Below are 46053 nucleotides of genomic sequence, written 5' to 3' on the forward strand. Positions count from 1 at the left end.
ACACTTTAAGCAAACGGTTTTGAAACATGATCAACTTATCATTTTGCAAGTGCATGATTATACTGCTGCATAAATAAAACAATGAATAAAGCTACGCCAACAGTAGTTACAAGCCAGCTAAGAAAATATTTATTGGTATAGGTGGAGGGAACGCCGTTGTCTATCATTCTTTTCCTGGTAAACAAATAAACAATAACGCGCTGTGCAATGAGTGCCACAAAAAACGATGCTGCAATGGCCGTTAATTTATCAGGGTATTTGCTAACGAGCAGGTAAAATGCCACAACCAGCAAAATGGTAATAACCATGCTTACCTGCGAAAGCTGCATGATGTTTTTTGAAAGCACTTTGCCTTTGTCTTCATCCTTCAATGTTCTGAAAGCATTCAGTTGTATAAAGCGTGAAGCGAAGATGGAGATGATGAGGATGAAGAAAGAATAATCCATTCGTGAAATTAGTTTTTAAACACTTTACTTTAAAGCAAGTTAATAAGATAGCAAAAATTTATTTGCTGATTTTTAAAAAGGTTAACTTGCTTTCGTTCTAAATCTTAAACCTTTTACGTATGAAAAAAGTAAAACCTTATCTCTTAATAATTACAGGATTACTGATTCTGACAGGTGGAATTTTAAGGCAGTATCCAAATTATACGCTCGTTGCAGAAATATTAGTCATAACCGCATTATGCACTGCAATCATTTCTGCTTTATTGGGAAATAGTAAAGTCAAAAGATTATACCTGATAATCATAATTCTTTTGGCTTCATTATTTTTATTATACCCGGTACTTTTCAAATAAAAGTAAATGCAGCACAACAATAAAATATTGTGCTGCATTTTTTACTATTTCAATTTAGCCAGTGCATCTTTAATTCTTGCCCAGCCTTTTTCAATGTTCTGCATGCTGTTGGCGAAAGAGAAACGAACGCAGTTGGGTTCGCCAAATGCATCACCCATTACGCTGGAAACATGTGCTGTGTTTAATAAATACATGCAAAGATCATTGGCATTGGTAATGGTAGTTTCACCATTGCTTTTGCCATAATAGGAACTAACATCGGGGAAAATGTAAAATGCACCCTCCGGTTCAAAACATTTAATGCCCGGAATGGCCTTTACTAATTCAAGTACCTTTTTCCGGCGTTCTGTAAACTGCTCCACCATTTCCATGCTTGGCTTAAGATCGGCGGTAAGCGCCGTAATGGCCGCCCGCTGCGTAATAGCATTGGTGCCGCTGGTAAATTGTCCCTGTATTTTTTCTGTAGCTTTTGCTATGTCGGGATGTGCGGCAATAAAACCAAGGCGCCAGCCGGTCATAGCAAAACCCTTACTTAAACCATTTACAATTATCACCCGGTCTTTAATATCATCAAATTGTGCAATGCTTTCATTTTTGCCAACGAAATTGATGTATTCATAAATTTCATCGGAGATGATGGCAATGTCTGGATGTTTTGCAAACACATCGGCCAAACCTCTCAACTCTTCTTTTGAATAAACGGCACCGGAAGGATTGCAGGGAGAGGAGAACAAAAACATTTTTGTTTTTGGCGTGATGGCAGCTTCCAGTTCAGCCGGGGAAATTTTAAAACCATTTTCCGGTTTGCTGCGTATCTCCACCACTTTACCGCCGGCAATTTTTACCAGTTCGGAATACGTAACCCAGTAAGGCGTTGGAATAATTACTTCTTCATCTTTATCAACCACTGCTAAAATAGTATTGGCAAGGCTTTGTTTGGCGCCGGTTGAAACAACAATATTTTCAGGTTTATAATCAAGGTTGTTATCGCGTTTAAATTTGGTGCATACAGCTTCGCGTAAATCAAGATAACCGGCAACCGGTGTGTAGTGGCTGTAATTATCTTCAATTGCTTTTATAGCAGCCTGCTTTATGTGTTCGGGGGTATCAAAATCGGGTTCACCCAAACTAAGATCGATTACATCAATTCCTTTAGCCCTTAATTCGCGGCCGAGCTTGGCCATTTTCAACGTTTCCGGTTCATTGAAACGTTGCAGTAAAGAAGATAGTTGCATGCTTTTTTATTTTGGGATGCAAATATAGTGTTTAGGAGGGTAGTGCATAAGTTGAATTGTTGGCAGGTTGATAAGTTGACAGGTTATAAATAGCAGGGGATTTACCAATCAACCAATCAACTACTCAACTATTTTTCCATCTTTCATGTGCAGAATACGGTCGCTCATTTGCGCCATTTCTTCGTTGTGGGTTACGATAAGAAATGTTTGTTTGAATTGATTGCGTAGCTGCACAAATAATTCATGCAGTTCTTTGGCATGCACGGAATCAAGATTGCCGGTGGGTTCATCAGCGAAGACAATATCGGGTTTATTGATGAGTGCCCTGGCCACGGCCACACGCTGTTGTTCACCGCCGCTGAGCTGGTTGGGCTTGTTTTCTATCCGGTCTTTTAAGCCTAATGTTTCCAGCAGTTGAATGGCCTGCTGTTCAGTTTGTTTTTTGCCGTTGCCGGCAATCCACGACGGGATGCAAACATTTTCGAGGGCTGTAAATTCAGGCAGCAAATGATGAAACTGAAATACAAACCCTATATGATGATTGCGGAAATCTGCCAGCTTTTTACCTTTTAAATGGTGTACGGCAACATTATTCAGGAATATTTCACCGGCATCTGGCGCATCCAGTGTGCCCAGTATATGCAGCAGCGTACTTTTGCCGGCCCCGGAAGAACCAACAATGCTTACTATTTCACCATGGTTTATGCTGATGTCAACGCCTTTTAAAACTTCTACCTGGCCGTATTTTTTTTTAATATTTTTTGCTGCAAGCATAAGCCTGTCTTCGCCGAAGCGGAGTTTTTTTATAGTTGTTTAAAAAGTGAAAAGCGTGATTTTTAGTGCAATAGCCATTAACAATGTAAGCCTGCAATTTGAAACCGGCGATGCCATATTGTTGCAGTACAAGTGATGCGACGCAACCGTGCTTAACCGGCGTTAATTAGCTTGCAACCTGAAAACATTCAAAAAAGCCCGCTTTTTAAATGATTCAAAGATGAGGCAAATACAACCAATTACACAAATTATTAAGGTTTGGGAAACTATAACAGTTTGGAATAAAAAACTGCGTTTGGTAATTTCATTACAACACTTACTTTTGCGCAAAATTTGAAAGGCAATGTTTTGGACTTTAGAATTAGCCAGCTACCTGGAAGATGCGCCCTGGCCCGCAACAAAAGATGAACTGATAGATTATGCTATACGTTCCGGCGCGCCGATTGAAGTGGTTGAGAATTTGCAGGAACTGGAAGATGAGGGCGAAGTGTATGAAAGCATAGAAGATATTTGGCCTGACTACCCAAGCCAGGAAGATTTCTTGTTTAATGAAGATGAATATTGATTTTATTTAATTATAATTTTTATAACAAACCCCCTGAAATTTTTCGGGGGGTTTGTTATTTTTTGAACTTATACAGTACAAAAATTATTACGCCACTTCTTCCTTTTCCGTTTTGTTATATTCATCCATCAGTTTGCGCTGGAGATCGTAAGGCACCGCCGCATATTCTGAAAAGCTGCTCCTGAATTTGGCCCGCCCCTGCGTTAATGAGCGAAGGGAGGATGAGTAACCATCCATTTCTGCCAGCGGCACTTTGGCCGTTATCTTTTGAAAATTTCTTTCCGCATCAATACCTTCCACAATAGCACGGCGTGTTTGCAGATCGCCCATAACAGCGCCGGTAAGATCGTCAGGGCAAAGCACTTCCACTTTATAAACAGGTTCGAGTATCTGCGGGTCGGCATCTTTAAACGCCTGCCTGAAAGCCTGCAAGCCTGCTATTTTAAAAGAGATATCATTACTGTCAACCGGGTGCATTTTGCCATCATATACACATACGCGGATGTCTCTCGCATACGAACCCGTAAGGGGGCCATTATGCATTTTTTCCATTACGCCTTTTAAGATAGACGGGAGGAAACGTGCATCGATAGCGCCGCCAACAATGCAGTTGTAAAAAACAAGTTTACCGCCCCAATCCAGATCATAGGTGTCGCGGCCGCGTACATTTAAACCATGCGGTTCGGGAATGCCATCGTACCAGGGTTCAATACGCATAAACACTTCACCAAACTGCCCGGCGCCACCGCTTTGCTTTTTATGACGATAGGTGGCATCTGCTTCCCGGCGAATGGTTTCGCGGTAAGGGATACGCGGTTTTTCAAACTTTATTTCTATTTTAAAGTTGTGCTCGATCTTCCATTTGGCAACAGCTAAATGCATATCGCCCTGTGCATGAATTAACATCTGTTTTAATTCGGGTGAAAACTCAACTATCAATGTTGGATCTTCTTCTTTTAACTGGTGTAAAGCCTGCGATAATTTTTCTTCTTCCCCTTTTTTAGTTGATTCTACGGCAACCGTAATATTAGGCGGGGGAAATTCAATCGGCTTTAATTCATAACTTTTGCCTTTTGCATGGAGTGTGTTGTTTACATGTGTATTTTTTAATTTAAGGGTGGCACCAATATCTCCGGCGCAAAGTTCATTTACGTTTGTTCGCTTATTACCTTCTACCAAAAACAACTGGTTTATTTTTTCACTAACGCCCGTGCTTTCATTCTCCAGTTCCATGCCGCTTTTTATGCAACCGGAATATACTTTAAAGAAAGATAGTTCACCTACATGCGGTTCGCTTACCGTTTTATAAATAAACATGCAGGCGGGGCCTTTTTCATCGCAGGGCAATACTTCGTTTTTGATGGTTTGCTGCGGCGGCATTTCATTGGCGCTGGGGCAAACATTATCAATAAAACCCATGAGCCTGCCACTGCCCATATTCCGTTCTGCACTTAAACAAAACAACGGAAATATATCATGGTTGATCATGGCTTTCTTCAGGCCTACTTTCATTTCATCTTCATCAAGTTCGCCTTTATCAAAATATTTTTCCATCAGGGTTTCATCGTTGCTCGCAATGGCTTCCACTAATTCGCGGTGCAGTTCATCAGCCTTTGCTTTTTCATCATCGGGAATAGGCAGTTTTTCAGGTTTGCCGCCGGTATCTTTAAACTTATACATCGTCATACGCAGCACATCAATTATTTCATGAAAACCTGCACCCTGCTGCCGCGGATATTGCACCACCTGCACCTTGCTGCCAAAATGATTTTTGGCTTCGGCAACCGTGCGGTCAAAATCTGCATCATCATCATCTAATTTATTTACGGCAAAAATCATCGGGGTTTTAAACTGTTCAGTATAATCCCAAATAATGTCTGTGGTAACTTCAACACCGTTCACTGCATTTAATAACATAACACCCGTATCGGCCACACGTAAAGCCGATATTACTTCGCCTACAAAATCATCGTAGCCCGGCGTATCAATAATATTTATTTTATAACCGCGCCATTTAGTGTGCAGTAATTTGCTAAAAATAGAATTGCCGCGTTCCTGCTCCAGTTCGTGGTAATCGCTTACCGTATTTTTTTCTGCAACAGTGCCGCGGCGATTGATCAATCCGGCTTCGTATAGCATACACTCCGTTAATGTAGTCTTGCCGGAGCCGGCATGGCCGAGCAAGACAATAGATTTAACGTGTGCGGTATCAAATTCTGGCATAGCATATATTTTATCATTAAGAGAAAGCCATTTGAATGCAGCAATTGCCAATGGCAAAAATTGCCACATTCAAATGGTTTATTACAGGGGAATTTTTAGCGGATATTATTGAACCTGGTGTATAAAATTATCCACCTGCTCACGCAATTCGTTTATTGTATTTTCAAGTGAATGATAATCATCATTCAGGTTTTCGTGATAAATTGAAACGTTATCAGGAAAGAGCGGTGTTTCCGAGACTTCGGCATGCAGCTTACGGTCGTGCAATTTAACTGCATGTTTAAGATCGTGAATATTGATTAGCTGAATGTGCAACTGGTTTTGAAGGTGTTCCAGTTCTGTTTGTTCTTCTTTGGATAGGGGATGATTAACTGCCTGTTGTAATGTTGTTTGCATCTGGTGCAATTCATCACGATGGGAACGCAATGTTTCTCTCCAATCGTTGCATTCCCTGGCAAACTGGGAGATTTCTGTTTCGACCATGGGATTTAAATTTAAGTGAAGAAATACCCGCTGTATGAACAGTTGGGGCGAATTGTTAGAATAAATGTAGAACTAATTTTTATAAAATTCAAGCTAAAAAATTCATGGCGAAAAGCGTTTGAAATCAGTGTTTTATTTAAGGAAAATGCGGTATCTTACCAGATTCTGCGTATGGTTATTTTTTATATTTTGGTTAAAATACAGCCACTCGCCCGTCATGCCCAACTTGATTTGGCACCTGCACTTAAATATTCAGATTGCTGGAAATAAATCTTTCCATTCTGGGTTAAAATCTGTAATCAGTTTATTTTTCCATCTACCGTTCCATTTCTTCAGTTGTTTCTCTCTTGTTATAGCATCTTCAATTCGGCCAAAAGTTTAGTAATAAACAAGTTTATAGCAATTGTATTTTGATGTAAAAGACTTTGGATAAACTTTATTAATGTGTTCAGGGATTCTTGTAAACATATCTGAAGTAACACCAATGTATAATACTTCGTTATGTACATTGGTTAAAATATAAACTGTTCCTCCCAACTGCATAGTGAAATGAAGTACGAATTAAAGGTTTCATTTTTTTGGGCATTGCTATGTAGAGTAAAGAAGAAAAAAGCGTAATAACAGCCTGTATGCCCGGCATGGCCGGGTACCTGAACCTAAATTGTAAATATGTCGATAATATTATTAGTTACCTTAAATGCTGCGAGCAGTTCCTGCCTTCGCAGGAAAGACATGCAAAAGCGTTTATTCGTTTTATCAGCAATAAAATTTATGGTTCTATTACATGCAAGCGATAAAACAATGTAAAACATAAAACACAGCCGGAAATCCTGTCTATACCACGCCCGCAAACTGTTTTAAAAATCTTACATCATCCTGTGAATACAGGCGTAAATCGTTTACGCGGTATTTAAGCTGGCAGATTCTTTCAATGCCCATACCAAAAGCAAAGCCGGTATAAATTTCAGGATCAATATCAAAATTTTTCAGTGTGTTTGGATGCACCATGCCGCTGCCAAGAATTTCTACCCAGCCGGTATGTTTGCACACATTGCAGCCTTTACCGTGGCAGATTAAACAATCTATATCCATTTCGGCGCTGGGCTCTGTAAACGGAAAATAGGAGGGGCGAAAACGTATCTTCGCATCCTTACCAAACATTTCCCGCACAAAAAAGTATAATGTTTGTTTGAGATCGGCAAAGCTTACATTTTCTGCCACATATAAACCTTCCACCTGGTGAAAGAAACAGTGCGCCCTTGCGCTGATAGTTTCATTCCTGTAAACACGCCCGGGGCAGATAATCCTGATCGGCGGCTTTTGTTTTTCCATTACCCTTGCCTGTACACTACTGGTATGTGTGCGTAAAAGCCAGTCAGGGTTTTTCTGCACATAAAACGTATCCTGCATGTCGCGGGCAGGATGGTTTTCAGGCATATTCATTGACGTGAAATTATGCCAGTCATCTTCAATTTCCGGTCCTTCCGCCAATATAAAACCAAGTCTGCTGAAAATGGAAATAATCTGGCTGCGCACAATGCTTAAAGGATGGCGTGTGCCAATAGTTATGTCATCGCCGGGTAAAGTATAATCAATGTTTTTAGCTGATGGCTGATGGCTGATAGCTGATAGCTGTTTCAGCGTTTCATATTTTGCTTCGGCAAATTGCTTAAAGCTGTTTAATAATTGCCCGGCCTCTTTTTTCTTATCAGCCGGTACGTTCTTCATTTCCTGCATTATATTTTTTACAATGCCTTTTGTGCCAAGATATTTTATGCGGAAGGTTTCTGCGGCTTCACCGTTTTCACCTGCAAATGCTTCTATTTCTTTTTTATATTGATCAATTTGCGCTGATAATTCCATGACGCAAAGATAAGTATAGCCTGCATTTCAGAAATTGTTTGTGTGCTCAAAGCAGTTTTAAATCTTGTTTTATAGAGAATAGAACGTTAATAATGCGTATAAGAGCTACAGCTTCACCATTCGTTTTTTTGATAACTTTTTTTAAATATTGAAGGACTGAATATTTTATTAAACGCTAACGCACTACATTTATCCACATAAAACTTACTTATGCTTAAAACAATTCAAACCTTTACTGCCAAATTTTTAAGTTTAGCTGCTGCGCTGTTTTTTTTCAGCACCCTTAATGCACAATTCAACCTTAACGATAAAATTGCTGTTGACAGTAATGTTGTGGTTGGCAAACTTTCCAATGGCTTAACCTATTACATACGTCAAAATAAAAAGCCTGAAAACAAAGTGGAATTAAGGCTCGTGGTGAATGCAGGCTCTGTGCTGGAAGACTCGTCACAACAAGGCCTGGCGCATTTTATGGAGCACATGAATTTTAACGGCTTAAAACATTTTCCAAAAAATGAAATTGTAAATTACCTGCAATCAATTGGCGTGAAGTTTGGCGCCGACCTGAATGCTTACACGGGATTTGATGAAACCGTTTATATCCTTCCCATTCCTTCTGATGATGCTGCCAAACTTGACAGCGGGTTTACTATCCTGGAAGACTGGGCAGGCAATGCTTTGCTTGATACATCTGAAATAAACAAAGAAAGAGGTGTGGTGCTGGAAGAAAGCCGTTTGGGTAAAGGCGCGGGTGAACGTATGCGCACCAAATATTTTCCCGAATTATTCAATGGTTCTTTATATGCAAAACGTTTACCTATTGGTATTGATGATACCTTAAGAAGTTTTAAGCCTGCAACACTGGAACGTTTTTATAAAACATGGTACCGTCCTGATTTGCAGGCCGTGGTTGTTGTGGGTGATATAGATCCGGCCGTTGCCAAACAAAAAATAGAAGCACATTTTGGCCATTTTACCAATCCTGCCAATGCAGCGCCAAGGCCTTCCATTATTCCAATACCTGTGCGCACAAAAAATAAAGCGATGGTGCTAACGGATAAAGAACAAACAAACACTATACTGCAGGTGTTTAATTATGTTGAAAGAGACACGCCTGTGGTTACCTGGAACGATTACAGGCAATCGGTTGTGGAAGGATTATTTAATGCTATCATAAGCCAGCGCCTGCGGGAATTAACGCAACAGGCCAATCCACCATTTTTGTTTGCGGGCACCAGTTTCCAGGAATTTATACGGGGTTACCGGGCCTTTACAACTTTTATATTTTTAGGTGATAAGCCTATGCAGGCTGCTATCGATTCTGTTATTAAAACAACAGAAAGTGTAAAAAAATATGGCTTCCTGCAAGCTGAGCTGGACAGGGCTAAACTGAGTTTACTTAATCAAACGGAAGCAGCCTATAAAGATGCTGATAAAACAGAATCATTCCGCTTTGTAGATGGATATGTAAATAATTTCCTGGAAGGCACGCCCATACCAGGTATTGCCAACCGGTATAAATTTTTACAGCAGGCGCTGCCGGATATAACCCTGGCTGAAGTGAACGCCATTGCTAAAAAGATGGAGAGCACGCAGGGCAAATTTGCTTTATTAATGGCGCCTGATAATGCCAAAGATTTACCAACGGATGAAAGTTTATTAACCATGCTGAATGATGCGTATAAATTGCCTGTAATGGCTTATACGGAAAATGCTGTTGGCAATTCGTTGCTCGATAAGCAACCCGTTGCCGGTAAAATTACCAGTGAAAAAAAGAATGCCGAATTGGGTATAACCGATATTACTTTCAGCAATGGTATTTCCGTAACCTTAAAGCCAACTACATTTAAGAATAACGAAATTCAGTTTGATGGCTGGCGTTGGGGCGGTTATCAAAACTTTCCTTTATCTGATAAGTTCAGTGCTATAAATGCAGCAAGCATTGTACAATCTATGGGCGTAAGCAATATGTCGCCAACAGACCTTAATAAATTTATGGCTGGTAAAACTGCCGGCGTTCAGCCATATATCAACACATCAGAAGAAGGCATACAAGGCAGTTGTAATGTAAAAGATGCAGAAACCATGTTGCAGTTACTTTATTTATATGTAACAGCGCCAAGAAGAGATGATAATTTGTTTAAAGCATTTATATCCTCTCAAAAAGGATTTATTAAAAACCTTGCTGCCAATCCCAATTCTTATTTCAGTGATACGCTCACAAAGGTGATGTATAATAACAATCCCTGGGCTTCGGGCCTTCCAAAAACTACAGATTATGATGCCATCAACCTTGATACCGTAATGGCTGTTTATAAAAGGATTTACAGCAATATGTATGGCATGCACTTTACGTTTGTGGGCAATATGAATGTTGATTCCATTAAACCCTTGCTGGCATTATATCTTGGCAGTTTACCCGGCAAACAGAAGGAAAATAAATTCACTGATGTTGGTTTAAGACCGGTAAAAGGTGTAAAAGATTTTACAGTGCAAAAAGGCAATGAACCACGCAGTCTTGTCAATATTATTTTCACGGGCGATGCAAAGTTTAATTATGAAGACGCATTAAAGCTGGACATGCTTACCGAAATAATGAACATTAAAATAATAGAACAACTGCGTGAAGCCATGAGTGGCATTTATGGTGGCGGCATGGGCGGTTCAATAACGCCAAGGCCTTACGACCATTACAGCGTTACAGTGCGGTTTCCCTGTGCGCCTGAAAATGTTGATACTCTAACAAAGGCGTTATTTGCCATTATAAAAGATGTGCAGCAACATGGTGTTACAGAAACTTATCTTGAAAAGGTAAAAGCCAATATCAGGGAGCAATATGCAACAGATATAAAGAACAATGATTACTGGCTTTCCAACCTTAGCAGCGCATTTATTGATAAGCAAAATCCTGGCTGGATATTGAAATATAATGAAGCGGCGCAGGCTGTAACTGCAAAAGATATACAGGCTGCTGCAGTTAAATATTTAAATATGAACAATTATGTGAAAGCGGTATTGATGCCGGAGAAACAATAATATCTTTAGTACATTATTTTATGCCCCATTGTAATTTTACAATGGGGCATTATTTTATGGTTTTACTGCTATCATTGATATTTCGATATTAACGTGCGCCGGTAAATCTGCAACCTGTATAGTTTCCCTTGCAGGATAAGGTTTTTTAAAGTAATCACTATATACTTTATTCACAACAGCATAATCATTCATATTTTTTAGAAAGATGCTGCTTTTAACAACATGATTGAAATCAGAGCCGCTTGCTTTTAAAATGGCTTCAAGGTTTTTCATTACCTGGTTCGTTTCGGCCTCTATATTTTGCATTACCAATTCGCCGGTTATAACGTCCCTTGCCAATTGGGCTGACAAAAAAATAAAATTACCTGTTACTGTTGCCTGGCTGAAAGGCCCCATGGGTTCTGGCGCTTTTGTAGTATGAATTGATGTTTTCATAAAATTTGTTTATTGAATTTTCCTGAGTGTTGCCGTAAGATGGTTTTGAAAACCGGCTTCCTGTGTAGCCATATTCAATTGATAATGCAATACATTTTCTTCAATTGAAAATATGCGCTGCGCCTGGATTGTTTTTATATCATTTAAAATACCTGTGTTATCAAAAATGAATTTGCCGGCTGCAGATGCTGTTAGTGTAAGCGTTTCCATGCGGCCGCCGATTTGTGCACTATGCAATGACACCATATTGTTTTTTAAAATAATGAAACCTGTATCCCAAAAAACTGTATGGCTGTTATCAGCGGTTTCATTTTTATACCAGGTTTTCTGATTGAAGAAGATGGCTTCTTTATCATCATCAGGAATAAACTCCAGTTGTTCTGCGTATGCCGTATTTGTAATGGTTGGGAATTTTGCATAACCTTCTCCCTGCCATTTACCACGGAGCGATTGTTTGAGCATTAAAAATTTTTCTTTCATGCAGTAAAATAAAGTAGTTTTAAACAGGAACATTTCAGTATGCAATGAAATGTGATTGTTATGAAAGATGATTTTAAACTCGTTGCTTCATTAATTGGCGATCCCGTGCGGGCAACCGTTTTATGGGAGTTGCTTGACGGAAAGGCGTTTACTGCAACAGAACTGGCTATTGCAGCAGATACGTCTGCCTCCAATATCAGTATGCATTTATCTAAACTCATGAATGCAGGTTTGCTTGTTGCAGAAAGCCAGGGACGCCATCGTTATTATAAATATGCAACACAGGAAATTGCGTATGCAGTAGAAGCATTGTCAACTTTAATTCCTGCTTCTTCAAAAAAAACAAAAACCGTTACCGGCATTACACCAATACAGCAATGCAGGACCTGCTACGATCATCTTGCCGGCAAAACAGGCGTTGCTATAACAGATGCCATGCTGAAACAAAGATTGATTATGCTGAAAGAAAATAGATTCGCACTTACAAAAAAAGGTGATCAATGGTTTAATGATTTGCACATTGATACGGCATCGCTGCAAGTGCAGCGAAGAAGCTTTTTAAGGCCTTGCCTTGACTGGAGTGAACGGCGTTATCATATAGCAGGCTCGCTCGCTGCAGCTTTTTTAAATAAAATGCTGCAGCAGGATTGGCTGCGCACCACAAAAAATTCAAGGGTGATTATTGTAACGGCAAAAGGGCAGAAAAATCTGTATGATAAATTGAAGGTTATTGTGTAACAAGCAGCAAGCTCAAAATTTATTTTGTTCTGTGCTGCTGAATGTAATCGGCCATTGTGTTTACATCAATCAGCACTTTGCGGCCTTCTTTCGGGTCTTTAATCGTAATGCCATATTCGCGGTTAAGCAACACAATCAGCTCAAGGGAATCTATTGAATCAAGGCCAAGCCCTTCACCAAATAATTCGGCATCGTCTTTAATATCTTCGGGTGTAAGATCGGTTAAGTTTAAAAACTCTATGATTTGTTTTTTTAGCTGAAGTTTCAGTTCTGAGGTTTCCATTTAAATAAATCTTTTTCTTTTTAGTTGCAGCAAGGCCATTAGTTGTAAAGCAACTGCAATAATAATGATAAATAAAATATACATGGCAATGTTGCCAAGTTTGCCATTCTGCAAAAATAAACCGTAATAAGCCTGGAGGCACCAATGCAAAGGTGAAATGCTGCTTAAACTTTTAAAGCCTTGCGGCATAATAAAATCGGGCACCATTAAACCGCCGATTAGGGAAAGTATAACAACAGACACCGATCCGAATGCGCTTGCCTGTTCCTGGGTTTTTGCAAATACACCAACACATAACGCATAACTTACCGCACACCAGCCACACACGAGTGTAACAATTATTAAGCCTGCAACATCGTTGGGTAACTGCAATGCAGGCAAGCCTATAATCGGAAACACTAAAATGCCGATGGCAAAAATTAATGCTGCTTGTATAAATGTTACGGCGAGGTAAGTAATTTGTTTTGATAAGAGTGAAATATAATAACTCGTTGGCAAGGTTCTTAAACGTATAAATGCACCGCTTTGTTTTTCACGTACTATGCCTGCGCCAAGTGACATTACTACAAAGAACATAGCGAAGATGGTCCACGAAGGAACGTTGTGCTGTGTAGCATTTAAATTAGTTGCCTCCCCGTTTGATGTAAGGGGAATTTCTTCAAGGCTGATATTGTTTTTAAGCAACTGATTTTTTAATGAATCGGGCAGGGGTGTTTCGTTGATGGCGAGATATAATTGTTTTAATACTTCCTGGCTTTGTATTATTTGTAAAGCGCTTAATACGGCGCCTTCAACAGATGCTTTAAGTGATTGCTGCAAGGCCGGGTTGTAATAAAATTTTAAATGATTCTTATTATGGTTGGAAATGATTGTTGTGGTATCGCCTTCCAAACCAAAAGATTGCAAAGCCTTGCCTGCCGTTTGTTTTGAAGTTGCCAGTATTTGTTGTGAAAAACCATCATGGATGATGATACTTCCCGCCATGTTTTTCTTTAAAATATCATTACGCAACTGCACTTCATTTATATTCCTGTAAAAAGAAAGATTGAATAAACCGGTTGAGTCAAGTGCATCAATAAATCCCTGGCTTATAACACCGGTGTCTTTATTACAAATGCTGATGGATAGCGTGCTTTTATGCGTTACATCAAAATTGCTGTCTTGAATACCTGTTACAACCAGCACCAGTAAAACAGGCATGGCAAACATGAGCAGCAAACCTGTTTTATCGCGAAACAAAATGCGCACATCTTTTTGTATGGTTGCCAGCAACTTCATTTGTATATATCTTTTTTTTCAATGGTCTTATGTAACCCTGCTATACACATTCTGTTTGCGGATAAAAAAATCATCATGCCCGGTTTCATTCGTAAGCCTTACCCGTTAGGTGAACAAATAAATCTTCGAGGTTTTGCTTTCCGTGTTCCTGCAACAAGTTATAAAGTGTATCAAAAGCAATGATTTTTCCGTTGCTGATGAGCGCTATTTTATTGCATAATTTTTCTGCCTCGCTTAACTGATGCGAAGTATAAATAAGCGTAGTGCCGCTTTCATTCAACTTTTTTAAATAACTGATTATTTCCTGCCGCGTTTCTATATCCACGCCAACAGTTGGTTCATCGAGAAATAATAAACGTGGATTATGTATTACACCGATAGCAAGATTTACTTTACGTTTCATGCCGCCCGAAAAATTTTTAACGGCTTTATTTTTTACATTTTCAAGCTGCAGTATGCTGAAAAGTTCATTGCAGCGCTGCTTAATTTCATGTTTGCCGAGACCACTCCATGCACCAAAAAAATCAAGGTTTTCTTTGGGCGTAAGCTCTTCATAAAAAGAGAAATCCTGCGGCACAAATCCAAACAATTTTTTTACATTTTTATTATTCTTTTCAATGGAATTACCAAGCAAATGAATACTGCCTTCGTGAAAGGGCAGGAGGCCTGTCATCAAACTCATTAAACTGGTTTTGCCTGCGCCATTCGGACCGAATAAACCAAAACGGTCACCTGCTTCAACCGTTAAATTCAAGTCAGTAAACAGGTTTTGCTGATCGCTGCTGTATTTAAAACAGAGATTGGTTATTTGTATAGCCGGCGGCATCATTTTAATTGCTTGTTTACAGCAGCCAGTTTTGTAAAAGCCCGCTTTTCAATTAAGGATATTTCAGCAAGATAATCGCCCATAATATTATAATCTTCTTGTGTGCCAAGCCTGCCTTTGTAAATACCCGAAGCCTGCACGGCCGCTGTGCGCCAAAGATCGCCTGCTTTGGTAAATTCTTCGGATAATTTCATCAACTCATCATGCTGAAAATAGTTGTAGGCTTCCTGCAAAAAAGCGCCGTACATATAACGAAAGCCACCACCTCCAGTGCCTATTTCTTCCTGCATCCGCACCACCTGCGCCAGGTATAAACCTGCTTTTTCCGAACCGAGTTTATCCCGCCAGTTCTTTATTCTTTTACCAAGAAAAGCAATACCATTTACGCCGGCAAAAGCGCCGGGTATTTTCAGCATGTGAAATACATTCAGCTTTATGCCTTTAATGATGGCGCGTTTTATCCTTTCTTCCGTTATGGGTGCCGTGGCGAGCGTATGATAGATTTGTCCGCGTGGCGCCAAAGCGCCTTTGGCAAAACGTACACGCTCCAACTCATATTCCGTCATGTAAGTTGGGTATTCCATAATAGGGTCACTTACCAGGTATTTACCATCTTCTTTTCCAAACACCACGATGTTATGTGCATTAAAATGAAAACGGTATTCTTTTGGAAAATAAGGCAAATAATATACGCCTACCTGGCAACCAATAGCCATGCCTTCGCTTAACTTTTTATCTAATTCTTCCTTTGCTTTTTCTTTTGAAGAAAATTTTTTCCTGATGATTTTAATGCCTAATGAGTGACAGGTTCTTTTAAAAATAATACCAGGCACTGAACGGAATGCCAGTGCGGGGCCGCCGCTTATTTTTAATAAAGGGATATAAATGAAAAACAAGCCTGCGCCCATGCCAAACACCAGCGGTTCTGTGATTTGTGTAACGCCTATGTTTTGAAGAAGGTTCCTGGTAACACCGCTTTCGCAATGCGCAGATTGTGCGTGATGAAAATTACTGGTCATGCGCCTCCATTGATTTTAATTCATCCACAGTTACATTAAACACCTCGGCGTATTTATTTATTTTTTTGGGTGATAACTTATTAAAAATTGCAGGCTTTAAATGCCGTTTAATCTGCCATTTAAAAAAGCCGGTATAACTTGAAAGGATATTAATATCCATTATATTTTTTTCCATGAAAAACAGTATAGGGCTGGCTTCGTTTTTTAATACTTTTGTTTTTGCTGCTTCCACTTTATGCTGAATGTTTTCCCAGGTCACATCAAGCGCATTCGTTTTTACTTCCCATCCATTGCTCAATGCTGTGGTGTATTTACCCTGCTCATCGGTAGCATAGCAAACTTCTTTTGTCAATTTGCCAAGTGCACCCAAATCCTGCGGCACTTCATTCTTTTTCATTCGTGCATATTTGTTTTTTCAATAGTCTCATGGAACGCCCGCTGATGTACATTTTCTGGATCTGAAAAATTTTACATGGGCGTTTCATAAGCGGGAATTTTATGTTAAGATAATTATACTACCGTAAGCAAAGCATACATATAGGAAAACCTGGAACTTTCAGGCACAAGCACAAGCAATTTTTCGCCTTTTTTCAGCTTACCGCTTTTGAATAATTCATGCACCATAAAATAGGCTGATGCCGCACCTACATTACCTAAAGTGGTTAAATTCACAAACCATCTTTCATAAGGGATATAATCTTCAAAAACCGACATGATCTCATAAATTTTCGGCCTGAAAAATTCACTTGACATGTGCGGCAGGAAATAATCTATATCATTAATGGTTAAACCCTCGCGTTCAAATATCTTTTTCAATTTTCGTCCGCCAAGCGGAACAATATTATCGCTGAGCAAACCAATATCCTGTTTAATGCTCAGGATAGATTTTGTCATAATTTCTTCCGGCGTAAATTCAAGGTAGCTTTTTATGGTGCCGTCTGCTTCTTTTTCACAAGCCATGTACATGCAGGTTTCCATCTCGTTGGCATAAGAAACGCCCTCTATCCAGTCTATGCGCAAACTTAAACCTTCTTCATTGGGTTTATTAGTTAATAAAAAAGCAGATGCGCCATCAGACAACATCCATCTTAAAAATTCTTTATCAAAACTGATGTATGGATTTTTATTAAGTTCTTCCAGCTTATGGGCTTCCTCATCAAAATTATTTGCCCGCAAGGAAGCGGAAAATCTTTCAGAACCGGCAGCAACAGCATTTGTTACGTCGCCAGCTTTCACGGCGAGATAAGCATATTTAAAAGCATGCATACCGGCGCAGCAAACACCGGATGGAGAAACCACTTCAATGGCTTCTGCTTCCGGCAGCCATCCGTGCACCATTACGCCATGCGAAGGCATCATTTGATCGGGTGAAGAAGTACCGCAGGAAAGCAAATCGACCTCTTTTAATTTTTCAGGATCATCTTTAAATAACCCCCGCACAGCTTCTGCCGTCATTTGGGCATTGGTATGCGTGGTTTTACCGCCTTTTTTCAAGGCATAATATCTTGTTTTTATACCATTATTGCGAAGAACAATTTTTTTGGATTTGGAAGGCTTACCGTTAATATACCCGAGGTAAAGTTCCATATCGTCGTTGGGTACAGGTTCATTGGGCAGAAATAAAGAGGTATTTGTAATATAAACTTCGTTCAGCGGCATAATGATTAATTCAGTTTTAAAAGCATTTCCTTTTTCCTGCGGATATGTTTCGATAAAAATGGCTTAAAAATGAGCATATTAATTACCCAAACAATTGGCGCAGCTATAAACAACGCAATTAAAAGATAATATTTGAATGCAGCAAGCCAGAAACTTTTATTCTGTTTTTTACGGATGACGTTTGCCCATATTTTAAACATAATACCGGCCTTACCTTCAATGAACATTAAATGATATTTAGGATCAACGGCCTTTACATCGATAAACTCCTGCTTAAGCCCGTTCCATTCATTTTTTTCAAGATACGGCAAAGCGAGTTTTCCAAAGTTTTCGGTGCTGGCAATGTCTTTATCTGAAACGCCGGGCAACGGAAAGAAACCCAGGTAGCGGGTCTTTTTGCCGCCAATCATCCAGTGAAAAATGGTAAAGATGCTAACAAGGTTTAGGTTTCTGTCGTACAATGCAATCGTGCCGGCATGATTTGCCTTTGCATTAATGAGCATGGGTTTTATTTTTTCAAAAGCATTCGTCCACATATTTCTTACGCCGGTAATGGTTATAACGGGCGTGTGGGCAAGCACTTTCAAAAAGCTTTCATCATGCATTAAGGAATTAAAAGGAATACTGGGCGATAAAAACCAGGGTTGGTAACCTAAAACAATCAAATCGTATTTATCATGTTTTAAGCTGAAAGGTTTTAGTGCTGCAGGATTGCCCAGCACACAATCGGGCATTACACTAAAAAAACCCTTTGTTGTCCAGGGAAAAGGAAATTCGTTTTGTACATGAATCTGCACATCATCAACTTCGTGGCCGGCCTGAATTAATGGCTTGCAAAAATTTGCGATCATCTCTTTCAACTGGCCGCTTTGCGAATAATAAATCGCCAGGATTTTTTTACTCATTTATTGCAGGTGGGTGGTTTTAAGCGTTTTCGATTCTTTGCTGTAGTTAATAATAATATTCTGTAAATCGGGCGATAAATTTCTAAAATTTTTTTCAATAAAAGCGGCATCTGCTGCCAGCTCATCCCTGTATTTCACAATCCTGGGCGCGTGTTCCTGTATTATCAGCCGCATAAAACGGTATTCCGTATTTGAGTTATTGTTTTTTATAGCGCTTTCAAGTTTAATGCGGCCATCTTTGAAAAGATCAAGCTTGTTTTTAGTGCCTTTTACGAGTCCTGCTTTTTTCATTAAAAGCGTTCCTTCAAAAGCATCTTTATCTTTAAGCCCTGAAGATTGAACAGCCGCAATTTGTGTATCTATAGCTTTTACTGATTCTGATTTTACAGCATCGTAAAAAGCCTGCCTGTCGAAATCTTTGGCATCAGTTGACTCTTTTAAAAAAAATCCTGAAATAAATATTAACGAAAATAGAATTGCTTTCATAATCGACCGTTTTAAAATGTTTGAATTGCTATTAGTAGCAATCCAATAGCCAAAAACCGCGCAAATTTAGCTTAGAGCGTTGGTTTATGCGGCCGTTTATTCAACGATTGTTAAACTAAAAGATTGAGGCTTGGATGATTAAACGATAAATTAAAATTTTTTCGGTTATTTGCGCCCCTGTTAAATATTCAGGTATTGCAGAATAATAAACAATTTAGCGGTTTCTGGGCCGTAATTTTAGGCGGTTCCAGTGGTTTCGGCCTGGCTTCTGTTGAAAAGCTGGCTGCACATGGAATGAATATAGCCGTGCTCTACCGTGAAACGGCTATTGCAGAGAAAGCTGTCAAACAAAAATTTTCAAATCTTGCTTTGGCTAACGCAATTACCATTCTTCCATTTAATATCAATGTCCTGGAAGAAAACGGGCGGAAAAAATTTATCGGGGCATTTACTGAACAGTTATCGAAGGGGCAATGTGTGAAGTTATTGCTACATTCTGTGGCAAGAGGCAATTTAAAACCGGTTGTTGCAGATGATAAAAAGGAAGTAATTACTACCCATGATATTGCTTATACAAGCTATGCAATGGGCAACAGCCTGCTTGATTGGGCGCGCCTGCTTTTTGATGCCAACCTCTTTTGTAAAGATGCCCGTATTATTGGTTTAACCAGTGCCGGCGCTCATAAATACTGGGAAAGCTATGCAGCTGTTTCCATAGCCAAAGCATCACTGCAAAGCCTTGCAACCTATATGGCGGTTGCGTTTGGGAAATCAGGCATTAAGACCAACCTTATTGAAGCCGGTATAACCGATACGCCTTCGTTAAAGAAAATCACAGGCCATGATAAACTGGTGCAATATGCACAACAATCAAACCCGCTGGGGCGAATGACTACTACTAAAGACGTGGCTGGTGTGGTTTATCTTCTATGTACAGCGGAAGCTTCGTGGATAAATGGCGCCGTAATTCATGTGGACGGAGGGGAGCACTGCCTGTAAAAACAGAAAATATGTACGAAGAAGTTTTAAACCGGCTTCCTTATAAATCGTCTTTCCGCTTTGTTGATACCATCATTTCATTGGATGAAAACGGCGTTGTTGGTGAATATACACTGCGTCCGGACGCCTTTTTTTATGAAGATCATTTTCCCGGGAATCCTGTTACGCCCGGCGTAATTCTCATAGAAGTTATGGCGCAGATAGGCCTGGTAACGTTAAGCATTTATTTATTAATGCAGGCGGGTTTATCTTCCGAAAAAAAAATAACTCCTTTATTTACTTCAAGCCAGGTTGACTTTCAGAAGCTTGTGTTGCCAGGCGAAAAACTAAGGGTTATTTCCAAAAAACAATATTTTCGTTTCAATAAGTTAAAATGCACGGTAGAAATGATAAATGAAAAAAGCGAAACAGTTGCGAGAGGCATATTTTCAGGTATGATGATTCAAAGCAATAATATCCCGCTATGAGTAAAAGGGTTGTTGTTACAGGCTTGGGGGTTGTGGCACCAAACGGCGTTGGTGTGCCTGCTTTCCTCCATGCTATTCAAAATGGCGTTTCGGGATTAAAATTTATGCCGCATTTCAGGGAGCTGAATTTTAATTGCCAGGTTTGCGGTATTCCTGATTTTCAGTTTGATGACCTCAAAAATTATTTGTCAGAAGTTGCTTTTCATGGTTTAAAGGGCAGCACTATAGGCTACGCTATTAAAGCCGCCGCCGATGCCTGGATGGATGCCGGCAATGCCATTAATACCGGCGAAATACATTGGGAAACCGGCTGCGTTTTCGGCAACAGCCTTGCCGATATGGAGATAATGAAGCGGGTAATTACGCATGTGGACATGAAGCAATCCCGCAAACTTGGCTCAAAAGTGGTAGAACAGCTCATGAACAGCGGCGCCACAGCTAACATAACCGGTTTACTCGGCATTGGCAACCGCGTGATTACGAATTCAGCGGCTTGCGCCACCGGTTCGCAGGCTATTTTGATGGGTTATGAATACATAAAAAATGGCACAGCCAGGCGCATGCTGGTAGGCAGCAATGAATATATTGACAGCTACGTGTTCAGCGCCTTTGACGCCATGCGCATTCTCGGAAGAAAATTCAATGATGAACCGGAAAGGGCATCGAGACCTATGAGTGCAACAGCGTGTGGTTTTGTGCCGGGTTCCGGCGCCGCTGCGCTGGTGCTGGAAGACCTTGATTTTGCATTGGCGCGTAATGCCACCATTTATGCAGAAATATTGGGCGGCGCCACTAATTCCGGCGGACAGAAAAGGGGTGGCTCAATGACGGCGCCCAACAGCGAAGGCGTTGTTCGTTGCATAGATGCTGCTTTAACAGATGCTGCAATTGATCCTGCCGAAATTGATTTGATCAGCGGGCATTTAACGGCAACGATGGCTGATAAAATGGAAATTGAAAACTGGAGTAAAGCGTTGAACAGGAGAGGGGAAGATTTTCCGCTCATCAATTCCCTTAAATCGATGATAGGACATTGTTTAAGCGCGGCGGGTTCCATAGAAAGTGTGGCGGTAATTTTGCAGCTCATGCATGAATTTGTGCATCCCAATATCAATCTTGAGGATCCAAATCCTGAAATAACAAATATTGTAAGTGTGAACGCATTACCAACAAAAAAAATAAATAAAGAAATTAATATTGCAGCTAAAGCTAACTTTGGGTTTGGCGATGTAAATGCCTGTTTAATTTTTTCAAAATTTAAAAAATAATGACGCGAGAAGACATTTTAGAGGAATTAAAAAAAGTTTTGTCACATTATACACCAGATAAGGAAACGCTTAATTCTATTGTCTCGGAAACCGATTTTGTAAACGACCTGAAAATAAATTCAGCCAATATGGTTGATATAATTATTGAAGCTGAAGAAAAGTATGATATTGAAATAGACATGGATGCCGCTGAGAAAATACACAATGTGGGCAGTTGTGTAGATGTAATCCTGGAAAAAATTAATGAGAAAAAATAGTATTGGCAATGATATCGTCGCTTTAACCAATACGGGCATTGAACGTGCCTGCCATCCAAAATTTTATTCGAAGTTTCTTACCCGAAATGAATCGGCACTTTTTAATACGAATGAATTATCAATTTCATTTGCACAATTTGTATGGCTGTGCTGGAGCATAAAAGAATCCGTATATAAATTTCAGAAAAGATTGCAGCCGCAGCTTTTAAAAGGCGGCTGGAAAATACAGGTGCATTCAATAAATCCACCGGCAATGTCGTTTCTCGCCTCACAACATAAATTGCTGGAAAGTGAATTGATACCGGTTGAACTTTGTTATGCAAGCGTAGCTGTTATCAATACAGAAAAATATTATTCCTGGTCAATCATTACACCAGAATTTATTTATACCATTACTGCTGCTGAAAATGAGCATGAAAATATTTGCTGGGGCATAAAGAGAATTGGTGATGCCAATCGCCTAAACCAATCATCTGAAGTAAGAAAATTTTTATTGGCAAGGTTCCGGAGTAATAATGCTGAAATTTTAAAAACGCCCGCAGGTGTTCCGCATATAAAAGGGCATCCACATGCGCTGCTTTCTTTTACACACGATGGCTTTTTCATAGCGTATGCATTATTGCTGAATAATGAAGTGCTGCAGAAAAATAATGCAGCGTATTATTGCAAAGAAAATAATGAAGCAGGTTTTAATAATTATAGTTGTTTTAATTGCGTCATTTAATGCCAGAGCGCAAAAAATAGCTCCCCGGTTTAAAGTGCTGGTATTTTATGAAAACGGCGGGCACCATATAGACTATTCAAAAAGGGCTGTGGTATGGTTAAACCAACTGGCTGCCGACAGTAATTTTAGCATTGATTATAAGCAAAATACCAACGATTTTTCCTATAGTTTTTTATCTCAATATCAACTGCTCATACAGCTTGACTTTGTTCCTTACGGATGGAATGATGAAGCAAAGAATGCTTTTAAAAAATATATAGAAGAAGGTAAAGGCGGCTGGATAGGCTTTCATCATGCTTCACTGTTGGGCGATTTTGACGGATACAAGATGTGGCCCTGGTTCTGCGGTTTTATGGGCGGCATTCAATTCAAAAATTATATTGCTGATTTTGCTTCGGGCACTGTGCATATAGAAGATACAACGTTTCCCGTGTTTAAAAATATGCCTCGCCGGTTTGTCATTAATAAAGAAGAATGGTACACCTATGATAAAAACCCGCGGCCAAATGTGCATGTGCTGGCCAGCGTGGATGAATCTTCTTATCAGCCTGATACTATAAATATAAAAATGGGCGATCATCCTGTTATCTGGACCAACGATGAAGTAAAGGCCAAAAACATTTATATTTTCATGGGGCACGGGCCGGATCTGTGGGATAATCCTGCCTATACAACACTCATTAGGAATGCAATTTTCTGGGCAGCAAAAAAATAATCATTACTTATTATTATGTGCGAACAATACGGCCCGGCTTATGGAAATGCCCGTATCATGATTCAAAGGCTTATATGGAGATAATAAGAAAAATGTAAGAATACATCCCGCATCATTTCAACCTCGTTAATGCCGATCCTTTATGCGCTGCAATATGATCTGATTTATCACTCTTTATTTCATATTGCGGATCATCTTTCGAGGCGTGGTGCGTATAGCCTTTATAATCAAAATCTTTTGTGTGTATTTTGATTATGGTGCCTGAAACTCTTCCCGCTTCTGAATTCCAGCTCACTTTATCTCCCGCTTTAAATTTTGCTGCCATAAAATTTCAAAAATTTCCTGAACAGTTTATTTGCCTGAAGGCGTGAGCGCTACAGCCGCTTCTGTTGTAAGCACCCGGAAAGTGAAACTTTCCTGCAGGTAAAGTTTTACTGTTGTTTCAGAGTGACTGAGATAACCGATAGAAATATCCTGCCCAAGGTTCAGCTCAAAATCACCGCCGCGGGTTGAAAGCACAAAGCCGCCTTTTATTGCCGGCGCCCAGATAATTTCTCCCTCCACCAGCCGGTAAATATGTTGCAGTACCGGGTAGCCTTCATCACTGCCGCCCGTAGCTATTGCGTAAGCATCCGCTCCCAGCACAAGCTTGTAAGGGCCATTAACGCCCGCAAGCCGCAATTCGCTTATTGCCTGTGCCACTATATCAGGATAATTACGCACGCTGGAAGATAATGTTAATGGTGCATTGCTGCTTTCCTGCCGGATGCCCTGTATATTAGCGGCAGCATAACCTTCAAAGATGGCGCGGTCTTCTGCAAAGGCTATCTTTTTCGCAGCGGCTTTCAATGGGTCCCAGTCGGAATCATCGGAACCACGTTCCACATCATCAATCGCCTGCCGCGAAAGTTCAAACGGCACACGCAATTCTACCAAAGCTTTTACCTCACGCTGTACCGCCTGTATGCCATCGCCCGGCGATTCAATCTGTTTTGTGTGACCGGTGCCTGCCGCCGCAAAATCAAAACCCTTCGGGCCCACCACATCTACTACGCGCCGTGCACCCAGGTGGCGTTTAAGGGTGCGGCTGGCTTCTTCTTCAATCTGGACCCAGGCCTCATCAGAAATGGGGGCAAGTTCCCGGTAAAGATTATTCATATCTTTTTATTTTTTTAGTGATCCAATATTTAAGGAGCCATCCTTCAACGGCTTCCCCGTTTCTTCTTTAATATTTGCGCTTCCGGTTTCCAGCGGGGATAATCCTGACGCTATGCTATCTAAAAATGTTGCCGATGGCACAAAGAACAACGTTCCTGTTTTGGCTGTACTGAAATCCAGCAGCCTGTCGTAATTGCCCGGCGGCAATCCTATAAACATATTATCAAGCATTTTCTTCACGGTGGAGAAGGTGCTCGCATAGGCAATAAAATAAGTTCCCATTTCATTGGTTGACATATTGCCAAAAGGCATGTTGTCGCGAATGATTTTAAGATCGTCGCCCACATTGCTCAAAGCAATATGGGAATTGGCGGGTTTTATATCGTCGGGCATTTCTACATCATCCCATTTGTACCTGCCAAATACTTTTTCCTGTTCTTCTACGGTTAATGTTTTAAAGGCAGCCAGGTTATGAATATATTTTTGAACAAAAAGATAGCTGCCGCCGCGATAAGCTGGATCGTTATCACCAACCAAACCAAAATAGGCGCGGTCTTTTCCCTGCGGGTTTTCAGTGCCGTCCACAAACCCTAAAATAGAGCGGCCATCCCAATACCTGAAGCCGTGCACTTCTTCTACACTTGTTGCAACAGGCGACAACACTTCTGCAATAGCCGACGCCATATCATAACATAAACTTTTACCTGTTCCTCTTATATGGAAATGCAAATCGCCTTTGGTGGCAACAGCCGTATGTTTTTCGCCAATTATTGGGGCAAAATTTTCAAGTTCTTTTGGCAAAGGTGTTGGAAGTTCAAGCCGCAGCCATGCATCATACCCAATACCCATTACACAACTGGCGCCGGAATCCGGAAAACGGTTATTGACTGAATTATTAAGGTTGATTACCAATGCACAAATGCGCTGAAAGCTGTCTTTTATTGCAATGTTTGCTTTAAAATTCCACACCATAAAAATGGTGTTATCACCATGATAATCCAATACATTTTGAGGCTCCGGACCCATATTCGGCAATGAAGTAAAATGTTCTTTAAAAAAATCGGTTTCAACAAAGCTACATTTTCGTTCTTAAAGTTTATGACTGATGCAGGACATCCTTATCAGAACATTATAATGCTGCATTTTGAATAAATTTAAGATTTCGCTGTAACCCTTTAAATTTCGCACGTTTTAATGGTGAAGATTTAAATGTTCTTCTAAAAAACTCTTCACTCATATTTTCCCATTCTCTGGTGGAAAGGTTAAGTATTTCGGGAATGGGTGTGAAGGCAGTTTCTTCCGTTGGTTTGCTAAAGCGGTTCCATGGACAAACATCCTGGCATATATCGCAGCCAAACATCCAATGTTCGAATTTATTTTGCATTTCTGCAGGAATAATGGCATCTTTTAATTCAATGGTGAAATATGAAATGCAACGGTTGCCATCAATTACTTTATTTTCCTGTATAGCTGTGGTAGGGCAGTGGTCAATGCACTTTCTGCAACTGCCGCAGTAATCTTTTGCAAAGGCATCATCGACAACAAGATCAAGATCGGTTATAAGCGTTGCAATAAAAAAGAATGAGCCCTGCTGTTTTGTTATAAGATTACCGTTTTTGCCAATCCATCCTGCACCGCTTCGTACGGCCCAGCTCCGTTCCAGCACCGGTGCACTGTCAACAAAGCCACGGCCATTTATATCGCCAATATTTTGCCGGATCAGTTCCAGCAGGTTATTGAGCTTTTCCCGTATCACTTCATGATAATCTTTTCCATAAGCGTACTTGGAAATTTTTGGAATGCCTTGTTCCTGCTGTTTTGAAGGAAAATAATTCAGCAATAAAGTAATAACACTTTTGGCGCCCGGCACAAGTTTGCGCGGGTCGGTACGCAGGTCAAAATAATTTTCCATATAATGCATATTGCCATGCATGCCTTGCTGCAGCCATTGTTCAAGGCGGCGGGCATCGTCGTCTAATTTTACGGCTTTTGCAATGCCGCAATAATGAAAGCCATGTTGCGCTGCCGAAGCCTTTATGAATTTCGTATGCTGAATTTTATTCAAGTTGCAAAAATATTTGCAAAATCTGTATGTTTGCATTGTTTTAGAAAATGCGTTGCTTAGAAGCCAGCTTTCCCTTAAAAGCCCGAAACCATGCAGGTTTTTTCTAAAATATAATTACTCCTTTAAACTAACTATTATGTATTTCAACCGTGCAACCACCTTGGCGTTATGCCTCGTGATGTCTATTACGGCCCTGGCTCAGAAAAGCAGGGAACCTAAAGTAAAATTCGGCGATATTAGCCCCGAAGAATTTACAAAAGATTATTCTTCACTCGATTCTGCAGCAGAAGCCGTGTATCTCTACGAATCGGGCTATGTAAAACATGAAGGAAATAACCAGGGATGGTTTTCTGTAGTCTACAAAGTTCACCGGCGTATTTTGCTGACCAGCAAAAACAGTTTTGATGATTTAAGTACCGTGAAGATAAACCTGTATGAAAGCGGCACGGCAAAAGAAAAAATAGAAAACCTGCAGGCAGCCACCTATAACCTTGAAAATGGGAAGGTGGTGCAAACCAAGGTTGATAAGAATTCAATTTTTAAAGATAAAGACGGCGATTACGAAGTAGTAAAATTTACATTCCCCAATATAAAAGAAGGTTCAATAATCGAATATACTTACACTACCAACAGCCCTTTTTACAGGTATGTTCCTTCGTGGACTTTTCAGGGTGGCTATCCGGAATTATGGAGTGAGTTTACCATTGAGCAGCCACAGTTTTTTGAATTCGTGGTTTTAAACCAGGGATATCTCATGCCGGTAATAGATACTACATCCATAACAAAAGATAATTTCAATGTATTGATACCAAACTCCACCGGCGCATCCAGAACTGTAAATTTTTCAAGCGGCGTGGTAAAACATACCTGGGCGTTTAAAGATATCCCGGCATTGAAAGAAGAAAGTTTTGTTACCACGCTTGATAACCATGTGGAGCGTATAGAATTTCAGTTTTCTGCAGAACGGTTTCCGGAGCAGCAACCCAAAACTTACCTGCACAACTGGTACGAAACGGTTGACCAGTTAATGAAGGATGAAGATTTTGGCGCCGGGTTAAGCAAAGAAAACGGCTGGCTGAAAGATGATGTAAAAACCGCTGTAAATGGCGAACCCGACCCGGTAAATAAGGCAAAAAAGATTTATGAATATGTGCGGGATAATTATACGTGCACAGACAATTCGGCAAGATATTTATCGCAACCGCCCAGGAAAACAGTACAAACAAAAAAAGGAAATGTGGTTGATATAAATATGTTGCTGATCACTATGCTGAGGGTAGCCGGTTACACTGCCGACCCGGTATTGCTGAGCACAAGGGGACATGGAAAAACGTATGACATGTATCCCATAATGAGCCGGTTTAATTACCTTATTGCCCGCCTTGATATTGATAATAAACAATACCTGCTCGATGCTTCAGATCCCGTTTTGGGCTTTGGGCATTTAAGCGGCAGTTGTTATAACGGCAATGCCAGGGTAATAGCTTCCATGCCTTCTTTAATTAACCTGGAAGCGGATTCATTAAAGGAATCTGCCATTACTTCCTTCTTTGTTACTAACGACGGTGATGGGAAATTAACAGGGTCATATAAAACCGTTTTTGGCGCAATAGGTTCGGAAAATATGCGTGAGAAGATGAAGAAAACCAATAAAGAGGAATATTTTAAGGACATTAAAAAGGCTTATCCCTTTGAAGTAAACCTCAGCAATACCGCTATTGATTCCCTTGATCAAAAAGAAATGCCGGTATCGGTTCAATACGATGTAAGCTTTCATGCCGATGAGGATATTATTTATTTCTCACCGATGATGACGGCGGATGCTTATAAGCAAAACCCCTTTAAAGCAGCAAAACGCTTTTACCCGGTGGAAATTCCTTATTGTATAGATGAAGTATATATCCTGAATATGGAAATACCTTCCGGTTATAAAGTAGATGAACTGCCAAAGCCTGCCCGTGTTTCTTTAAATGGCGGCGAAGGTATGTTTGAATATTTGATACAGGCGGGCGGAAACAGTATTCAACTGCGCTGCCGCACCAAACTGAACAAGGCAACTTTTGAACCGGAAGACTATGAAACCCTGCGCAACTTTTTTGCCTTCATCGTAGAAAAGCAAAACGAACAAATTGTATTCAAGAAAATGTAATAGATATGAAAACCTTTAAACTGCTTTTGATTGTTTTTTGCACAAACATAGTTTTGGCAAAAGCACAATCGTTTAATATAATGCTCATTCCTGATTCGCTTACAAGTAAAGCAAATGCAGTAAAACGGTATGAAGAGCTGAAAATTTCAATAAAAGACATTGACCGCGCAGTTGTTTCCCGTAAATATGCCATAACCATTTTAAATGAAGCCGGCAGGCGGTATGCTACTTACAGTAACAATTATGATAAACTGAAGGATTTAAGTGATATAGATGGCAACCTTTATGATGCCGCAGGGAAACATTTAAAAAATGTAAAGAGAAAAGATATAGCGGATTATTCCGGCGATGATGAAGCCACACTTGCAACGGATGCACGCTTTAAAGTACACGATTTTTATTACGGTGCCTATCCATACACTGTTGAATATGAAGACGAACAGAGCTTTGACGGCATTTTTTTTCTACCACGGTGGATTCCACAGCGAACCGGGCGTTGTGCTGTGCAGCAAAGCAGGTTTATTGTAGAAACGCCGGTAGATTATAAACTCAGGTACAAGCAGTTTAATTATGCGGGTAATCCGGCAATCGTAAATGATGGCAAAAAAATTACCTATACATGGGAAGTTAAAAACCTGCATGCCTTTGAAGACGAAGCCTTTTCTCCTCAATGGGAAGAAATGACAACTTCCGTGTTTATTGCGCCTGTCAATTTTAAAATTGAAAACTATGCGGGCGAAATGGATAGCTGGCAAAACCTTGGAAAATTTATTGCACAGCTCAATGCCGGCCGCGATATATTGCCGGAAAATGTAAAAAAAGATGTGCATGCCCTTACCGATAATCTATCTACACCAAAAGAAAAAGCTTTTGCTTTATACGATTATCTTCAAAAAAACACAAGGTATATAAGTGTACAACTGGGCATTGGTAGCTGGCAACCTTACGATGCGAAATATGTAGCCACAAAAAAATATGGCGATTGCAAAGCGCTTTCCAATTATATGAAGAGTCTCTTGAAAGAAGCTGGATTAAATGGTTATTATGTACTGGTTAATTCTGATGATGATGATACGCACGGGCTTTGGGAAGATTTTCCATCACCCTACTTTAACCATGCTGTATTATGTATGCCAAATGGAAAAGATACATTATGGTTTGAATGTACCAGCCAAACTGTAACACCGGGTTTTATGGGTTCGTCTGTAGGTAACAGGAAAGCTCTGATGATTAAAGATGATGGCGGCCACATTGTAAATACGCCTTCCTATAGAGCTGAACAAAATCTTCAAACCCGTGTTGTAACGGCGGCAATTGACGCACAGGGAAATTTAGATGCAGCACTTATTACAAAATATACGGGCATTCAGCAGGAAATGCCGCATGCACTCATGTACCATACCACAAAAGAAAACCGTGAAAAGTATTTGAATGATGAATTGAACCTGCCTACTTACAAAGTTGATAAAACCGATTATTCAGAAAACAAAAGCTTAATACCTGAAATAAAAGAAGACCTGCATATAAGCGCCCAGGGCTATGCTTCTGTTTCCGGCAAACGTTTATTTATAAAGCCAAATTTATTTAATAAAGCAGGCAATAAAGTTAATACTGACGATAAGCGTTTATTTGATATTGAATATACTTATTCGTTTCATGATATTGATTCAATTGATATTAAAATACCTGATGGCTATAATCCCGAAGCGCTTCCAAAAAACCTTGATCTTAACAGCAAATTCGGAAATTATAAAATAGAGTTTAAAGTTGCTGACAACAATATCAGTGTGTTGCGGGACTATACAAGGTTCGCCGGCCGCTTTCCTGCCTCAGACTACGCCGAATTTGCCAAATTTCTCAATGATATTTATAAAGCAGACCGCAGCCAGGTGGTGCTGGTGAAGAAAGAGAATTGATGGATAAATATGAGTTGATCAGCGCTTACTATTGTTACTGTGAACATTCCTTCCGGATTGTTCGGTCAGAGCCGGATGATACCTGCTTAAAACCTAAACTGATATCCCAATGTAGCAATTCCTTCCAAATACCCTATTCCATGTGTGGCGCGGTTTCCCTTGGCGGTAGTGGTATTGGCAAGTGCATCTATATAGCGCACATAACCCGTTTTGCCGGTGGCTTCAAGAAAGAAATTCCGGAACATATAAAACCTTAAGCCGCCTTCAACACTAATATTATACCCGGCAATGTGAAAGTCGTTATTTAGTTTATCGCCATGGTAAGTAAAATCTGTTCTTGGGATATTGATACCGGCGCCGGCCTTGTAAATAAGCGTAAGTATATCCCGTGTCCTGGCCCTGTTTTCAATCAGCGGCCTCTGTTCAAAATAATTTATATGCAGCCAGTTGGCACCATCGGTATGTTCAAAATGCAGGAAATTTTCAGCATTTAATATGCTGTCTCCATCCACAGGCTGCCCGCCAATGGTACCGGTAACATGCACTTTTTGACCATCGGTTACCACATATTTGGCATGGTCAAAATTGAGCTCAATACCTTTTGTAAGGTTATTATTTAAATAGAAACCAATCCGGTAATTGTATTGCGGAATGGAAATCTCACCCGGTTCTTTAATTATATCATCATAATCGCCTTTGTCATGGGCTTTTACGTGGTGCAGTATAAAGTTGTCGCCATTGCTCATTTTAAAATGAATATTGCTGCGCGTATATGTTTCGGCGTTATAACCCCATTGCATGTACATGCCATAAATAACATGTCGTTTTGATGTTTGAGCTTTTGCGCAGATAGACGTAAAACCTGCGGCCAAACAAATAAGTAGTCGCTTCATCCAAAAATATGTATTATCCTCTTTATTAAGGTGGCGCAAAAGTAAGCGGAAAAGTTTTCAGTAAAAATTAAAACAAACTGTTATTTCTTCATAAAATCAGTAAGTTAGGTGACATTATTTCATAAAGAAACCGGGATAACTTTTCTGAATGATTTTTGATAATAGTAATATCCGGATTTATACACTCACTTCTAAAAATGAAAATTAATATATGAACTTAGGTAACTTCACTATAAAGGCAGCCGAAGCGTTTCAGCAGGCACAACAGGTTGCTTTTAATAATGCCAATCCCAATATAGAAACAGAGCATATCTTAAAAGCTTTGCTTGAACAGCAGGATTCTCCTGTTGACTACCTGCTGAAGAAAAATAATGTTACCATTAACCTGCTTGAAGCCAAGCTGGACGAAGCGCTGAAGAAGCTTCCCAAACAACAGGGCGGTGAGGCAGCGCAATCCATCAGCCGAGATGCCAATAATGTAATATTACGCGCCGGTGCTGATCTTAAACAATTTAATGATGAATTTATCACGCCTGAACACTTACTGCTGGCTATCGTTCAGGGCAATGATACTTCTGCCAAAATATTAAAAGATGCGGGGCTTACCGAAAAAGGTTTGGTTGCCGCCATTAAAGAATTGCGTAAAGGTGAAACTGTCACCTCCCAAACGCAGTCGCAGGAATTTAATGCTTTGAATAAGTATGCAAAGAACCTGAATGAAATGGCAAGACAGGGCAAACTTGATCCTGTAATTGGCCGTGATGAAGAGATACGCAGAACATTGCATATTCTTTCACGCAGAACAAAAAATAACCCGATCCTTGTGGGCGAGCCCGGTGTAGGTAAAACCGCTATTGCAGAAGGTATTGCCCACCGTATCGTAAATGGTGACGTGCCTGAAAACCTTAAATCAAAGATCATCTACGCTTTGGATATGGGACAATTGATTGCCGGTGCAAAATATAAGGGTGAATTTGAAGAAAGATTAAAAGGTGTTGTAAAAGAAGTAAGCAACAGCGATGGCGAAATCATTCTCTTTATAGATGAAATTCATACGCTTGTTGGCGCCGGTGGAGGCGAAGGTGCCATGGATGCCGCTAATATTTTAAAACCCGCATTGGCCCGCGGTGAACTGCGTGCAGTAGGCGCCACCACCTTAACTGAATACCAGAAATTCTTTGAAAAGGATAAAGCGCTGGAACGTCGTTTCCAGAAAGTGCTGATTGACGAGCCGAGTGTGGAAGACGCTATTTCCATTTTGCGTGGTTTGAAAGACCGTTATGAAACACATCATCATGTGCGTATAAAAGATGAAGCAGTTGTTGCTGCAGTTGAATTATCGCACCGTTATATCACCGATAGATTTTTACCTGATAAAGCCATTGACCTTATTGATGAAAGCGCTGCCAAGCTTCGCCTTGAAATGAATTCAATGCCCGAAGAACTGGATAACCTGGAGAGACAAATACGGCAGCTGGAAATTGAAAGGGAAGCTATTAAAAGAGAAAATGATGATGATAAATTAAAGATGCTGAATGTTGAAATAAGCAACATGAGTGTTGAACGTGATACCTTAAAAGCAAAATGGAAACAGGAAAAAGAGCTGGTTGAAAAAATTCAGAATGCAAAAGCTTCTATTGAGCAGTTAAAACTTGAAGCAGAACAGGCTGAACGCAACGGCGATTATGGCAAGGTAGCTGAGATACGTTATGGTAAAGTAAAGGAACAGGAAAAGATCATTCACGATTTTACCGTTCAGTTGGATGAATTAAGCAAGCATGGCCGCCGTTTAATGAAAGAAGAAGTGGATGCAGAAGACATCGCAGAAAGTGTTGCCAAATCAACCGGCATTCCTGTAACAAGAATGATGCAGAGTGAACGCGAAAAATTATTACAGCTTGAAGATCATTTACATGAAAGGGTAGTGGGGCAGGAAGAAGCTATTACGGCTGTGGCAGATGCTATCCGCAGAAGCCGTGCAGGTTTACAGGACCCCAAAAAACCAATTGGTTCTTTTATATTCCTTGGTACAACCGGCGTTGGTAAAACAGAGCTTGCAAAGGCGCTTGCAGAATATTTATTTGATGATGAAAGCATGATGACACGTATTGATATGAGTGAATACCAGGAAAAACATACAGTGTCCCGCCTGGTGGGTGCGCCTCCGGGTTATGTGGGATATGATGAAGGCGGCCAGCTAACTGAAGCCGTTCGCCGCAAACCTTACAGCGTTGTATTGTTAGATGAAATCGAAAAGGCGCATCCTGATGTTTGGAATGTTATGCTGCAGGTTTTGGATGATGGAAGGCTCACCGATAATAAAGGCCGGGTTGTAAATTTCAAGAATACTATCATTATCATGACAAGCAATATTGGAAGTACTTTGATACAGGATGCCTTTCAGAATGTGAGCGAAAAGAACCTGGAAGAAGTGGTTGATAAAACAAAGCTGGAAGTAATGAATTTATTGCGTCAAACCATCCGTCCTGAATTTTTAAACAGGGTTGATGAGATCATCATGTTCCAGCCGTTGATGCGTAAAGAAATAAAGAACATAGTAAAAATACAGTTGAATGATTTGAAAAAGCTGTTGCAGCAAAATCATATTGAACTGGAATTTACAGACTATTTAATTGATTATTTATCTGAAACCGGTTACGATCCGCAGTTTGGTGCAAGGCCATTAAAGCGTTTAATCCAAAAAGAAATCGTAAACCAGCTAAGTAAAAAGATACTCGCAGGCGATATAGACAGGTCAAATCCTGTTTTGGTTGATGTGTTTGATGGTGTAGTTGTATTTAGAAATGAGGTGTTAGAAAAGGTGAAGTAATAATCACTGTTGAGTTTCCCTTACAAATCCCCCGGCAACGGGGGATTTTTTTATTGCGTTCACAATGATACATTTGCTTATTAACTATAAAATTTTCAATTTTGGACACATCAGGTTTTTTTGAAACTTTCTTTAATAATGCCCGGTATAACGGTATTGTTATCATGAATAAGCAAGGCATTATTTTAAACATAAATGAAGCCTTCCACGCCCGTTTCGGTTATACGTCTGAAGATTTAACGGGTAAAAATTTTAAAATATTATTTACCGAAAAAGATCAGCTTGCTTCAAAACCGGAAACAGAACTGCAAACGGTTTTGGCACAGGGTTCTGCCAACGATGAGAATTACCTGGTACATAAGAATGGCAACAAGGTCTGGGTTACAGGCGAATCTGTTTACATAGAAAATAAAGATGGCAATTCATTCCTGGTTAAAGTGGTGCATAATATTCATGCACAAAAACAATTGGAAAGATTCCTCATAGAATCGCATGAATTTATTGATACTATTTTTGATTCAGTAGAAGAATCAGCCCTTATTATACTCGATAGCAGGCTCCGTGTTATTAAAACCAATAAAACGTTTCTCCGGCTGTTTGAATTAGGAGAAGCGCCTGTAGAGAACAGCCGTTTAGCTGATATTGATAATCCTTTCTGGAGCCGGCCTGATGTAAAACAGGAAACGCTTAATTTTCTTACACGGCATAACATAAACGAGACTAAAATATTTGAGCTGCAAACACATTCTGGTGATACAAAAAAAATTAGCTTTTTAGCCAGGCTCATTGAAGGTGTTCCAGGCATAGACAGAAAACTATTGGTTATGATAAAAGAAATAGTGTAACCTTATACCTGCATAATAACTTCAACTTGTTGCCTGATATAAGATTGAACGCTTTTTAATCCATTCCGAAATTTTAACAATTGCAGGCTTATAATATTGTTACCTACTTTTATGAATGTATAGATTTGTATTTTTAGTAAACCAACCCACCAGCATTTAAAAATTATTATATGCAACGCATAAAACTATTTGCAGCCACAAATCTTTTACTGCTGGCATTTTTTTCCTGCAACAACAATAAAACGCCTGATGAGCACATTGATTCAACTGCCGAAAGTGCAGTTGCCCAGGCAAAAATTGACGGAGCTGTTTCGTGCAGCGTGCTTGGCTTCACCATGGCCGACAGTGTAACTTATATGAAACAGGGTGGAAAAGAATTTAAGCCAACTGTTGTTAATGATGATAAACCTTCAAAAACCATAAAAGATATGGTTTGGGTGCCCGGCGGTGAATTCAGCATGGGCAGTGTAAATCCCACCAATATGGAAGATGGCGGCCATGAATTGATGAATGATACAAGGCCCATTCACCGCGTGTATGTGAATGGATTTTTTATGGATAAAACAGAAGTTACCAATGCAGAATTTGCCGCATTTGTTAAGGCTACCGGTTATGTAACGGTGGCTGAACGCAAGCCAACCAAAGAAGAATTCCCGGGTGTGCCTGAAGAAGACCTGGTGGCTGGTTCTGCTGTGTTTACACCATCTGCCACAACTAATCTTTCCAACTATTTACAATGGTGGAATTATGTGCGCGGCGCTGACTGGCGCCACCCGCTGGGGCCCGGGAGTAATAATGAAGGCAAAGACGATTATCCCGTTGTGCAGGTATCGTGGGAAGACGCGGAAGCTTATGCAAAATGGGCCGGTAAAAGGCTGCCCACAGAAGCGGAATGGGAATTTGCTGCAAGAGGCGGTAAAGCGGGAGAGATGTACACCTGGGGCAACCAGCTAAAACCCGATGGCAAATGGATGGCCAATATTTATGAAGGAAAGTTTCCGTCTGCCGACCAGGCATTGGATGGTTATGCAGGTATTGCGCCCGTGGCAAAATACCCGGCAAACGGGTATGATATTTACGATATGGCCGGTAATGTTTGGGAATGGTGCAGCGATTGGTACAGGCCCGATTATTACAAAACGCTTGCAGAAAAAGGACCCGTTTCCAAAAACCCGCAAGGGCCGCCTGAGTCCTATGACCCTGAAGAACCCGGTGTAAAAAAGAAAGTGCAGCGTGGCGGCTCATTCCTTTGCACGGATCAATACTGCACCCGCTATATGGTGGGAACAAGGGGAAAAGGCGAATACAGGTCTGCCTCCAACCACATTGGCTTTCGCTGCGTGAAAGATGTTTCCTCCGGTGATCTTGCCGCCTTAGCAAATAAGCAGAAGAGAACAAAAGCGGCCTTTCACTGAGTGGCATTTGTATATAAAAAGAAGACCTGATCAACATAAACAGCCCGTTGAACGATCCGTGGAGAATGGGAAATAAATTGGAGAATTCTGACTGCCGCAACGGCAATACAAAAAAACAAAGGAGTAAGTATTGAAGTACGAACATGAAAGCGTTGTTGAATTAAAACTATGTTACAGGTGTTATCTTGTTGTTTTTCTTACACCCTAACACACCACTTATACAACGATTTCCTGTACTTCAGGAATGGGTTTTGCTACCACCGGTTTTACAGGCTTTATTTTTTTATAGAGATAATTATAAATTTCAATTTGCGAACGAACTTTCTTACCTGTTGGCTTCACATAGTTGTTATCTAAATTATTATCCAGTATGCGGGCCTTTACGTTATCTTTCAACTCAATATCAAGTATATCTTTTATCTCCTGGCAAAGTGCTCTATTTTTTATAGGTATAGCCGCTTCAATGCGGTGATCGAGGTTGCGGATCATCCAGTCGGCAGATGATATAAAAAACTTTTCCCTGCCGCCGTTTTCAAAAATAAGCATGCGTGCATGTTCCAGGTATTCATCTACGATGCTTATAGCTTTTACATGATGATTCCATTTTTTATGCTTCAGCTTTGCGCAACAAATACCGCGAATAACAAGGTTGAGCTTTACGCCTGCATCGGCTGCTTCATATAATTTCAGAATTAATTGAGGATCGCTTAAAGAGTTAACCTTTAAAGTAATGGAAGCTTTCTTTTTTGCCTTCGCATTTTTTATTTCCGTATTAATTAACTGGGTCAACTGCTGGCGCATGGATGTTGGGCATACCATCAGCGTTTTACAACTGTTCAGGTATTTAATCTTTGAAGGGTTTTCAAGGTATTTAAAAATACGGTTAATATCGGCCATTACATTCCTGTTGCTGGTAAGCACACAGGCATCTGCGTAAACCTTTGCTGTTTTTTCATTCAGATTACCGGTACTTACAAAACCATATTGAATGGTTTTTTTATTGCTGCGCTTGCTTATAACGCAAAGCTTGGCATGCACTTTCATATTGGGTATGCCCAGCAATACTTTCACACCTTCTTCTTCCAGCAATTCTTTCCATTCAAGATTATTTTCTTCATCAAAGCGGGCACGCAGTTCCAGCATTACCGTTACGCTTTTACCATTGCGCACGGCGTTGATCAATGCATTGATGACTTTTGAATTAGAGGCCAGCCGGTAAGCTGTTAATTTTATGGAAGTCACTTCAGGGTCTATGGCCGCTTCGCGTAAAAGGTCGATTACGGAATTGAAAGAATGATAGGGAAAATGCAGCAATACATCATGTTTTAAAATAATGTCCGTAACCCTTGATGTATCCACAAGTTCAGGATGTGTAAAAGGCTGCCGCCTTAACCTTTTTTGTTTAAATACATCCGGAAAATCCATAAAGTGCCGGAAATTATGAATACGGCCGCCGGGAATAATATTATCCATTCTTGTAAGGTGCAGCTTCTTCATAAGATATTCGAGCAGCCCGGAATCCATTTCCTTATCAAACACAAAACGCGTGGGTTTGCCAATGCGCCTGTTCTTAATGCCCTTCTGTATTTTTTGAACGAGCGATGTAGTTATATCATTATCAATATCCAGCTCCGCATCTTTTGTAACCTTAAAAATGTAAGATTCAAATTTTGTATAATTGAAATAAGAAAAGATATAAGGAAGATTAAAGCGGATGATATCTTCCAGCAGTATGATGTGGTGCTGTCCTTCCGGTGCCGGCAATTCTATAAAGCGGCCAATAATGCGGCTGGGCACTTCTATCAATGCATATTTTTGCTGATAAGCCGTATCCTGCCTGCGCATAACTACGCCGAGATAAATGCTTTTTTCACGCAGATAGGGGAGTTGCGGAAGGCTTTCAATCATTAAAGGAATAATATTGGAACGAACTTCTTCTTCAAAAAAAGTTTTTACAAATGTCTGCTGCTGTTTATTGAGCTTTTTTTCATCAACCAGGAAAATGCCCTGTTGCTGCATCTCTTTTAAAATGCCCTGCCATATACGGTTAAATTCATTCTGCTGATCGAGCACAATGGTTTGAATTTGTTCCACTATACTTTGCGGATTTTCTTCCAGGTGCATATTGCCTTTTTTTCCGCCCAGTTCAATCATACGTTTCAGCGTTGCCACACGCACCCGGAAAAATTCATCCATATTATTCGAGTGAATACCCAAAAATCGAATGCGTTCCCGTAAAGGCACAGATGGATCGGCTGCTTCCTGCAACACCCGGGCATTAAAACTAAGCCAGCTTATATCTCTTGGAATTAAATTTTTCATACAATAGCTATAGTCAAAAATATAGGTTTGAAAAACATTCAAATATTAAGTTTTAAAATACAACGTTTATGCATAATTTCTTTTGCTAAAAACAATTATTTTTAGATTTAAACTTATAATTATGAAAAGCACAATTTCTACACTTATTTTCTTTTTTGTTTTTAGCTTTTTCTCCCTTGCACAACAGTATGAGCGGGTATGGGTAAAACAATACCAGGATAATGCCGCAGACAATCATTATTTCAATGATATGGTTGTTGATAAATACGGCAACACTTATACGGCCGGGTATGAAAGCAACTGGAGTAATTACCAGCTTACGCATTTCTATATAAAAAAGGTTAGCAGCGATGGTAAACCACTTTGGAAAAGATATTTTAATAACCTGAAAGATTCAATGGATGAAGCTATTGCCATTGCAACCGATGCAGACGGGTTTATTTACGTTACAGGAACCCGGAAAGACAGTGCTACCTATGGAACAACTGTAAGCGATATTGTTACCATGAAGTATGACAGCGCGGGTAAACGCATCTGGCTAAACCGTTTTCATGATGCTGCTTTTGTGCTGGCAAGCCCGAAGGATATTTCCATATCGCCTGGTGGAAGCATTTTGATTACGGGAAATGAAACAAGGTATGTATATGAAATGGGTGCCTACGTTAATAACTTACTCCTGCTGAAATTGGATAAAGCCGGTAAAACGTTATGGACAAAAAAGATGGACCAGGTAGTGGGCCATGGCGGTTGCTTCGATAACATGAATAATATTATCATAGCCGGCGCTTCCGATCCCGGCAACCTTCCTCAAACGCAGAAGCCGATGGTTTTAAAGTTTAAGCCAAATGGCACCCTGGCATGGAGTAATGTTTTTAATGAATATAATAAAAATGGAAGGTTCTATTATGTTGAATGCGATTTGCTCAATAACATCTATATAAATGGCCAGACAGATACAATTTCTTTTTATAATAATCCCAGGATATTAACGGTAAAATATAACAAGGCCGGAAAACAACTATGGTTTTCCAAAGAAGTCAGCGGCAGCTTTACCATGCCGTCTCTTTATGGCGCTTTTACAATTGATACCAAAGGCAACTGTTATGTAGCAGGCACTTTAAATTATTCTGATGTTAACAGCAAACGTATCATTACAAAATATACTACAGGTGGTGTAAAAAAATGGACGGATACTTTTAATGCAGGTTTCTGGGGGCCGGATCGTCCAACGGGGATTGTGGTTGATCAACAGCAAAATGTTATTGTCACAGGCACCTGTTATTATCAGAATAACAGGCATGTGGCCATTACAAACGGGTATAACAAAAATGGAACACCGTTTTTTACAGATGTATATGAGCTGAATTCAATCGAAAATATGGTTACATTAGGTATTCAAAAAGACCCTGCGGATAATTTGTATGTTGCAGGCCGCAGTACCATTGTAATTAAATATGGCATTGCACAGGCGGCCGCTTCCGCAACAGCATCTGGCCCGGCATCTGAAAATCTTGTATTATTCCCCAATCCTGCCAGGGATGTTTTACATATTGGTTTTACAGCCGCGGCTGGGGCTTCGGCATATCGCGTTGTTATAACAGATGTTTCCGGTAATAGGGCATTAGTAAAGCAATTGGGAAAACTTGAAGGGAAAGCAAATCTTGCTATTAATATTGAACAGCTAAAGCCAGGAATATATACAATGGTTATTACGGATGGCGTTACATCTTTTACAAGAAAATTTATAAAAGAGGAATAGAATAATTTTCTCCCTAAACCCTTTTAAAAATATTTACCTGAAAGCTGTCTAAAGTAAAATTTACAAACATATTTAATGTGTTTTGCAAGTTTTTAGGAAGCATGAATAAAATCCAGGAAGGTCGTCGTCATATCCGTCCTGACCGGGTATCTGCACCTCCAAACTGAATCAGATTCCTCCGCTGCGGCTGGGAAAGACGTGCAAAGGCGTGTATATTTTTAGTATTATATAAATTACGAAGTAATCTTTTCAGATAACTTCTGCATTATACTGCAGCGGCTTCATGCTGCAACGTGTAATATGATGTATTCAGGTTGCTATTAGCCTGTTCAGCTTTTTCTATAATTGAATAATCAGAGAGTATAAGCGCTTTATTCTTTTTTACGCAAACGTCGTGTTCAAAATGAACGGAAGGTTTGCCATCGCGGGTTCTAACTGTCCAGCCGTCATCGTCGGTGTAAACATCCTTGGTGCCCATGTTTATCATAGGCTCAATAGCCAGCACAACATTTTCTTTCAGCCTGGGACCATTGCCGCGTTTGCCGTAGTTAGGCACCTGCGGATCCTCATGCAGGCTTCTGCCCAGGCCGTGGCCTACCAATTCCCGCACCACACCATAGCCATGTTTGCGTTCTGTATATTCCTGTATAGCATAGGAAATATCGCCAACACGGTTTCCGGCAACAGCTTTTTCAATTCCTTTATATAAAGATTCTTTGGTTACACGCATTAACTGCAATACATCTTCGCCTGCTTCTCCCAGCAAAAAAGTGTAAGCATGGTCGCCATGCCAGCCATTTAATATCACGCCGAAGTCTATGGAAACAATATCGCCGTCCTTTAAGGCTACATTATTGGGAAAGCCATGCACCACCACATCGTTCACCGAAGCGCAGATGGTAAAAGGGTAGCCATGATAATTTAAGAAAGAAGGAATGGCTTTATGGTCCCTGATGAATTCAGCGCAAAGCCTGTCGATCTGCATGGTGGTAATGCCGGGTTTAAGCATAGTGGCAACTTCTGTAAGCGTTTTACTCACAAGCCTGGCGCTTTGCTTCATCAGTTCAATTTCTGCATCTGTTTTATATAATATCATATTGTATCTCCTGCTCAAAGTGTGCAAATTTCGCAAAAAAAATCCAACAAGGTTCAACAATAATAAAAAGCCGCTTCACCAGGTGAAGCGGCCTTTGAAAGTTTTAAAGTGGTAAACGCTTAAACCTTCGTGGTAAATTTATATTAAAACCAGCTACCAACAAAGGCTTCATTAGTAGTTTTTGGATCAACCCTTTTTCTCCTGCGGGCAGCCTTTCTTCTCTGGACGATCATTGTTACAATTGCCATCGGTATAAATAAAATTGTCAGTGGCGGAATACCCATCATGCTTACCCATTTGCCGCCATACATCCTGCGCATTGGCCGCCGTAATCTTTCGGCAATCAAATACATGCTCGGTACAATTACCAGCGTCATAAAAAAGGCGAAGGCAAGGCCGAAAATGATCGTCCATGAAAGCGGTTTCCAGAACACCGCATTATCACCACCGAGATAAATGTGCGGGTTCAGTTCAGAAAATAAAGTAACAAAGTTGATATTAAAACCAACGGCCAACGGAATGAGTGCCAGTATGGCTGCCAGGGCGGTAAGCAATACCGGGATGATACGCGTTTTACCTGCCTGCACCACCGCCTCGTGGGTTTTCAAACCGCGTGACCGCAACTCATCGGCAAATTCAATTACAAGAATACCATTCTTCACTACAATACCAGCCAGGCCAACAATACCCAGGCCCGTCATTACGGAGCTCACAGTCATGCCCGTTATACTAAAACCTAACAGCACACCAATTACACTGAACAATATTTCTGTAAGAATAATTATGGGTTTGCTTACGGAATTAAACTGCAATACAAGTATAAGCAGGATGAGCATAAGCGCGATCAATAAAGCCTGGCCGAGGAATGATACAGTTTCTGCCTGCTGCTCGCTTTCACCTGTCTGGCTTATAGTTACGCTATCTGGTTTTTGTTTAAACTGTTTTATATAGCCGCCTAACTGCTGGTTAACCGTTGTAGCCGTATAACCAGAGAGCAGGTTAGATGTTAATGTAATTACACGCTTATATTTCTTGCGCTTTACACTGCCTAACGTAGTGGTATAATCTACATTTACAAACGAGCTGATAGGCAACGTTTTTACCTGCCCGGTTGAACCGCGGAAAGTAATGGTCATATTCAGCAGGTCAACAAGACTTGCCTTATCCATCTCTTTATCGCGTAGTTGTATCTTATATTCGTCTTTCCCTTCCTTTACTTTAGACACTTCCCTTCCAAATACTGCTGTTCTTATTTCATTACCAATTTGCGCGGTGGAAAGTCCTTCTGCATTGGCTTTTTCACGATCTATAGTAAGCGATATTTCAGGATTGGTGAGATCAACATCCATCTTTAATTCTTCCACGCCCGGTACCTGAATGGAATCAAGGTAATTTTTTAAAGCCACTGATGTTTTAATAAGATCATCAAAATCATCACTTGCAATTTCTACGTTTACAGGAGGGTCTGTAGGCGGCCCGTTCTGTTCTTTGTCAACGCTGATCTGGGCGCCCGGAATACCTTTCAATTCGGAGCGGATAGAATCAAGGTACGGCGATGTGGCCACGCCGTTTCTTTCGCCAAACTCAACAAAGGAAACCTGTATCCTGCCCCGTTCCGGGTGTGTGCTCTGGTCGCCGCTTGCAGGATCGTTGGCGCCAATAGCCACGTTGCTGATAACACTTTCAACCACCGGATTCTTTTTGCCGTTTTCCATTCCTAACACATGATACACTTTCTTTTCAAGCACTTTGGTAACAGAATCGGTATAATCTACATCGGTGCCTACCGGCAATTTCAGATAAACATATATTTGATTGGGGTCGCCGCTCGGGAAGAATTCTACCTGCACCCTGCCACTGCTTACCGAGGCGGAAAACATGAAAAATGAAATGAAGAGCAAGCCAAATGTTCCCAGCAATAGGGCTACAGGTTTTCTGCCGTTTAATGCCCAGCGCAGCAGGTTTTCATAATGGTTCATTATCCAGGGTAAAGCCCTGTTTTGGAAAGCATGAATCCAGCCATCAAAAAGATATTTGTTCAACACAATCAGGATCATAATGAACAATAAAAGATTGCCGGCAAAGGTGGCACCGGATACATCCAGTAAAATGCCCAGCGCTACAAAAATCCAGAACGAAGGTTTTCTGAAAATAGCAGATTTGGGCGCTTTATTTTCATGGTCTTCATGATTCATGAAATCCACTGCAAAAACGGGGTTCATTAAAAACGCTACAATCAAAGAAGCGGTTAAAGTGAAAATAAGCATGGCGGGTAAGTACACCATGAATTTACCGATTATGCCGGGCCAGAATAATAACGGGAAGAAGGGCGCCAGTGTTGTGAGCGTTCCCGCCAATACAGGGATAAACACTTCGCCTGCCGCCATTTTTGCCGAAATGGTGGAGGATAATTTGCCCTTGCTTTGGGTAAATATCCTGTGCGTATTTTCGATAACCACAATGGCATCATCCACAATAATTCCTAATCCAAATAACAGGGCAAACAATACGATGAAATTGAGCGTTACATGCCCGCCGATAATAATATCTGCAAACGGCAAAAACACAAAGGCTACGAACATACTGAGCGGCACGCTTAATGCCACAAAGAAGGCATTTACCACGCCCATAAAAAACATGAGTATGATAAGCACCAGCACAAAACCTATCACAATTGAATTGACAAGGTCGTTAAACGAAGTTTCTGTTTTTTTGCTCAGGTCGCCGGTAACCACAACGTTTAAATCTTTCGGAAAATCTGTTTGTTTCATTCCGGCCACAGCGGCTTTTACCGCTTCGGACGTTTCAATAAGGTTTTCACCCGCACGTTTAATGATATTAAGTGTAATTACATTTTTGCCATCGAGCCGGGCATAACTTTCACTTGTTTTTAAAGTATCTTTTATAGTAGCGATATCTTTCAGGTAAACAGGATTTCCATACGTGTTGGTTACCACTACCTTTTCAATATCAAAAGATGTTTTAAACTGCCCGCGTATCTGCAGGGTGCGCTTCATATTGCCCACCTGCAATAAACCGCCTGTTATGTCGTGGTTTTCGTAAGAAACGGCATTGGCTATCTGGTCGAAGGAAACGCCGGCAGCCTGCATGCGGTTACGGTCAACATTAATCTGGAATTCCCTTTCCGGTGCGCCCACAATATCTACCCTGTTTAATGCCGGCAGGTTTTCCAGTTCATCCTGCAAATCCTCAGCATATTTTTTTAAACGCTGCAGGTCGTAATTACCGCTAACGTTTACATACATAATGGGCTGATCTGATATGTTTACTTCAAGTGCAGTTGGCTGCTGCGTGAGATCGGTGGGTAAATCCTGCTTGGCCTTATCCATTGCATCTTTTACTTTCTGCAATGCCACATCGGTTTTTACTTCCGTATCAAATTCAACAACAATAGCCGAATAATCCTGCTGCGAGGTACTGGTGATTTTATTAATCTTGGCGCCTGTAATGCTCTTTATCTGTTTTTCTATCGGTCGTGTAACCAGGTTTTCAATGTCTTTAGGCGAGTTACCTACATAAATAGTTTGAACATAAATAGTAGGTATAACAATATCGGGAAACTGCTCTTTTGGTGTAGTTACAAATTTTGTAACGCCCCAGAGTGTAACAATTAATATAAGCAGGTACACCGCCGTTTTATTGGTAACGGCCCATGAGGTTACAAAAAATTCTTTAAACTTTTCGCTGGTATTAATTAAGCTCATACATTCAGTTTAATGTTTTCGGGTGAATGCTATTTCACCACATTTAATCTGCGCTTTAGCTGGCTGAAGTTGTAATTAACTGGCCGTCGTATAGATTCTGAAAGCCTTCTGTAATCAGCATATCGCCAACAGCCAGACCCGATTTTATTTCAAGCTGGTCTTCATATAATTGCCCGGCTTCCACATGCTTTTTGCGGGCATAGGTTTTACCATTTTCAGTTACGGCTACCAGCACATATTTGCCCTGTTCGTCTGTTTGCAGAGTATTTACAGGTATAGTAAATGTATTATTGGCAGTATAGTCCATTATTCTTACAAGGGCCAGTTGGTTAGGTTTAAAGCTGGCATTAGAAGGGAGCTTTG

At 40.4% G+C, this 46053-nt stretch carries 41 protein-coding genes and 1 pseudogene; 16 read left to right on the top strand and 26 right to left on the bottom strand.

All coding sequences use genetic code 11. The features are described 5' to 3' along the window. Positions 1 to 38: 38 nt before the first annotated feature. From ACTHN6_RS00835 to ACTHN6_RS00845, 3 genes are all read right to left on the bottom strand, one after another. Positions 39 to 446: a hypothetical protein gene (locus ACTHN6_RS00835; RefSeq protein WP_440433810.1), complete on the bottom strand. Its 408-nt coding sequence runs from the start codon at positions 444 to 446 to the stop codon at positions 39 to 41. Between the two features lie 397 nt (positions 447 to 843). After that, positions 844 to 2034, bottom strand: a complete 1191-nt coding sequence (locus ACTHN6_RS00840) for a pyridoxal phosphate-dependent aminotransferase (protein WP_440433811.1) — start codon at positions 2032 to 2034, stop codon at positions 844 to 846. A gap of 120 nt (positions 2035 to 2154) precedes the next feature. Then, positions 2155 to 2808, bottom strand: coding sequence for an ABC transporter ATP-binding protein (locus ACTHN6_RS00845; RefSeq protein WP_440433812.1), 654 nt, complete (start codon positions 2806 to 2808; stop codon positions 2155 to 2157). A 343-nt stretch (positions 2809 to 3151) separates the two neighbouring features. On the opposite strand from ACTHN6_RS00845, the gene ACTHN6_RS00850 reads away from it, so the two are divergent. Then, the gene (locus ACTHN6_RS00850; RefSeq protein ID WP_090660403.1) at positions 3152 to 3373 is read left to right on the top strand and encodes a DUF2795 domain-containing protein; all 222 of its coding nucleotides are present in this window, start codon (positions 3152 to 3154) and stop codon (positions 3371 to 3373) included. Between the two features lie 87 nt (positions 3374 to 3460). On the opposite strand, the gene ACTHN6_RS00855 is transcribed toward ACTHN6_RS00850, so the two are convergent. Both ACTHN6_RS00855 and ACTHN6_RS00860 read right to left on the bottom strand, forming a co-directional pair. Next, the gene (locus ACTHN6_RS00855; RefSeq protein ID WP_440433813.1) at positions 3461 to 5665 is read right to left on the bottom strand and encodes an elongation factor G; all 2205 of its coding nucleotides are present in this window, start codon (positions 5663 to 5665) and stop codon (positions 3461 to 3463) included. A gap of 36 nt (positions 5666 to 5701) precedes the next feature. After that, the gene (locus tag ACTHN6_RS00860; RefSeq protein ID WP_440433814.1) at positions 5702 to 6079 is read right to left on the bottom strand and encodes a hypothetical protein; all 378 of its coding nucleotides are present in this window, start codon (positions 6077 to 6079) and stop codon (positions 5702 to 5704) included. A gap of 15 nt (positions 6080 to 6094) precedes the next feature. Here ACTHN6_RS00860 and ACTHN6_RS00865 point away from each other — a divergent pair, with 15 nt between their 5' ends. After that, positions 6095 to 6349, top strand: coding sequence for a hypothetical protein (locus tag ACTHN6_RS00865; protein WP_440433815.1), 255 nt, complete (start codon positions 6095 to 6097; stop codon positions 6347 to 6349). Positions 6350 to 6457: 108 nt separating this feature from the next. Here ACTHN6_RS00865 and ACTHN6_RS00870 read toward each other — a convergent pair whose 3' ends face one another. Both ACTHN6_RS00870 and pheS read right to left on the bottom strand, forming a co-directional pair. Further along, entirely contained in the window at positions 6458 to 6622 is a 165-nt protein-coding gene (locus ACTHN6_RS00870) for a GIY-YIG nuclease family protein (RefSeq protein ID WP_440433816.1), read from the bottom strand. Positions 6623 to 6913: 291 nt separating this feature from the next. After that, on the bottom strand, positions 6914 to 7942 hold the full coding sequence (gene pheS, locus ACTHN6_RS00875; RefSeq protein ID WP_440433817.1) for a phenylalanine--tRNA ligase subunit alpha: 1029 nt from the start codon (positions 7940 to 7942) through the stop codon (positions 6914 to 6916). 210 nt (positions 7943 to 8152) lie between these two features. Here pheS and ACTHN6_RS00880 point away from each other — a divergent pair, with 210 nt between their 5' ends. Continuing rightward, on the top strand, positions 8153 to 10978 hold the full coding sequence (locus ACTHN6_RS00880; RefSeq protein ID WP_440433818.1) for a M16 family metallopeptidase: 2826 nt from the start codon (positions 8153 to 8155) through the stop codon (positions 10976 to 10978). A gap of 54 nt (positions 10979 to 11032) precedes the next feature. On the opposite strand, the gene ACTHN6_RS00885 is transcribed toward ACTHN6_RS00880, so the two are convergent. Next, positions 11033 to 11413 (bottom strand): Rid family detoxifying hydrolase, encoded by a 381-nt coding sequence (locus tag ACTHN6_RS00885; protein WP_440433819.1) that lies wholly within the window; start codon positions 11411 to 11413, stop codon positions 11033 to 11035. Positions 11414 to 11422: 9 nt separating this feature from the next. Further along, entirely contained in the window at positions 11423 to 11893 is a 471-nt protein-coding gene (locus ACTHN6_RS00890) for a heme-binding beta-barrel domain-containing protein (protein ID WP_440433820.1), read from the bottom strand. A gap of 60 nt (positions 11894 to 11953) precedes the next feature. Here ACTHN6_RS00890 and ACTHN6_RS00895 point away from each other — a divergent pair, with 60 nt between their 5' ends. Then, positions 11954 to 12631: an ArsR/SmtB family transcription factor gene (locus tag ACTHN6_RS00895; RefSeq protein WP_440433821.1), complete on the top strand. Its 678-nt coding sequence runs from the start codon at positions 11954 to 11956 to the stop codon at positions 12629 to 12631. A 19-nt stretch (positions 12632 to 12650) separates the two neighbouring features. Here ACTHN6_RS00895 and ACTHN6_RS00900 read toward each other — a convergent pair whose 3' ends face one another. The 8 genes from ACTHN6_RS00900 to ACTHN6_RS00935 form a co-directional block, all read right to left on the bottom strand. Continuing rightward, positions 12651 to 12914, bottom strand: coding sequence for a phosphopantetheine-binding protein (locus ACTHN6_RS00900; RefSeq protein WP_090660379.1), 264 nt, complete (start codon positions 12912 to 12914; stop codon positions 12651 to 12653). Further along, positions 12915 to 14192: an ABC transporter permease gene (locus ACTHN6_RS00905; protein ID WP_440433822.1), complete on the bottom strand. Its 1278-nt coding sequence runs from the start codon at positions 14190 to 14192 to the stop codon at positions 12915 to 12917. Positions 14193 to 14277: 85 nt separating this feature from the next. Then, positions 14278 to 15021, bottom strand: coding sequence for an ABC transporter ATP-binding protein (locus tag ACTHN6_RS00910; RefSeq protein ID WP_440433823.1), 744 nt, complete (start codon positions 15019 to 15021; stop codon positions 14278 to 14280). Continuing rightward, on the bottom strand, positions 15018 to 16037 hold the full coding sequence (locus ACTHN6_RS00915) for a BtrH N-terminal domain-containing protein (RefSeq protein ID WP_440433824.1): 1020 nt from the start codon (positions 16035 to 16037) through the stop codon (positions 15018 to 15020). The genes ACTHN6_RS00910 and ACTHN6_RS00915 overlap by 4 nt, the downstream gene beginning before the upstream one ends. Continuing rightward, positions 16027 to 16434 (bottom strand): hypothetical protein, encoded by a 408-nt coding sequence (locus ACTHN6_RS00920; RefSeq protein ID WP_440433825.1) that lies wholly within the window; start codon positions 16432 to 16434, stop codon positions 16027 to 16029. Before ACTHN6_RS00920 ends, ACTHN6_RS00915 begins: the two co-directional genes overlap by 11 nt. 113 nt (positions 16435 to 16547) lie before the next feature. Next, positions 16548 to 17696: a beta-ketoacyl-ACP synthase III gene (locus ACTHN6_RS00925; protein WP_440433826.1), complete on the bottom strand. Its 1149-nt coding sequence runs from the start codon at positions 17694 to 17696 to the stop codon at positions 16548 to 16550. A 5-nt stretch (positions 17697 to 17701) separates the two neighbouring features. Then, positions 17702 to 18601, bottom strand: a complete 900-nt coding sequence (locus ACTHN6_RS00930) for a hypothetical protein (RefSeq protein WP_440433827.1) — start codon at positions 18599 to 18601, stop codon at positions 17702 to 17704. Continuing rightward, entirely contained in the window at positions 18602 to 19087 is a 486-nt protein-coding gene (locus tag ACTHN6_RS00935; protein WP_440433828.1) for a hypothetical protein, read from the bottom strand. Positions 19088 to 19282: 195 nt separating this feature from the next. Between ACTHN6_RS00935 and ACTHN6_RS00940 the strand changes: the two genes are divergently transcribed. From ACTHN6_RS00940 to ACTHN6_RS00965, 6 genes are read left to right on the top strand one after another with little or no spacing between them, the layout of a single operon-like run. Continuing rightward, on the top strand, positions 19283 to 20086 hold the full coding sequence (locus tag ACTHN6_RS00940) for an SDR family oxidoreductase (protein WP_440433829.1): 804 nt from the start codon (positions 19283 to 19285) through the stop codon (positions 20084 to 20086). Positions 20087 to 20097: 11 nt separating this feature from the next. Beyond that, positions 20098 to 20553, top strand: a complete 456-nt coding sequence (locus ACTHN6_RS00945) for a 3-hydroxyacyl-ACP dehydratase FabZ family protein (RefSeq protein ID WP_440433830.1) — start codon at positions 20098 to 20100, stop codon at positions 20551 to 20553. Then, positions 20550 to 21821 (top strand): beta-ketoacyl-[acyl-carrier-protein] synthase family protein, encoded by a 1272-nt coding sequence (locus ACTHN6_RS00950; protein ID WP_440433831.1) that lies wholly within the window; start codon positions 20550 to 20552, stop codon positions 21819 to 21821. Before ACTHN6_RS00945 ends, ACTHN6_RS00950 begins: the two co-directional genes overlap by 4 nt. Continuing rightward, complete coding sequence (locus ACTHN6_RS00955; protein ID WP_440433832.1) at positions 21821 to 22078, top strand: acyl carrier protein; 258 nt, start codon at positions 21821 to 21823, stop codon at positions 22076 to 22078. Before ACTHN6_RS00950 ends, ACTHN6_RS00955 begins: the two co-directional genes overlap by 1 nt. Continuing rightward, positions 22065 to 22802, top strand: a complete 738-nt coding sequence (locus ACTHN6_RS00960) for a 4'-phosphopantetheinyl transferase family protein (protein ID WP_440433833.1) — start codon at positions 22065 to 22067, stop codon at positions 22800 to 22802. The genes ACTHN6_RS00955 and ACTHN6_RS00960 overlap by 14 nt, the downstream gene beginning before the upstream one ends. Continuing rightward, the gene (locus ACTHN6_RS00965) at positions 22756 to 23517 is read left to right on the top strand and encodes a ThuA domain-containing protein (protein WP_440433834.1); all 762 of its coding nucleotides are present in this window, start codon (positions 22756 to 22758) and stop codon (positions 23515 to 23517) included. The genes ACTHN6_RS00960 and ACTHN6_RS00965 overlap by 47 nt, the downstream gene beginning before the upstream one ends. 112 nt (positions 23518 to 23629) lie before the next feature. Here the strand turns inward: ACTHN6_RS00965 and ACTHN6_RS00970 are convergent, their stop codons facing one another. From ACTHN6_RS00970 to queG, 4 genes are all read right to left on the bottom strand, one after another. Continuing rightward, a complete protein-coding gene (locus ACTHN6_RS00970; RefSeq protein ID WP_440433835.1) occupies positions 23630 to 23842 on the bottom strand; it encodes a DUF2945 domain-containing protein in 213 nt (70 codons plus the stop codon). Between the two features lie 26 nt (positions 23843 to 23868). Next, on the bottom strand, positions 23869 to 24675 hold the full coding sequence (locus ACTHN6_RS00975; protein WP_440433836.1) for a family 1 encapsulin nanocompartment shell protein: 807 nt from the start codon (positions 24673 to 24675) through the stop codon (positions 23869 to 23871). 6 nt (positions 24676 to 24681) lie between these two features. Then, positions 24682 to 25701: a Dyp-type peroxidase gene (locus tag ACTHN6_RS00980; protein ID WP_440433837.1), complete on the bottom strand. Its 1020-nt coding sequence runs from the start codon at positions 25699 to 25701 to the stop codon at positions 24682 to 24684. 103 nt (positions 25702 to 25804) lie between these two features. Further along, a complete protein-coding gene (queG, locus tag ACTHN6_RS00985) occupies positions 25805 to 26740 on the bottom strand; it encodes a tRNA epoxyqueuosine(34) reductase QueG (protein WP_440433838.1) in 936 nt (311 codons plus the stop codon). Between the two features lie 136 nt (positions 26741 to 26876). On the opposite strand from queG, the gene ACTHN6_RS00990 reads away from it, so the two are divergent. Continuing rightward, on the top strand, positions 26877 to 28889 hold the full coding sequence (locus ACTHN6_RS00990; protein WP_440433839.1) for a transglutaminase domain-containing protein: 2013 nt from the start codon (positions 26877 to 26879) through the stop codon (positions 28887 to 28889). A 5-nt stretch (positions 28890 to 28894) separates the two neighbouring features. Then, positions 28895 to 30805 carry a DUF3857 domain-containing protein gene (locus ACTHN6_RS00995; protein WP_440433840.1) on the top strand — a complete coding sequence of 637 codons (1911 nt, stop codon included), beginning with the start codon at positions 28895 to 28897 and terminating at the stop codon, positions 30803 to 30805. A gap of 86 nt (positions 30806 to 30891) precedes the next feature. On the opposite strand, the gene ACTHN6_RS01000 is transcribed toward ACTHN6_RS00995, so the two are convergent. Further along, a complete protein-coding gene (locus ACTHN6_RS01000) occupies positions 30892 to 31698 on the bottom strand; it encodes a hypothetical protein (RefSeq protein WP_440433841.1) in 807 nt (268 codons plus the stop codon). A gap of 211 nt (positions 31699 to 31909) precedes the next feature. On the opposite strand from ACTHN6_RS01000, the gene clpB reads away from it, so the two are divergent. From clpB to ACTHN6_RS01015, 3 genes are all read left to right on the top strand, one after another. Beyond that, entirely contained in the window at positions 31910 to 34528 is a 2619-nt protein-coding gene (gene clpB / locus ACTHN6_RS01005; protein ID WP_440433842.1) for an ATP-dependent chaperone ClpB, read from the top strand. Positions 34529 to 34629: 101 nt separating this feature from the next. Beyond that, positions 34630 to 35373 (top strand): PAS domain-containing protein, encoded by a 744-nt coding sequence (locus ACTHN6_RS01010; protein WP_440433843.1) that lies wholly within the window; start codon positions 34630 to 34632, stop codon positions 35371 to 35373. 170 nt (positions 35374 to 35543) lie between these two features. Further along, a complete protein-coding gene (locus tag ACTHN6_RS01015; RefSeq protein ID WP_440433844.1) occupies positions 35544 to 36788 on the top strand; it encodes a formylglycine-generating enzyme family protein in 1245 nt (414 codons plus the stop codon). A gap of 216 nt (positions 36789 to 37004) precedes the next feature. On the opposite strand, the gene ppk1 is transcribed toward ACTHN6_RS01015, so the two are convergent. Next, complete coding sequence (ppk1, locus tag ACTHN6_RS01020) at positions 37005 to 39110, bottom strand: polyphosphate kinase 1 (RefSeq protein WP_440433845.1); 2106 nt, start codon at positions 39108 to 39110, stop codon at positions 37005 to 37007. A 121-nt stretch (positions 39111 to 39231) separates the two neighbouring features. On the opposite strand from ppk1, the gene ACTHN6_RS01025 reads away from it, so the two are divergent. After that, complete coding sequence (locus tag ACTHN6_RS01025) at positions 39232 to 40869, top strand: T9SS type A sorting domain-containing protein (RefSeq protein WP_440433846.1); 1638 nt, start codon at positions 39232 to 39234, stop codon at positions 40867 to 40869. Between the two features lie 265 nt (positions 40870 to 41134). Here ACTHN6_RS01025 and map read toward each other — a convergent pair whose 3' ends face one another. The 3 genes and pseudogenes from map to ACTHN6_RS01040 form a co-directional block, all read right to left on the bottom strand. Next, positions 41135 to 41983, bottom strand: a complete 849-nt coding sequence (gene map / locus ACTHN6_RS01030) for a type I methionyl aminopeptidase (protein ID WP_440433847.1) — start codon at positions 41981 to 41983, stop codon at positions 41135 to 41137. A gap of 125 nt (positions 41984 to 42108) precedes the next feature. Continuing rightward, on the bottom strand, positions 42109 to 45690 hold the full coding sequence (locus ACTHN6_RS01035) for an efflux RND transporter permease subunit (protein WP_440433848.1): 3582 nt from the start codon (positions 45688 to 45690) through the stop codon (positions 42109 to 42111). A gap of 55 nt (positions 45691 to 45745) precedes the next feature. Then, a pseudogene (locus ACTHN6_RS01040) lies at positions 45746 to 46053 on the bottom strand (efflux RND transporter periplasmic adaptor subunit); the annotation flags it as partial.

The sequence above is a fragment of the Parafilimonas sp. genome (genome assembly GCF_051953455.1).
In the GTDB taxonomy this organism is placed as follows: Bacteria; Bacteroidota; Bacteroidia; order Chitinophagales; family Chitinophagaceae; genus Parafilimonas.

Bases quoted from the DNA above. Each gene is read 5' to 3' on its own strand.
- ACTHN6_RS00835 (WP_440433810.1), bottom strand. From the start codon at position 446: ATGGATTATTCTTTCTTCATCCTCATCATCTCCATCTTCGCTTCACGC.
- ACTHN6_RS00840 (WP_440433811.1), bottom strand. From the start codon at position 2,034: ATGCAACTATCTTCTTTACTGCAACGTTTCAATGAACCGGAAACGTTG.
- ACTHN6_RS00845 (WP_440433812.1), bottom strand. From the start codon at position 2,808: ATGCTTGCAGCAAAAAATATTAAAAAAAAATACGGCCAGGTAGAAGTT.
- ACTHN6_RS00850 (WP_090660403.1), top strand. From the start codon at position 3,152: ATGTTTTGGACTTTAGAATTAGCCAGCTACCTGGAAGATGCGCCCTGG.
- ACTHN6_RS00855 (WP_440433813.1), bottom strand. From the start codon at position 5,665: ATGTGGCAATTTTTGCCATTGGCAATTGCTGCATTCAAATGGCTTTCT.
- ACTHN6_RS00860 (WP_440433814.1), bottom strand. From the start codon at position 6,079: ATGGTCGAAACAGAAATCTCCCAGTTTGCCAGGGAATGCAACGATTGG.
- ACTHN6_RS00870 (WP_440433816.1), bottom strand. From the start codon at position 6,622: ATGCAGTTGGGAGGAACAGTTTATATTTTAACCAATGTACATAACGAA.
- pheS (WP_440433817.1), bottom strand. From the start codon at position 7,942: ATGGAATTATCAGCGCAAATTGATCAATATAAAAAAGAAATAGAAGCA.
- ACTHN6_RS00880 (WP_440433818.1), top strand. From the start codon at position 8,153: ATGCTTAAAACAATTCAAACCTTTACTGCCAAATTTTTAAGTTTAGCT.
- ACTHN6_RS00885 (WP_440433819.1), bottom strand. From the start codon at position 11,413: ATGAAAACATCAATTCATACTACAAAAGCGCCAGAACCCATGGGGCCT.
- ACTHN6_RS00890 (WP_440433820.1), bottom strand. From the start codon at position 11,893: ATGAAAGAAAAATTTTTAATGCTCAAACAATCGCTCCGTGGTAAATGG.
- ACTHN6_RS00895 (WP_440433821.1), top strand. From the start codon at position 11,954: ATGAAAGATGATTTTAAACTCGTTGCTTCATTAATTGGCGATCCCGTG.
- ACTHN6_RS00900 (WP_090660379.1), bottom strand. From the start codon at position 12,914: ATGGAAACCTCAGAACTGAAACTTCAGCTAAAAAAACAAATCATAGAG.
- ACTHN6_RS00905 (WP_440433822.1), bottom strand. From the start codon at position 14,192: ATGAAGTTGCTGGCAACCATACAAAAAGATGTGCGCATTTTGTTTCGC.
- ACTHN6_RS00910 (WP_440433823.1), bottom strand. From the start codon at position 15,021: ATGATGCCGCCGGCTATACAAATAACCAATCTCTGTTTTAAATACAGC.
- ACTHN6_RS00915 (WP_440433824.1), bottom strand. From the start codon at position 16,037: ATGACCAGTAATTTTCATCACGCACAATCTGCGCATTGCGAAAGCGGT.
- ACTHN6_RS00920 (WP_440433825.1), bottom strand. From the start codon at position 16,434: ATGAAAAAGAATGAAGTGCCGCAGGATTTGGGTGCACTTGGCAAATTG.
- ACTHN6_RS00925 (WP_440433826.1), bottom strand. From the start codon at position 17,696: ATGCCGCTGAACGAAGTTTATATTACAAATACCTCTTTATTTCTGCCC.
- ACTHN6_RS00930 (WP_440433827.1), bottom strand. From the start codon at position 18,601: ATGAGTAAAAAAATCCTGGCGATTTATTATTCGCAAAGCGGCCAGTTG.
- ACTHN6_RS00935 (WP_440433828.1), bottom strand. From the start codon at position 19,087: ATGAAAGCAATTCTATTTTCGTTAATATTTATTTCAGGATTTTTTTTA.
- ACTHN6_RS00945 (WP_440433830.1), top strand. From the start codon at position 20,098: ATGTACGAAGAAGTTTTAAACCGGCTTCCTTATAAATCGTCTTTCCGC.
- ACTHN6_RS00950 (WP_440433831.1), top strand. From the start codon at position 20,550: ATGAGTAAAAGGGTTGTTGTTACAGGCTTGGGGGTTGTGGCACCAAAC.
- ACTHN6_RS00955 (WP_440433832.1), top strand. From the start codon at position 21,821: ATGACGCGAGAAGACATTTTAGAGGAATTAAAAAAAGTTTTGTCACAT.
- ACTHN6_RS00960 (WP_440433833.1), top strand. From the start codon at position 22,065: ATGAGAAAAAATAGTATTGGCAATGATATCGTCGCTTTAACCAATACG.
- ACTHN6_RS00965 (WP_440433834.1), top strand. From the start codon at position 22,756: ATGAAGCAGGTTTTAATAATTATAGTTGTTTTAATTGCGTCATTTAAT.
- ACTHN6_RS00970 (WP_440433835.1), bottom strand. From the start codon at position 23,842: ATGGCAGCAAAATTTAAAGCGGGAGATAAAGTGAGCTGGAATTCAGAA.
- ACTHN6_RS00975 (WP_440433836.1), bottom strand. From the start codon at position 24,675: ATGAATAATCTTTACCGGGAACTTGCCCCCATTTCTGATGAGGCCTGG.
- ACTHN6_RS00980 (WP_440433837.1), bottom strand. From the start codon at position 25,701: ATGGGTCCGGAGCCTCAAAATGTATTGGATTATCATGGTGATAACACC.
- ACTHN6_RS00990 (WP_440433839.1), top strand. From the start codon at position 26,877: ATGTATTTCAACCGTGCAACCACCTTGGCGTTATGCCTCGTGATGTCT.
- ACTHN6_RS00995 (WP_440433840.1), top strand. From the start codon at position 28,895: ATGAAAACCTTTAAACTGCTTTTGATTGTTTTTTGCACAAACATAGTT.
- ACTHN6_RS01000 (WP_440433841.1), bottom strand. From the start codon at position 31,698: ATGAAGCGACTACTTATTTGTTTGGCCGCAGGTTTTACGTCTATCTGC.
- clpB (WP_440433842.1), top strand. From the start codon at position 31,910: ATGAACTTAGGTAACTTCACTATAAAGGCAGCCGAAGCGTTTCAGCAG.
- ACTHN6_RS01015 (WP_440433844.1), top strand. From the start codon at position 35,544: ATGCAACGCATAAAACTATTTGCAGCCACAAATCTTTTACTGCTGGCA.
- ppk1 (WP_440433845.1), bottom strand. From the start codon at position 39,110: ATGAAAAATTTAATTCCAAGAGATATAAGCTGGCTTAGTTTTAATGCC.
- ACTHN6_RS01025 (WP_440433846.1), top strand. From the start codon at position 39,232: ATGAAAAGCACAATTTCTACACTTATTTTCTTTTTTGTTTTTAGCTTT.
- ACTHN6_RS01035 (WP_440433848.1), bottom strand. From the start codon at position 45,690: ATGAGCTTAATTAATACCAGCGAAAAGTTTAAAGAATTTTTTGTAACC.